49 protein-coding genes (2 of these 49 running past the window's edge) are annotated in these 57,671 nt (G+C 47.7%); 7 read left to right on the forward strand and 42 right to left on the reverse strand.

Annotated elements, in window-relative coordinates; translation table 11 throughout:
- The 5 genes from HW560_RS22630 to HW560_RS22650 form a co-directional block, all read right to left on the reverse strand.
- Positions 1–607, reverse strand: the 5' end (the start) of a protein-coding gene (locus HW560_RS22630; RefSeq protein WP_257032053.1) for a hydantoinase/oxoprolinase family protein. 1,430 nt of this gene lie to the left of the window's left edge; 607 of the gene's 2,037 nt are visible here — the first part of the coding sequence; it begins with the start codon at positions 605–607; its stop codon lies beyond the left edge, outside the window.
- A gap of 25 nt (positions 608–632) precedes the next feature.
- A complete protein-coding gene (locus HW560_RS22635; protein WP_090898238.1) occupies positions 633–1,385 on the reverse strand; it encodes a FadR/GntR family transcriptional regulator in 753 nt (250 codons plus the stop codon).
- A gap of 261 nt (positions 1,386–1,646) precedes the next feature.
- On the reverse strand, positions 1,647–2,309 hold the full coding sequence (locus HW560_RS22640) for a class II aldolase/adducin family protein (protein WP_179264815.1): 663 nt from the start codon (positions 2,307–2,309) through the stop codon (positions 1,647–1,649).
- Positions 2,310–2,362: 53 nt separating this feature from the next.
- Positions 2,363–3,865 carry a rhamnulokinase gene (locus tag HW560_RS22645; protein WP_179264816.1) on the reverse strand — a complete coding sequence of 501 codons (1,503 nt, stop codon included), beginning with the start codon at positions 3,863–3,865 and terminating at the stop codon, positions 2,363–2,365.
- A gap of 41 nt (positions 3,866–3,906) precedes the next feature.
- Complete coding sequence (locus HW560_RS22650) at positions 3,907–5,697, reverse strand: L-fucose isomerase (protein ID WP_090898228.1); 1,791 nt, start codon at positions 5,695–5,697, stop codon at positions 3,907–3,909.
- A 407-nt stretch (positions 5,698–6,104) separates the two neighbouring features.
- Here HW560_RS22650 and HW560_RS22655 point away from each other — a divergent pair, with 407 nt between their 5' ends.
- Positions 6,105–7,115 (forward strand): LacI family DNA-binding transcriptional regulator, encoded by a 1,011-nt coding sequence (locus tag HW560_RS22655; RefSeq protein WP_179264817.1) that lies wholly within the window; start codon positions 6,105–6,107, stop codon positions 7,113–7,115.
- Between the two features lie 365 nt (positions 7,116–7,480).
- On the opposite strand, the gene HW560_RS22660 is transcribed toward HW560_RS22655, so the two are convergent.
- The 3 genes from HW560_RS22660 to HW560_RS22670 all read right to left on the reverse strand — a co-directional run bounded on the left by HW560_RS22660 (position 7,481) and on the right by HW560_RS22670 (position 10,189).
- Positions 7,481–8,374: an NAD-dependent epimerase/dehydratase family protein gene (locus HW560_RS22660; RefSeq protein ID WP_090898222.1), complete on the reverse strand. Its 894-nt coding sequence runs from the start codon at positions 8,372–8,374 to the stop codon at positions 7,481–7,483.
- Positions 8,375–8,467: 93 nt separating this feature from the next.
- Entirely contained in the window at positions 8,468–9,184 is a 717-nt protein-coding gene (locus HW560_RS22665) for an SAM-dependent methyltransferase (protein ID WP_090898219.1), read from the reverse strand.
- Positions 9,185–9,208: 24 nt separating this feature from the next.
- Entirely contained in the window at positions 9,209–10,189 is a 981-nt protein-coding gene (locus HW560_RS22670; RefSeq protein ID WP_179264818.1) for a Gfo/Idh/MocA family protein, read from the reverse strand.
- Positions 10,190–10,363: 174 nt separating this feature from the next.
- Here HW560_RS22670 and HW560_RS22675 point away from each other — a divergent pair, with 174 nt between their 5' ends.
- Entirely contained in the window at positions 10,364–10,960 is a 597-nt protein-coding gene (locus HW560_RS22675; protein ID WP_306459249.1) for a bifunctional transcriptional activator/DNA repair enzyme AdaA, read from the forward strand.
- Positions 10,957–11,775: an SPL family radical SAM protein gene (locus tag HW560_RS22680; RefSeq protein WP_179264820.1), complete on the forward strand. Its 819-nt coding sequence runs from the start codon at positions 10,957–10,959 to the stop codon at positions 11,773–11,775. The genes HW560_RS22675 and HW560_RS22680 overlap by 4 nt, the downstream gene beginning before the upstream one ends.
- A gap of 85 nt (positions 11,776–11,860) precedes the next feature.
- Here HW560_RS22680 and HW560_RS22685 read toward each other — a convergent pair whose 3' ends face one another.
- The 26 genes from HW560_RS22685 to HW560_RS22810 all read right to left on the reverse strand — a co-directional run bounded on the left by HW560_RS22685 (position 11,861) and on the right by HW560_RS22810 (position 44,695).
- Positions 11,861–12,967, reverse strand: coding sequence for a Gfo/Idh/MocA family protein (locus HW560_RS22685; protein WP_179264821.1), 1,107 nt, complete (start codon positions 12,965–12,967; stop codon positions 11,861–11,863).
- A gap of 113 nt (positions 12,968–13,080) precedes the next feature.
- A complete protein-coding gene (locus HW560_RS22690; RefSeq protein ID WP_090898204.1) occupies positions 13,081–13,809 on the reverse strand; it encodes a ThuA domain-containing protein in 729 nt (242 codons plus the stop codon).
- Positions 13,810–13,975: 166 nt separating this feature from the next.
- Positions 13,976–15,148, reverse strand: a complete 1,173-nt coding sequence (locus tag HW560_RS22695; protein WP_179264822.1) for a Gfo/Idh/MocA family protein — start codon at positions 15,146–15,148, stop codon at positions 13,976–13,978.
- A gap of 36 nt (positions 15,149–15,184) precedes the next feature.
- On the reverse strand, positions 15,185–16,231 hold the full coding sequence (locus HW560_RS22700; RefSeq protein WP_179264823.1) for a LacI family DNA-binding transcriptional regulator: 1,047 nt from the start codon (positions 16,229–16,231) through the stop codon (positions 15,185–15,187).
- A 259-nt stretch (positions 16,232–16,490) separates the two neighbouring features.
- Positions 16,491–17,567 (reverse strand): class II fructose-bisphosphatase, encoded by a 1,077-nt coding sequence (gene glpX, locus HW560_RS22705; RefSeq protein WP_079695983.1) that lies wholly within the window; start codon positions 17,565–17,567, stop codon positions 16,491–16,493.
- 583 nt (positions 17,568–18,150) lie between these two features.
- The gene (locus tag HW560_RS22710) at positions 18,151–18,717 is read right to left on the reverse strand and encodes an EVE domain-containing protein (RefSeq protein WP_371129130.1); all 567 of its coding nucleotides are present in this window, start codon (positions 18,715–18,717) and stop codon (positions 18,151–18,153) included.
- Entirely contained in the window at positions 18,714–19,280 is a 567-nt protein-coding gene (locus tag HW560_RS22715; RefSeq protein ID WP_090898195.1) for a DinB family protein, read from the reverse strand. The genes HW560_RS22710 and HW560_RS22715 overlap by 4 nt, the downstream gene beginning before the upstream one ends.
- 66 nt (positions 19,281–19,346) lie before the next feature.
- Positions 19,347–20,294 carry a helix-turn-helix transcriptional regulator gene (locus tag HW560_RS22720; protein ID WP_179264824.1) on the reverse strand — a complete coding sequence of 316 codons (948 nt, stop codon included), beginning with the start codon at positions 20,292–20,294 and terminating at the stop codon, positions 19,347–19,349.
- Positions 20,295–20,546: 252 nt separating this feature from the next.
- The gene (locus HW560_RS22725; RefSeq protein ID WP_090898189.1) at positions 20,547–21,050 is read right to left on the reverse strand and encodes a (2Fe-2S)-binding protein; all 504 of its coding nucleotides are present in this window, start codon (positions 21,048–21,050) and stop codon (positions 20,547–20,549) included.
- The gene (pucD, locus tag HW560_RS22730; protein ID WP_179264825.1) at positions 21,047–23,380 is read right to left on the reverse strand and encodes a xanthine dehydrogenase subunit D; all 2,334 of its coding nucleotides are present in this window, start codon (positions 23,378–23,380) and stop codon (positions 21,047–21,049) included. Before pucD ends, HW560_RS22725 begins: the two co-directional genes overlap by 4 nt.
- Before the next feature lie 71 nt (positions 23,381–23,451).
- Positions 23,452–24,366: an FAD binding domain-containing protein gene (locus HW560_RS22735; RefSeq protein ID WP_090898184.1), complete on the reverse strand. Its 915-nt coding sequence runs from the start codon at positions 24,364–24,366 to the stop codon at positions 23,452–23,454.
- A 309-nt stretch (positions 24,367–24,675) separates the two neighbouring features.
- Positions 24,676–25,320: a nucleotidyltransferase family protein gene (locus HW560_RS22740; protein ID WP_090898181.1), complete on the reverse strand. Its 645-nt coding sequence runs from the start codon at positions 25,318–25,320 to the stop codon at positions 24,676–24,678.
- Positions 25,286–26,467, reverse strand: coding sequence for an XdhC family protein (locus HW560_RS22745; RefSeq protein WP_177185704.1), 1,182 nt, complete (start codon positions 26,465–26,467; stop codon positions 25,286–25,288). Before HW560_RS22745 ends, HW560_RS22740 begins: the two co-directional genes overlap by 35 nt.
- A gap of 128 nt (positions 26,468–26,595) precedes the next feature.
- Positions 26,596–27,918 carry a 5'-deoxyadenosine deaminase gene (locus HW560_RS22750; protein WP_090898178.1) on the reverse strand — a complete coding sequence of 441 codons (1,323 nt, stop codon included), beginning with the start codon at positions 27,916–27,918 and terminating at the stop codon, positions 26,596–26,598.
- 107 nt (positions 27,919–28,025) lie between these two features.
- A complete protein-coding gene (gene ggt / locus HW560_RS22755; RefSeq protein WP_090898175.1) occupies positions 28,026–29,621 on the reverse strand; it encodes a gamma-glutamyltransferase in 1,596 nt (531 codons plus the stop codon).
- The gene (locus HW560_RS22760; RefSeq protein WP_179264826.1) at positions 29,615–30,856 is read right to left on the reverse strand and encodes a pyridoxal-phosphate-dependent aminotransferase family protein; all 1,242 of its coding nucleotides are present in this window, start codon (positions 30,854–30,856) and stop codon (positions 29,615–29,617) included. Before HW560_RS22760 ends, ggt begins: the two co-directional genes overlap by 7 nt.
- Positions 30,857–30,862: 6 nt before the next feature.
- Positions 30,863–32,176, reverse strand: coding sequence for a Zn-dependent hydrolase (locus HW560_RS22765; protein ID WP_179264827.1), 1,314 nt, complete (start codon positions 32,174–32,176; stop codon positions 30,863–30,865).
- On the reverse strand, positions 32,173–33,579 hold the full coding sequence (gene allB, locus HW560_RS22770; RefSeq protein ID WP_179264828.1) for an allantoinase AllB: 1,407 nt from the start codon (positions 33,577–33,579) through the stop codon (positions 32,173–32,175). Before allB ends, HW560_RS22765 begins: the two co-directional genes overlap by 4 nt.
- Positions 33,580–33,619: 40 nt before the next feature.
- Positions 33,620–33,997, reverse strand: coding sequence for a hydroxyisourate hydrolase (uraH, locus tag HW560_RS22775; protein ID WP_179265890.1), 378 nt, complete (start codon positions 33,995–33,997; stop codon positions 33,620–33,622).
- Positions 33,997–35,502, reverse strand: coding sequence for a factor-independent urate hydroxylase (pucL, locus tag HW560_RS22780; RefSeq protein WP_179264829.1), 1,506 nt, complete (start codon positions 35,500–35,502; stop codon positions 33,997–33,999). The genes uraH and pucL overlap by 1 nt, the downstream gene beginning before the upstream one ends.
- 294 nt (positions 35,503–35,796) lie before the next feature.
- Positions 35,797–37,419 (reverse strand): PucR family transcriptional regulator, encoded by a 1,623-nt coding sequence (locus tag HW560_RS22785; protein ID WP_179264830.1) that lies wholly within the window; start codon positions 37,417–37,419, stop codon positions 35,797–35,799.
- 255 nt (positions 37,420–37,674) lie between these two features.
- Positions 37,675–40,419, reverse strand: coding sequence for a CHASE3 domain-containing protein (locus HW560_RS22790; protein WP_179264831.1), 2,745 nt, complete (start codon positions 40,417–40,419; stop codon positions 37,675–37,677).
- A 177-nt stretch (positions 40,420–40,596) separates the two neighbouring features.
- On the reverse strand, positions 40,597–41,985 hold the full coding sequence (gene fumC / locus HW560_RS22795; protein ID WP_090898151.1) for a class II fumarate hydratase: 1,389 nt from the start codon (positions 41,983–41,985) through the stop codon (positions 40,597–40,599).
- A gap of 224 nt (positions 41,986–42,209) precedes the next feature.
- Entirely contained in the window at positions 42,210–43,220 is a 1,011-nt protein-coding gene (locus HW560_RS22800; protein ID WP_090898148.1) for an aldose 1-epimerase, read from the reverse strand.
- A 214-nt stretch (positions 43,221–43,434) separates the two neighbouring features.
- A complete protein-coding gene (locus HW560_RS22805; RefSeq protein WP_179264832.1) occupies positions 43,435–44,244 on the reverse strand; it encodes an MBL fold metallo-hydrolase in 810 nt (269 codons plus the stop codon).
- 184 nt (positions 44,245–44,428) lie between these two features.
- Entirely contained in the window at positions 44,429–44,695 is a 267-nt protein-coding gene (locus HW560_RS22810) for a hypothetical protein (RefSeq protein ID WP_083678844.1), read from the reverse strand.
- Positions 44,696–44,909: 214 nt separating this feature from the next.
- Here HW560_RS22810 and HW560_RS22815 point away from each other — a divergent pair, with 214 nt between their 5' ends.
- The 4 genes from HW560_RS22815 (at position 44,910) to HW560_RS22830 (ending at position 49,206) form a co-directional block, all read left to right on the forward strand.
- A complete protein-coding gene (locus HW560_RS22815; RefSeq protein WP_090898139.1) occupies positions 44,910–46,142 on the forward strand; it encodes an aminopeptidase in 1,233 nt (410 codons plus the stop codon).
- Positions 46,143–46,225: 83 nt separating this feature from the next.
- Positions 46,226–47,458 carry an aminopeptidase gene (locus HW560_RS22820; RefSeq protein ID WP_179264833.1) on the forward strand — a complete coding sequence of 411 codons (1,233 nt, stop codon included), beginning with the start codon at positions 46,226–46,228 and terminating at the stop codon, positions 47,456–47,458.
- A 211-nt stretch (positions 47,459–47,669) separates the two neighbouring features.
- Positions 47,670–48,260, forward strand: a complete 591-nt coding sequence (locus HW560_RS22825) for an RNA polymerase sigma factor (protein ID WP_090898134.1) — start codon at positions 47,670–47,672, stop codon at positions 48,258–48,260.
- Positions 48,238–49,206: a hypothetical protein gene (locus HW560_RS22830; protein WP_179264834.1), complete on the forward strand. Its 969-nt coding sequence runs from the start codon at positions 48,238–48,240 to the stop codon at positions 49,204–49,206. Before HW560_RS22825 ends, HW560_RS22830 begins: the two co-directional genes overlap by 23 nt.
- Before the next feature lie 6 nt (positions 49,207–49,212).
- Here HW560_RS22830 and HW560_RS22835 read toward each other — a convergent pair whose 3' ends face one another.
- The 8 genes from HW560_RS22835 to HW560_RS22870 all read right to left on the reverse strand — a co-directional run.
- Positions 49,213–49,707 (reverse strand): hypothetical protein, encoded by a 495-nt coding sequence (locus HW560_RS22835; RefSeq protein ID WP_179264835.1) that lies wholly within the window; start codon positions 49,705–49,707, stop codon positions 49,213–49,215.
- Between the two features lie 270 nt (positions 49,708–49,977).
- Positions 49,978–50,943, reverse strand: a complete 966-nt coding sequence (locus HW560_RS22840) for an ABC transporter ATP-binding protein (protein WP_090898125.1) — start codon at positions 50,941–50,943, stop codon at positions 49,978–49,980.
- Positions 50,936–51,919 carry an ABC transporter ATP-binding protein gene (locus HW560_RS22845; protein WP_090898122.1) on the reverse strand — a complete coding sequence of 328 codons (984 nt, stop codon included), beginning with the start codon at positions 51,917–51,919 and terminating at the stop codon, positions 50,936–50,938. The genes HW560_RS22840 and HW560_RS22845 overlap by 8 nt, the downstream gene beginning before the upstream one ends.
- A gap of 9 nt (positions 51,920–51,928) precedes the next feature.
- Positions 51,929–52,870 carry an oligopeptide ABC transporter permease gene (gene opp4C / locus HW560_RS22850; RefSeq protein ID WP_090898120.1) on the reverse strand — a complete coding sequence of 314 codons (942 nt, stop codon included), beginning with the start codon at positions 52,868–52,870 and terminating at the stop codon, positions 51,929–51,931.
- A 14-nt stretch (positions 52,871–52,884) separates the two neighbouring features.
- A complete protein-coding gene (locus tag HW560_RS22855; RefSeq protein ID WP_090898117.1) occupies positions 52,885–53,841 on the reverse strand; it encodes an ABC transporter permease in 957 nt (318 codons plus the stop codon).
- Positions 53,842–53,942: 101 nt separating this feature from the next.
- A complete protein-coding gene (locus tag HW560_RS22860; protein ID WP_179264836.1) occupies positions 53,943–55,667 on the reverse strand; it encodes an ABC transporter substrate-binding protein in 1,725 nt (574 codons plus the stop codon).
- A gap of 321 nt (positions 55,668–55,988) precedes the next feature.
- Complete coding sequence (locus HW560_RS22865; protein WP_256222060.1) at positions 55,989–56,897, reverse strand: ArsR/SmtB family transcription factor; 909 nt, start codon at positions 56,895–56,897, stop codon at positions 55,989–55,991.
- 159 nt (positions 56,898–57,056) lie between these two features.
- Positions 57,057–57,671, reverse strand: the 3' portion of a protein-coding gene (locus HW560_RS22870) for a hemolysin family protein (protein ID WP_090898111.1). 702 nt of this gene lie beyond the right edge of the window; the window shows 615 of its 1,317 coding nt (coding positions 703–1,317); its start codon lies off the right edge, out of view; the stop codon is at positions 57,057–57,059.

Consider the following 57,671-nt stretch of genomic DNA (forward strand, 5'->3'; position numbering starts at 1 on the left):
GTGTGCGTTCGAATTCACGCTGCTGCGGCCAAATGGCACTGCTTCTGCAGAGAAACAGGTGCGGATGACGTTCCCTGATTAACTCTTCCGCGAGTTGCTCATGATCAGGATTGACATAAGCGTGCAAGAAACTGATCGCCAAGGCTGTAACCCCCTCTTCCACCAGCTCGTCTACTGCTTGAAGAAGTTGCTCCTGATCCAGTGGTTGAAGTATGCTGCCGCTCGCAAGCGCTCGCTCATCCACTTCCTTAACGAGATGTCTCGGAACAAGCGCATCGGTCTTGTCACCATACAGATTGGTAGTATCCTCGAGTCGCAGCCTTCGAATCTCGAGAATATCCCGGAAACCTTTGGTGACCAACAGACCTGTAACTGCGCCGTTACGCTCAATTAGGGTGTTAACACCAAGCGTTGTTCCGTGTACAAACAAATCGATCTCATGAAGATCGATTCCGCTTTCCTTGAGCTGATCAAGTGCATTAAAGATCGCCTGTTCCGGAGCTGCTGCAATCGATGGCGTCTTTAGTGCCGCAATCACCCTGCCATGATTGTCCATAATCAGGGCATCCGTGAATGTGCCTCCGATATCTATCCCCAATCGATACATTGTTCTCACAAGCTCAACTCCTTTATCACCGGGTCTCATCCGAAGTTATATTAAGGTTCTGCATGGCAAAATATCGTTTGACATCCTCAATCATCTGGTTAATATGATTCACCATGGCCGCTTCAGCCTGTTCCGGGGAGCCCGCTGCTACAGCCTCCAGAATCCGCTGATGGTCCACAACCAGTTCGCTTCCTACTCTTTGCCTAATATAAGCTGTTTCCAGGAAATCACGGCTTGTCTCCCAGACCAGTTCAACGGCATGCAGCAAAATCTGGTTTTGAGCCGCATAAGCCAACAGCCTGTGAAATTCCCGGTCCTCCTCATAAGGAATAATATTCTGGGAAAGCAATTGATGCTGGGTAGCAATGGAGGCTTCCAGCAGCACTATGTATTCTTTTGAGGCTCTTTGTGCTGCCAGGGAAGCAATCTCCCGTTCCAGAGCCCTTCTGGCTACAAGGACATCGAGCAGAGCCTTTTCACCGGAATGGTTCAGCATCTGAATGAGCTGGGAATTCACACTCTTTTGCTGTAAATCCTTCTCCAGAATCTTGATTTGCTCCAGCCCCTGTTCGGTCAGAATCCTTCCCTTCCGTCCCTCCAGTATCGTGAAACCTTCAACGTCCATCTCCATAAGTCTTCTTCCGATTGTAGCCTGACTTAGACCGTACGTTTTGCCCAGGGTATGAACCAACGTGCTGGCCCCGATGGGAGCGCTCGCGTCCCGAAGCTGCTTCAGCAGTTCGTATTCCAACTCCAATTCGTTTAGTTCAGGACCCACTAAATTCACTCCTCATATATAAATATTTGTATTTCTTTTATTGTTACTCACTGATGATTAACGACAGTATACCTTCAATTGTCAATATTTTCAATAATTCTCACCCAATTACTATGTATTTTTTTTCGACCATGTACTACCCGTTTGATCCAAAATAAAAAAAGAGCAATTCACATCCTGTATTCCAGATTTTTCTGGAGGACGTAATCTGCTCTTATTGAGATAACCTTCTATATACTTCGTTTAATTATAAATATTCAATTATGACTTGAGTTGTTGCAGCAGCTGTACGCGGTAGGCTTCACTTTCAAGAGATTGGATCTCCTTGTATTCTTCCGCAGTAAGCACTTTAGGCTCCCCTGCTGCCTTGGCGATCATGTACACCTTGGCGCTTTCCTCCACCACCTGGGTGCGGTAGTAGGCTTCGCGCAGGTTTTTACCTGTCGTGACCAATCCGTGGTTAACCAGAATAAGCGCTGTGTGATCTTCAACCTTGGCAGCCACCGCATCAGCAAGAAGTTTGGTCGTGGGCAGAACATAAGGAACAAAGCCAATATCTCCCACCAGTGCAGACTGATCAGGGAACAAATGAGGCAATTCATCGAAAACAAGACTCAGGGCGATGGTGTATGCCGGATGTGTATGCACAATGGCTTGAATGTCAGGGTTGACCCGATAGCTATACAGATGCATCAACACCTCCGAGGAAGGACGTGTCGATCCGGCCCGTGTCTCTCCTGTCGCAATATCAATCGCAATCCATTCGTCAGGCTCCAGATCCTCTAGTGCGTAACCACTCGGCGAAAGAAGCATCGTTCCTTCAAAACGGGCGCTCAGATTGCCCCCAGGTCCAACCACCAGCCCCTGAGCAACCGCTCTGCGGGCATATTTGGTCAATTCTTCCCTTACCTGTTGTTCAGACATGTTCTGCTCCACTCCTTTGACTTTTCTATTTGAGCATTTTACCAAATGCTCATCTAATTGGATTTGCTCGCCAATGTTTGATTCAGGTATTGGTATCTTACGTAGGCCTCCTGCCATCTTGCGGTGTCTTCTGGCTCATAGGTTTCGGGAGAAAAGGAAGCAGCCATAACTTCTCGCACCTCAGACAAGCTGCTCACTTCGCCATGTGCCAGGAACTGCAGCATGCAATTTCCGGCGGAAGTTGCCTCGGCAGGACCCGCTATCACCGGAATCCCTGCTGCATTCGCCGTAAATTGACACAATAAGCGATTATGCACCCCGCCACCGACCATATGAATCACCCGTGGCCGGGTGCCTGTAACTAGCTCCAGTTCATCCAGAGTCTGTCTGAACTCCAGTGCCAAACTCTCGAGAATACAACGCACAATGGCTCCGGTCGTTTCGGGTATTGCTTGGTCGCTGGCACTGCACTGCTGCCGGATTCGCTTTGGCATGTCACCAGGTGCCAAATACACTCCATCACCTGGCGATACATAACATTGATGTGCGGTTGCCGAAGCAGCGAGCTGGACCAGCTCCTCATGGGTAAAACGTTGATTCTCCCGTTCCCACTGCCGTTTGCACTCCTGTAATAACCACAGGCCTGAGCGATTCTTCAAAGTTCGCACTTTGCCATTTACCGTGCCCTCATTGGTGAACCCTAGTTGACGGCTACGATGATCCAACACAGGACTGTCGCGTTCCACGCCCATGAGAGACCAGGTGCCACAGCTGATAAAGGCAAATTCCGAATCTGTCGCAGGAATGGCTGCCAATGCAGATGCAGTATCATGTGAACCTACCGATATCACTTGCATTGGTTCAATCTTCAGCTCTGCACACAAGTCATCCGTTAACTGCCCCAGCACCGTGCCTGGCTGTACAAGAGGTGTGAATAACGTGTCCGGAATACCCAGTCGGCCCATCAATTGTTCATTCCAACGGGCATCTCCGGCATGCAATAGTCCACTTGTACTTGCAATTGTGTACTCGCTGGCCTGCTGACCAGATAGATAATAGTTAAATAAATCCGGCATTAATAACATGCGCACATCTGGCCGCAGAACTTCCGAGTGCTCGCGCACACTTCCAAGCAGTTGAAATACCGTATTGATTTGTTGTGGCAGGACGCCGGACATGGAATATAACTCTTCTTCATTCACCATGCGCAGGGCTTCTTCCATCCACTTCGCATTACGCGATTCCCGGTAATGGCGTGGGTTGAAACATAATCTTCCCTCCTCGTCCACTAATCCATAGTCGACTCCCCATGTATCCACAGCGATGGAACGGACCGGTTGGGAGATGCCTTGCATGCCTTTTACAATCCCTTGTTTCAGTTCGTGGAAAAGTCGCAGGAAATCCCAGTACAATCCATCTCCCAGGTGTACAGGATCGTTACTGAATCGATGCACTTCCACTAAAGAAAGCTTGCTCCCGTCAAAAGTCCCACGGACCACTCGGCCGCTTCCGGCGCCGTAATCGGCAGCAAGCACATGTGTTGCTTGAGTTCCCATCTCTCATGCCTCCTTCGCTTCCGCGACAAGCCGTTTGGATGTTACCGATATAACGGTCCAAAGACGCTGCATGCCCGGTAATCGGCACTTTCCGGTTCACTTGTGCCGAACAGTCCCCAGGCACGTGGACGGAAAATCTCGGATTCCGGTACATTATGCATACTCACCGGGATACGAAGCATGGAGGCCAGTGTCAGGAGATCTGCTCCGATATGTCCATAAGAGATGGAGCCATGGTTCGCGCCCCATTGATTCATTACTTCATAAACCGAAGTAAAAGCTCCTGAGCCCGTCAGAACAGGTGCAAACCAGGTGGATGGCCAAGTCGGATCTGTCCGCTGATCCAGCGTATCATGCACATCCTCAGGCAGATCGACCGTGTAACCTTGAGCCACTTGCAGTACCGGACCAAGTCCTTTCACCAAATTGAGACGCGTCATCGTAACAGGCATACCGCCCTTGGTCAGGAAATCAGCCGAATAGCCGCCGCCCCGGAAATATTCTACAGATGCCGGACGCCACGAAGTGGCTTTCAGGCAGTCCTGAACTTCTTCGTCTGTAATTTCCCAGAAAGGCTTGAGCACAGGCTCACCCGCTCTTGATTGTTGCCCTGTACCGTCCAATGCCGCAGAACCGGAGTTGATCAGATGCAGAATACCGTCCTTTGCCTTTCCTTCCAACTGGTGCCCTGTCACGCGTTTTACCGAATCCGGGCTCCAATAGGTGCGTACATCTGCGAAGATTTGCGCGGTATGGGTAAGCAGGGAACCAAATAACATCGACACACCATTCAGGCTGTCGTTCTCTGTTGCCACCAGATAAGGGGAGCGTTTGCCATTCCAGTCAAAGGAAGAATTCAGGATGGACTCCAGAAAATCACCGTTGGGTGAATGATCCGTCCACTGTCGTTGTCCCTGAAACCCGGATACAATTGCGTGGTGGCCCATGGATTCTTCAGTGAATCCCAGCTCCGCCAGCTTCGGATTGCCAGCCATCAGGTCACGTACGATCTGCGTCATTTTCACAACCGTTTCCCATTCATACTCTTTACGTTTGCGATCTGTTTGCAGATGGGCAGGATTGTTGTCAGGTCCTTCACTACAGTTCTCCTTCACCCAAGCCAGTGCCAGCTTATACTCCTCAGGATCGTAGATTTCTTCTTCTATACGACGAGTAAGTTCACTCATATCCACATATTCGTTCCGCATGCCCAGATACTCCTGGAAAAAGGAATCGTTCACGATGGAGCCGGCAATACCCATGGATACCGAGCCGATGGACAGATAAGCACGTCCCTTCATGGTTGCAGCGGCAAGACCCGCACGGCTGAAGCGCAGCAATTTCTCACGAACGTCATCAGGAATCGTCGTATCTCCTCCGTCCTGAACATCCTCGCCATAGATACCAAAAGCCGGAATTCCCTTCTGTGCATGGGCAGAGAGTACTGCTGCCAGATATACTGCGCCCGGACGTTCGGTTCCGTTAAAGCCCCAGATCGCCGTAGGAATGGAAGCAGACATATCCATCGTTTCTGTTCCATAACACCAGCAAGGTGTAACGGTAATGGTCACACCCACGTTGGAGCGACTGAATAGTTCCGCTGCTGCCGCTGCCTCGTTCACGCCGCCAATACAGGATTCGGCAACGACGCATTCTACCGGTGATCCATCGGGATACCGAAGTTCTGCTGCGAGCAGTTCGGCAACGGAAGTTGCCATGCGCATCGTCTGCTCTTCCAAGGATTCACGAACACCCTTGCGTCTGCCGTCAATTGTGGGACGAATACCAATCTTGGGAAATGCCTGTTTATAACGATAGTCCTGATGTGTCATACGAAAACGTCCTCCTTCAATGGTTTCATAGAATAGGTACGAATTACTTGTGACTTGTCTGTTTGTAGTTTGATGGGGCCAATTAGGATTCTGTTCCTTCTCTTCACCGATAACCGAGGTAATACACCACGATTGCATGTCAACGGTCAGTTGTTTTCTTATTATGAATGCGTTTACAAATACTTGATTAAATAAACCGCTCTATATTATTGACTCCGTTCTGCTGTCCTGTGATGGAGTATGAAGGAAGCGATATGAGCAAAAATGAAGAACGGTTAGACTGAAATACATCAATTTTTTTATAATTAGGGTTATCGGTAACCCTAAGATAGCATGAGCCTATGTTGCTGTCAATCGGCATTATCCTATAGAATGGAAAGACTATGTTGCGGAAAGGTTAGATCCTATTGATTACCATTTATGATATTGCCAAAAAAGCCAACGTCTCCGCCATGACCGTCTCCAAAGTCATTAATCAAACAGGTCGCATCAGTCAGGCGACACGTGAGCGTGTACAACAGGTCATCGAAGAACTTGGTTACATACCCAACTCGAATGCGCGCAGTCTTGTGCTGCAACGGACTCAGATGCTGTCATTGTTGATTACAGATATTACGAATCCCTTCTATACAACGCTGGCCCGGGGGGCTGAAGATGCTGCCAATCTGCGTGGGTACCGTCTCTTGTTCAGCAATAGCGACGAGGACTACGACAAGGAGAAAAATTATGTGGAAACCATTCTGTCTACCCGCGTCGATGGTGTACTGTTTGCACCTGCAGGGGACCGCTCTCTGAATCACCTGAAGCAGCTTCAGGAACGCAATATTCCGTTTGTTATTTTGGACCGCACTGTCCCTGGAATCACATCTGACGTTATCGCTGGAGACAGCCGGGATGGTGCGCTTCAATTGATTCGATATCTGACGAATCTGGAACATCGCTGCATTGCTCTGGTTAATGGTTCTTCCGAGGTTTCGACTGCGCGGCTGCGAGAAGAAGGATACATGGAGGGGCTCCGGGAAGCCGAGCTGCCCTTTGATGGAGACTTAATCCTTCGAACGGGCTATCGGGATTTCAGCGATGAAGTAGGTATCGACAGTTTGCTTGCACATCCACACAAACCTACAGCCATATTTGCAGCAAATAATATGCTTGCCATTGGCGTCATTCGACTTTTACGTAAACGGGGGCTGCGTGTTCCTGAAGATATCTCGGTCGTCTGTTTTGATGACCTCGATCTGGCTTCTGCCTTTGATCCCTTTCTCACGGTTGCTGCACAGCCTGCCTATGATTTCGGTGCCATCGGCATGCAGATGCTCATCGACCGAATTGAAGGTAAGGCTCCCGAAGAACCGCAGACCGTTATTATGCCATCAGAGCTGCGTATTCGCGCTTCGGCCTCTATACCTTCCCAATAAAGAGGAAAATCAATTGAAGATCAACTCTGACTTGAGAGAAACTGTTTTGTTGAAGCAAATAAAAACAGGACGCATCGGAGAGTATCTCTCTGACCGCGTCCTGTTTTTTATTAATTGTACCTCTTATATATATGGAATTTATATAAATTGAACTAAGCATTTACACAAGAACGTAGAGGACAGAAATAACCTGAAGAAGCGAAGCTAAAAGCTTTCTGAAAGAAAGCTGCATCGGAAGCATACGCTTCGCCTTTATCCCCGGATTTTCCCCTTTGAAAATGGGAATCCAAAAAATCTGGGGATAACAGCGATCGGAAGGTTGTTCTGTCATCGGAGTGGCAAGTGTAAATATTCTTTAGTTCCATTTATCCCTCGGATTGAAGTGCCAGAGCAACTTCGCGAACCAGACCCGGGAACCAATCCATTAATGCTTCGAACGTATATCCCGCCTGCTCTGCTTTGGACGTATCCATAGTCCAGGATTCCGAAATTCCAAAGGGTGACATGTCTTCTTCGATCGTTTCCGTCAGTACCTGGGATTGCATGCCTGTTACCGTTTCGATCAGATGCATCATCGCGGAAAGGGTTATCGCTCCTTTGGAAGCTGCATTCACAGGTCCAGTCATGGATGAATGTCCAAGCCAAGTGAGAAATCTCGCGGCTTCGGTGGAGTTGATAAAACCAATCTCGGCGTTCGGATTGGGCATGCCGATAGGTTTTCCTTTTTGCACATGTTCAATATGAAAATGGAGTCTTCGCGTGTAGTCATCAATTCCGAGTACAATCGGAATGCGCATCGCCGCCACCGGGAAATCCGCTTCCTGGAAAAACACAGCTTCCGCTAAGCGTTTACCCTCTCCATACGAGAAATCTTCATGGCTTCCATATTGCACCGGGTAGGTGTACGGATCAAAATCGGCTTCCGTAAATCCAGGTCGAGGATCTCCATATACGGAGAGCGTTGACGTCAAAATGTATCTTTGGGTACGCCCCGCAAAAGCTTCGCAAGCCGACTTCGCCGCATCCGGCGAGTAACAGATGTTGTCATAGACAATATCCCACATGTCGGTCTGCGCAACCTCGGCAAGAGATTTCGGGTCCTCTCGATCCATTTTAATCCGATTGACCTCGGGTCCAAAGTCTACATTCGTTTTGCCGCGAGTTGCGACGGTGATTTGAGACTTTCCTTCCCACAGTAAATGATCAACCAGACGTTTGCCGAAGAACCGTGTCCCACCAAGTATAAGTACTTTTTTCATCCGATAAAACCTCCTAACCTGTTCTGGTCATGCGTATCTTATTAAAACCTTCATGAATGAAGTGCTGTCTGTGCTGTTGCAATTCAGGTATGTTTACCGGGATTTCACAATATGGAGCATCGTGTGTGCTCCACGCTGGAATTCGTATAAAGTTTTCTCTTCAGATGTAATATATCCGCGTTCTTCCAGTATAGCCTTTAATTGATCCATATGCTCATAACGCTTGCCAGACAAGTCTACCGTAGGAAAAATACGCAGCTCCCGTTTGCTCACACGCAACAGCTCAAGGATCGTCTGAAGATGGAATTCGGCATCCAGACGATCTGCATACGTAAACAGGAAATGCGCAGACAACGTCAGGTCGAATTGTTCATCGGCAAAAGGTAACTCCGGCAGTACAGAAGCCACATAACGGTCAGGGAAACGTCTCATATCCGCTACACAATCGGTGATTGCACGTCTACGTTCTTCTTCCAAGCCATGGATCGAACCGAAATCATCCCATCTATATTTGTCTTGTACTTGTTCCATTTGTTTCATCGTATGTTCAATATCCTGAAGTCCCTTCACTTCCAGTTGGCCGATCTCATGTTCATAGGCAATATCCGCTGCCATGGGATCTGCACCCCACTTTCGCGAATGGCTGCTGAATGAACAAGCCCCACCTGGACAATCGAGAATAGACTTACCTTTAATTTCTTCCACGGTCAGGTTGAACATCTTCATATATTCCTCGAAGGTTCGCCCGATAAAAATAATCTGTGCCAGCTCCAGGCCGGCTACTCTGCTCTTCTGCTCATCTCTGCTCATCTCGTCTCAGCTCACTTTCCAGAATTAATCGTTAGGAAAAACAAGACCAATCTGCTGCCGGATCTGATCCATTACCTGCATGGTAACATAGGAACGTTCATACGTGTTCATGGCCGATTCCTTTTTGCCCTGCTGAATCAGATTGACAAACTCCTCCACCTCATAATACATCGACGGATGAATTTGCTCGGCAGTGAGTTTTTCCACCGTACCATCATTGTAGCGTATCTCCGCATGCTCAGGTGAACCAATTTTGTCAATGATGATGCTGCCGCGTTCGCCCATAATTTCGCTTGGAACATGAGAGTTGGAGATTTTGGAGTACGTCACTACCGCTTCCATCTCATCATAATTCAGAATGACACTGCCTTGTCCATCTACCCCGGATTCCAGCATCACTGCCTGGGACTGAACTTGTTTAGGCTCGCCAAACAGCGTAATCAATGGATAGAGACAGTATACACCAAGATCCATTAACGCCCCATTAGCAAGATCGGGTTTGAACGCATTCAGGACGATTCCTTCCTTGTACTTGTCGTACCGGGAAGAGTACTGGCAGTAGCTTGCCACATATTTGCGTACCGGGCCAATTTTATGTAGGTGAGATTGTACCATTTTGAACGAGGGAACAAGGGTCGATTTCATCGCCTCCATGAGCAGAACTCCATGTTCTTTCGCTGTATCAATCATACGACGGACCTCTGCCCCATTGGCAGCCAAAGGTTTCTCGCACAGTACATGTTTGCCGTTTCTCAGAAACAACTCTGCCTGCTCCGCATGAAAGGTATTGGGTGTTGCAATGTACACCGCATCAAGACCATCACTCGTCGCCATCTCTTCGAGGCTGGTGAATCGAAGTGCAGCCTGATATTGATCTGCAAATGCATTAGCTTTATCTTCAGTCCTTGAGTATACGGCGGTCAATTCGAATCCTTCGACTTGTGCAGCGGCCTCAAGAAGTCTCTCTGTAATCCAGTTGGTACCTACCACGCCAAAACGAATCATTCAATCTACCTCTTTCATAAATAAATTTCACGCTTAAACAGCTTGCCATCCTGTACATTGTAGCCTATATTTCATTCAGATTGAAGGGATGTCCTTTTCCAACATATTGATATCTTGCTTTTTTGTTTGAAACTTCGTCCATCTCCGTAAATCAGGGGTATAATGAAACTTGAGGTGATTCTTTTGGAAAGTCACAATTCCTATCAAACAGATTCTGTTCCTATAGATGACAAACAGTGGAATGCCATTATCCACAACGACAGCAGCTTTGATGGTAAATTCTATTACGGTGTCAAAACAACAGGCATCTTTTGCCGACCTTCCTGCAAGTCGAAAGCACCCAAATATGAGAATGTCTCTATATTTAACAACCCTGAAGAAGCATTAGCTCTACATTTCCGTCCATGCAAACGGTGCAAACCAACGGGCGAGCGAATCCCTGATCAGGAATGGATTTCTGTTGTAACAGACTATATTGAACATCATTTTGTCGAGCCTCTAACACTAGATATTCTTGCAAATGTGAGCCACGGGAGTCCATATCATCTGCATCGGGTGTTCAAACGGATTACAGGTCTAACTCCGGTGGAGTATATTCAGGAAAAAAGAGTCACCGAAGCCCGGAAATTGCTTGAAAGCACCCGGCTCACTGTTTCAGATATCGGTCGACAGGTTGGCATAGCCAATCCGGCGTATTTTATTACTGTATTTCGAAAACATACAGGCAGCACACCTGCCAATTATCGTGAACAAAGGCGTGATCCATCATGAAGACCAATTTGGTATACAAAGTACCTAAAACATTGCTGAACAAAGGAACCGGGTTCCTTAATGGTTATACGCATACGCTGAATCCCTACACAGGCTGCGCTTTTGGCTGTTCCTACTGTTATGTAAGGCAAATGCCCGTCTCTTTATTTCGTAATGAACCATGGGGCAGCTGGGTTGATGTGAAACAGGAAGCCGCCAATGTGTTTGCCAAAGAGCTGAAGCGTGCGAAATCAAAAGGTAAAGTCACTCTTTTTATGTCATCCAGTACAGACCCGTATCAACCCATAGAATATAAGGAGCAAATCACGCGGTCTTTGCTAGAAGTCATGGTCCAGCATCCACCTGATTTTATATTGGTACAGACCCGAAGTCCATTGGTGACCCGAGATATCGATCTGCTGCAAAAGTTGGGTGACCGGGTCCGGGTTAGCATGACCGTGGAAACGGATCTGGATGATATCCGCAAGCAGTTCAGTCCTTCAGCTCCGCCAATCGCTGGCAGATTGCGTGCACTGGAACAACTCCGAGATGCCGGTATCCCCACACAGGCTGCTATTGCGCCAGTATTACCCAGCAGCGAAAATTTTGCAGCCATCCTGAGGCCGCTTGTTGATCGTATTTGCGTTGATGATTACTTTATGGGAGATGGCAGTGAGGGCAAACGAACCCGGAGACTTGGCATAAAGCCACTTTACGAACAAGTGGGCAAGGAAAATTGGTACAGTCCTGAGGCATACAAAATGGTAGTCGAGCGAATGAAGGCACATTTTGAGGAAGATGAAATTTGGATTAGCCAGGCCGGATTCGAACCCTGAAACCCTGATCATGCCTTGATATAAAATGAAAATAGCCCTGCTTCCCTCGCATCGGGAGTCAGGGCTATTCTTCTAACTTAATCGATTATTGATCAAGTGTGTACAATGGAAGATCTGCCGGCAGTGCAGCTGGGCGCTGACATGTGCTTTCCATTTTATAAAAAGTCTGCTCATCCGAAGAATCATGGAATGCCCACATGGCTTCAAGTACATGATAGGCCAGCTCTCCACTTGCTCTGTGAGCGCGACCGCTGCCCACTGCATAAGCCATATCTGCAACACCGATGCCACGTGTATTTTCCTGATATCCTGGAAGAAGAGGCACCTCAGTCCACTCCTGATCTCCCATCAACCGGTAACGAACCGGACCGCCGAATGTGTTTGGATCAGGAACCTGTAGGGTTCCATGGGTGCCGTATACTTCAATCGGTGGCAATACACTTCCGCCAAATACGTCAAAACTCGTAATCAGCGTGCCGATAGCTCCCTGCTCAAATTGCAGCAATCCAGCTACATGCGTCGGAATTTCTACAGGGATGCTCTGACCCCGCTTTTTTTCACTCGTGATCGTCCGCTGCTCCATCGCTTTGCCCGTCATGCCAGCAATGGACTTGATTGGCCCAAGTAATTGTACTAGCGCAGTCAGGTAGTAAGGCCCCATATCAAACATCGGCCCACCACCGGCTGCATAGTAGAACTCCGGATCGGGATGCCAGTGCTCATGCCCACGGCTCATCATAAATGCGGTAGCTGCCACAGGTTTGCCAATGACACCATCCTCTACCACTTTGAGTGCAGTCTGTATGCCTGAACCAAAGAACGTCTCTGGTGCACAGCCTACCAGCAGACCTTTACGCTTGGCCGTTTCCAGAACCGTCTGACCTTCTTCGCGTGTAACGGCGAGTGGTTTTTCCACATATACATGTTTGCCTGCTTCGAGCGCTCTCAAGCATACATCCGCATGAACGGCAGGGATTGTCAGATTGATAATCAGGTCGATCTCAGGGTCTGCCAAAATTTCATCTACCGTATATACGTTAGGAACAGAATAAGCAGCTGCTTGCTCCTCTGCTCTGCTCCGGTCAAGATCCGCAACCGCAATAAGATCGAGCACCTCAAATCGGTGACAGTTCTCCATATAAATACCGCTGATTTTACCGCAGCCAATAATGCCTACTTTCATTGTTTTCATGCTTGGACTCCCTTTCTGTTCCCACTGGATATAGCGCTTCCATAAAAACTCTAGATGGCTGTGATGTGGGGCAATATTTTTTCTCAACGGATGTGAATTAGATTGAATATAATTTAGTGACTTTGGTTATCAGCCATTCCTGTGTAAACTTCCGCCAATTCGTTCGTACGGCTATGCGCAAGTGCTTTACCTGCGGCAGTCCATTTGAAACCACTACGCATCATTTCAGTAACTTGTTTCATCTCCACAATATCTGCATGGTGTCCGAGCGAATTGTAGAACACACGGCCTGCACCCCAGCGCTTGGTCCAAACGACTGGCATATCTACTGGGCCATTGGCTGCGTGAGGACCGTTAACAATTGGGAAACGTGTTGTTGCCAGCACTTCCACTGCAGGGTCCACATGCAGGTAGTACTGTTCACTTTTCACCTGGAAATCTTCAATATGATCCAAGAGCGGACTGGAACCACGCTTCATGTTTACCGTGTACTCCACGCCGTCGTTCCCTGGATGCGCAACCCACTGTCCACCCGTCATGAACTGCCAGTCGACGTTGTTGCGGAACGCATCACACATCCCGCCATGAAGACCCGCAAGACCCACGCCACTCTGGACAGCCGCAGATACATTATTGACCAGTTCCTGTTCAATCTGCCCCATCGTCCACAGCGGAATGATTAGGTCCAGACCCAGCAGTTTCTCTGCATCCGCATAAGCTTCCAATGTATCTGAGACTTCAACCTCGAATTGTTCTTCCTTCAAAATGCGTTCAAAAATTGCTGCTACCTGCTCTGGTTCATGTCCATCCCAGCCGCCCCATACGATTAGTGCTTTGCTCATCACTGATCACTCGCTTTCCGGAAGTTAAGTTATTGTCATTCTCTATCGGACCTTACGCAAACTCAAGACCTCTCCGAGGTCAACATCCTAGCTAAAATCTAGTTTATTTATTTCAAATGGGTGCCACCATGATGTCCACTTCGCAATTCAGTGAGTGGCTCAATACTTACATTTCTTCTAGCGACACCCAGCGGCGCTCTGTAACGGAACGTTCAACGGCTTCCAATACTGCTTGACAGGCAACCCCATCATGGAAACTTGGCTCAGGCTGCCGTCCTTCGGAGATCGCAGTCACCAGTTCCAGCATTTCATGTGTGAACGTGTGCTCGAATCCAATCGTATGTCCTGCAGGCCACCACGCCTCAGCATATTTGTGTGCCGGATCGGTCGCCAGAACACGGCGGAAGCCCTGCACATCTTCATCGTCCTTCGTAAAATACACTTCCAGTTCATTCATCCGTTCAAAATCAAACCGAACGCTTCCCAGACTGCCGTTGATCTCAAAGGAGTTGGTACTGCGATGCCCTGCTGCAAAGCGTGTAGCCTCAAAGCTTCCGAGTGCACCATCTGCAAATCGTGCCAGGAACAAAGTGGCATCATCTACCGTCACTTCTCCCTTAGGTGCACCTGCGTTCGAACTGCCTTTGGCACTAAGTCCGGTCATTTCCGAAGCCAGCGGCCGCTCTTTAATGAACGTTTCGCTCATCCCGATCACTTCCTTGAATTCACCCACCAGGAAACGTGCCAGATCAATTAGATGTGCGCCAAGATCGCCATGCGAACCGGAGCCGGCCACTTCTTTTTGCAGACGCCACACCAGCGGGAACGAAGGGTCCATAATCCAGTCCTGAAGGAAAAACGCACGGAAATGATAGATTTTGCCCAGACGTCCGCTTTGCACCAATTCTTTGGCCAGCTGCACAGCAGGAGAGAAACGGTAGTTAAATCCGACCATGTGAGCAACCCCTGCTTCTTCCGCAGCCTGGAGCATTTCACGCGAATCAGCGAGCGACAGTGCCAGCGGTTTTTCACAGAACAGATGTTTACCTTGGCGAGCGGCTTCCAGCGCAATTTCCTTATGGGCATCACTTGGAGCGTTAATATCGATCAGATCGATGTCATCACGTCGCACCAGCTCGCGCCAATCCGTTACACTTTCAGACCAGCCGAACTGATTGGCAGCCTCCTGAACCCCCTGCTCGTTACGTCCACAGATTACCGACATCTCGGGCTGCAGCGGTGCAGACGGGAAAAACATCGGCAAACTGCGATAAGCATTGCTATGGGCTTTCCCCATAAATTTGTATCCAACCATTCCGACACGAAGACGATTTGACATGGTCATTTCCTCCTTTGGAATATAACTAGCAATGTATTAATTACGGATTGAAGAGGTACGGATAATCAGTTCCGTAGGCAATAACTGCCTTGCAGTTTCTGAGGGAACTTCGGAATTCACTGATGCAGCTGCTGCCCCCAATGATTCATGAATAAGCTTGGATGCAGCCAGTTCACCCATTTCATAAAAGGGAACCCTGACGCTGCTCAGCGGCGGAACCGCCATCTCGGCTGCATCGGAGTCATCGTAACCCACAAACGCGGGGAAATCCTGAACCTTGATCCCACGCTCACGTAAACCATGCATAACACCGATCGCCATCCGATCATTCGCAGCAAATACAGCGTCAATCTCGTCAAGTCGGGTTGCGATGGTGGCAGCTGCCTCCACACCGCTTCGTCTGCTGTAATTTCCCTCCAGCAATAGACTGGAATCCACCTGCATTCCGGCTTCATTCAGCCCGATCTGGACGCCCCGAAGCCGCTCCTGACTGTTGGAATAGCTGTCTGGTCCATTGAGAAAAGCAATGTTCCGATACCCTTGATCGGTAAGGTGACGGATTGCCTGCCTGCTGCCCTCCACATGATCGGCATCCACTTCCATGAATGATTCGCCTGCAAAGTGCTGGCTCATAATGCAAAAGGGATGCCCTTCCTGCTTAAGCTGCTGCATGGCAGCCAGTTCCCCATGATCATCTCGCGCGCCGAGAATGATGCAAGCATCCACTTTCTGACGGCGGAACAGATCCGTATAATTCATCACTTCACCCGGTGTCCTGAACATGACTAGCAGGTCCATGCCGTTGTCCCTGGCTTTGCTCCCAATGCCGCTCAGCATTTCCGAGAAGAAATACGCCGAGAACAAGTGCGCCTTCGGAACATAGGGCAGCACCACGCCAAGGTTACCACTTTTACTTCTCGCAAAGCTGCGGGCCAGTGCGCTGGGCACGTAACCCAATTGATCGGAAGCTTCAATAACCTTGCGGCGGGTTTCCTCTTTAATAGGACCAACGCCATTAAGAACTCGGGAAACTGTAGCTTCCGAAACACCGGCAAGATCAGCCACTTCTTTACGGGATGCCATGGATCTCACCTCCTTCATGTTTCCTGAACACATGCAAAACCGGTGCCATGTATCAATTAATTATGTACGCGCGTACATCTTCTCATGTGTTGTAACCGTTGTCAATGCTTTTAACACAAAAAAAGATGGGGATTTGTGTAAACAAATTCCCCACCTTTTGCTTACTATATTTTCTTGTAACTTGTCCTACATTCCCTAATGATTCAACTGTCTACAAATTGTCATTTATTGGCCCAACTAACTAGAGCCCATACCTGCATCAGGTCGTCACGCCGTTACCGACGGATGATTGACTGAACTCAGCCTGTTCCAAAATAGTGACATGACTTTGAATGCGATCCGAAGGCTCAGGTGTCGATTGAAGCTGCCGCACTTTGTGCAACACTTCCTTATTAGGAAGGAAATGCTGAGAACGGATGAAACGAATGGTTTTGGTTTTGGCACGCATGACAATGGAATCGGTCTCTGCCCGGTCATCTGCGAGGTAACGCACTCCTCCAAGAATCTCACCTGGGGTAACACCAGTTGCTGCAAAAATGACGTCTTCCGTGCCGATCATATCCTGCATCGTTAATACTTTGTAGGGATTATCGATCCCCATTTGCAAGCAGCGCTGGAATTCATCTGCGTTCGCAGGCATTAGGCGACCTTGAATCTCGCCCCCCAGACAGGACAAGGCTGCTGCTGCAAGTACACCTTCCGGTGCTCCGCCTGATCCAACATACAGATCAATTCCTGCCTCTGGAAAAGCAGGTGCCATCGCACCAGCAACGTCACCATCACTGAGGAACTTGATTCGCACACCAACCTTGCGTAATGTCTTGATTGTGCTCTCATGTCGTACACGGTCCAGAATCATGACAGTTAGATCAGAAATGTTTTTGTTCAATGCTTCAGCAGCTTTCTCCAACGTCACTTCAACCGGGTCTTCGATACTGACCTTGCCCACCAGAGCCGGCCCTACAGCCAGCTTCTCCATATACATATCCGGTGCGTGGAGCAGGTTGCCTTTTCCCGCCACTGCAATAACCGATAAAGCGTTGTTCAGGCCCTTGGCTACGATCTCTGTACCTTCCAAAGGATCTACAGCCACATCAACCTCGGGTCCCTCAGCGTTCCCGACTTCCTCGCCGATATACAACATGGGTGCTTCATCCATTTCTCCTTCACCGATTACCACCGTGCCGCGAATGGACACGGAATCGAACATGGCGCGCATAGCCAAAGTAGCCGCCTCATCTGCACTGTTCTTGTCGCCCCGCCCCATCCAGGGTGCTGAAGCTAACGCAGCCAATTCTGTTACTCGGACAATTTCCAACGCCAGTTCGCGTTCCATTTTTCCCACTTCCTTTCCAGTTTCCAAAAGCATACATTGAAAGCGGTACTAAATCCATCGCAAATCCATATGAAATTGATCTAAAACGGGCGTAATAGCCCGATTTTGAGAAATGAGACCATTCTGTCCCTCGTCGATAAATGAACACATTTACACACGAATGAACATGCCATGTTACAGGTCTACTCCACCGGATTATATCTGGTTTGTAGCAGTGTCTTCATTTTTTTTTTCGATACTCCATATTCATTGCGTTGAGTGTGTCTCAGGAACAGATTAGCGCAATAATAATTCATATAACAACGTTATTTATGTAATTAAACTTACATTGCCAAAGAGAATTATCATCCATTCCCACGTTCCTCGAAAACGATTTAATTAAGGTTGCTATAACCATTCTGCACTTTCAACGAAACAATATTGAAGACCTTATAAGTGAGGTTTATCATTCAAAAATTCGAACTGAAAATCCACCTAAATCCTGCTCTATCCACCCCTTAAACATGGTTAACAATATAGATACAGCTTATGGATGTCATCGAAAATAATAAGTTTACATAATAATTATTACGTTGTTAAAAATTCAATTCTTTTTATTTCCCGTCAAAAGGTTTTCTGCCTCAGTCCCCAACATGGCAACTGCAATTTTCAGAAAATCCTCTCTTTGAATCTGCAAATGACCATATCTAAAAGGATATCCCCATCGCGCCTGTCCCCTAGTAAGGATCAGTTGATCCAGTAAATCAGCGATCTTCACCTGCTGACAAGGATAATAGTGAACATTCCTCCGATGCGGTACAAAGGAATCCGACACATGGTACGTGTACACCTGATCGTCTATTATACGCCCTATGGCGGTAAATGCTTGAAGTACCTTGCCTCCTTGCATGCTTGTTCGGGGCGAATAATAGATCAGCCAGTCTCCTGCATTCATTCTTCGCAGTGAAGCTACCTTGCCGTGACAGAGCTGGGCGAAGCCCCCTTCCACCCCTTTTTCCACATGGGATGCAGACACGACCCCGATCCAGTAGCGGTTTCCTTCATCAGATTCTGCTTCTATATCTAACTGATGGGACAGAAATTCTCTCGTATGAGTCTGCTGAATTTCTGTATTATTTGCCATCAAATCATGCTTTGCCTGTTCATTCATCTCTGCACCTGTTCTTCCCATGCCTTTTTCAAACGCTCAAGCTGCAAGAAATGATGACGATAATGCATCTCCACCAATGCAAACCATTCCTCAGCATTTAAACCACCGAACCTAGGATGTGGCAACGTAGATTCCAGCGTTGTTCCTTCCAACAGCACTTCTAATCTCCGAATTTCATCCCTGACCTCATTAAATCCTTGAATTATTGTTTCTCTTCCATCCGGTTGTAGTGGAGTATACTCAGGAGAAGCAGGAACGTGGATACGTATTGGTGGAAAACTTGCTTGCGCAAAAACAACTTCCCCTGTTTCTGTTTTCCCCTGGTTTTTCTTCTTACCCGAGTTCTCGTCTGGGCTTATACAAAGTTGAACATTGGCTAAATGCATTTTCATCGCAGACTGAATTAAATGCTGGTACATCTGGCCCACCGACCACTCAGTCTCACTGGGTTTGTAGCTTAACTGAGCATCGCTCATCTGCTCCAGTTCCTGCAAATAACGTTCCAGCGTCAGTTCAAAATCTCGTCGAATCTCATCGTTGTTCCTTGTTATTTTCGTTTCCATACCAATACACAGCTCCTTCAATCGGTTATAAACCGATCATACACAAACACTACTGACAACGTTATGTCAGTAGTGTTTAAGGAGATTGCTTGCTTCCTCGCGAATACGGATTCTCAACGATTCAGGCTCCAAAACCAGAGCCGAGGCTCCCCAGCCAAGTATCCAACGCAGTACATCTTCTGGATGCCTTACACGAAAATCTGCGTATAATCCATCTGTTTGCAGCTCTGCTTTCTCCATGTAGTAATTATTCGCTTCAATCACTCGATCTGCAATTCGACCATGAAACCATACACGGACATGAACATCACGGTTGTCAGGTGGTGAGTAGCTATGAATATTAAAATCAGGAGGAAGATCGAATGAATCTGTACTAATCTCCAGATCGCTCATCCGGGATATACGAAAATGACGAATCTCCTGTCGCAAATCACATCGGGCAATCAGCATCCATGAACCTTGCATCCAAAGCACCCCGTAAGGGGAGGCCAAACGAATGGTCTTTTGCACGGTTTCATTCATAGTTCCAGGTTTATGGTAATGAAAACGAATTTTGAGCTTAAGCTGCATTGCCTTGCGGATGATTCCCATATGTTCGATCTCTCGCTCGCGTGCATCACTGTCAGGTGAACGAAGTAAACGGATACCCTGTTGTATCTGCCCCACCTCTTCCCGAAGAGGCACGGGCAGGATGGCTTCAATTTTGGAACGGGACGTAAGAGATGTACTTTTGTAGTAGTTATCGAAGCGCTGCTCCACAAAATCAAGTCCGATGAGAAGTGTTACCGCTTCTTCAGCTGTGAAGCTGATCGGAGGCAAAAAGTATCCTTCCATAAGCGAATATCCTACTCCGGGTTCTCCCACCACAGGAACTCCTGCCTCACATAACGCCTGAATGTCTCTGTATATGGTTCGGACACTTGTTTCAAACAAGAGGGCCAAATCTTCCGCACGTTGAACCTTCCCCCGCTGCAGCTCAAGTACAATGGCCAGCATACGATCCGATTTGTTCACGAATCATCCCTCCTTGTGTGTAATATCAATTACACCATCTTCATAGGACATTTATTATAAGTAACATATGGTCAAATGAAAAGTATACTAACGAACAAGTTTTCGCAATGCCCGCATCGAACCATTTTCGTATGTTGTTTCATCAAACAACAACAACAACAGCAAAGACCAACCCCCAGAACATAGGTTGGTCTTTAAAAACTCTTATGATATTGAAATTCAGAGAAAGCTCTGACCTCACTTCTTCCATGATCATGGGGTAGAACCCACCCTATCGCGCTCATCGATCACCTTGTTTACCGCTCGTAGTATTCCTCCATATCCAGTGCAGCGGCACAGGTTGCCGCATAATCCCGTTTCAATCTGTTCCTGACTTGGCTGCGGATTGCGGTCCAAGAGAGCCTTGGTGGAAATGACCATTCCGGGTGTACAATACCCGCATTGGAAGCCGCCCTCTTCCACAAAAGCCTGTTGAATTGGATGTAACTCGCCTTCCTTTTCACCGAGCAACCCTTCTATTGTTGTTATCTCACTGCCAGCACATTGATAAGCCATTACGAGACAGGAATTGACAGGCTCTCCATTCATCAGAACCATACATGCACCGCAGCGGCCAACTTCGCAGGAAACTTTTGTTCCCGTCAGATTCAAATGCGAGCGCAGTACGTCCACTAGACGGGTCGTTTGGGCGATGTGCAATTGTTTCTTTTCCCCATTCACAACGGCTGTCCAGAAGTTGCTCAAAGGCTCAGTCATGATGAGCTCACTCCTTCCTGAAGCGAGACGCTAAGTGGTTTGATTAGTTGATCTCGTGGAACCGGTAAACGATTAACCCACACCCCGGTAGCCTGATGAATTGCAGCGGTGATGGCCGGAGCAAGCGCCACCGAACCAATCTCGCCAATGCCCCGCGGTCCAAAAGGATCGCCCTCGGGCAGATCTTCAATTGCCTCCACTTCCAGGTTGGTGTGAATGTCGCGAATCGTCGGAATCAAGTAGGTGTCCAGATTGGTTGTCGTGTAGCGGCTGTCTTGCATCACAGCATCCTCGGTCAATGTAAAACCCAACGCCATTACGCTCCCGCCTTCGATCTGTCCAATGAATCCCATTGGATTGATGACAGGGCCAGCAGCTACCACATGCCTCGTATCCAGCAATTTGGCTTCCCCGGTTAGCGTGTTTACCTCCACCTCTGCTGCTACCGCAGCATACGTATATAAATAATGCCCACCTACAACATTGTCCGGCGTGGTCGGGTATTCAAATTGAGTATCAAAAATCCATTCTTCCGCTTCTCCATGCTTCGCCAGATCAACGTAAGAAACAAGAACTTTGGAATTCATCGTCGGTTCATTCGCTGTAACTTCTGGAGAAAGCTGATCCTTGCGCCATACTCCCTCTATTCCAGTAATCAGTTCGTCAGCCGGAATTCCTGACAAGGTAGAGGCTACCGACAAGATTTTGGAGCGGAATGGTGCCTGTAATCGCTGAAGAGCCATCCAGGCCATCGTCGTTGAACGCGAAGCGGTGCTTGAACCACTGTGCGGCACTCGATCCGTATCCCCAATGATGATGCTCAGATCGGAGGTTGAGCAGTGGAACAGATCGCAGAGCATCATTTCAAGCGTGGCGATGAGTCCCTGACCGAATTCTTCGTAGCTGAATGCCACTTCAATCTTACCTTCGGCATTCAGGGATAGACGACCGCCCGCCGGATCGGGTATGCCATAACCCAACCCTGCCCCGTGCATGGCGATGGCTGCACCCACACCACGTTTAATCCAGGGAGGCAGAGCCGGATCTGCCGGGGGATGCAGATGCTTTTGCCATAATTCCGAACGATCCATTGCCTCCCATACTTGCGATAGTCCATCCGTGACCAGAATCCGTTGATTCAATGGCCCAGGATCGGACTTTTCCCTCATGTTGCGTCTCCGAAACTCCCAAGGGTCCATATTCATAATCTCTGCGAGTCGATCCATCTGACCCTCTATTGCAAAGATCGCCTGATTACCGCCAAATCCCCGGAACTCTCCCGACACGCCATTATTCGTGTACACCGAGACACCCTCCACATCTACGTTGGGAATCGAATAAGGCCCAAGACAGTGTTCTGTGCAGAAATTCAGGACAGGTGCCCCCAGCGTTGCATATGCTCCGGTGTCTGCGGTAATGCGGACTCGGTGAGCCTGGATCATGCCTTCACGGCTGATTCCGGTCTGCATCTCAATTTTCATCGGATGGCGCTTCAAGCCTGCACGTACGGATTCTTTGCGTGAATTGTGCATTTTCACAGGACGTCCGCACCTTAAAGCAAGCAGTGCTCCATAAGGCTGTACATTCAGCTCATCTTTCCCGCCAAAAGAACCGCCTATCGGAGATGAAATCACCCGGATATCTTCTTCGGAACATCCAATGATTCGGGCAAGCTGCATCCTGTCCTTGTAACCATGCTGTGTAGCTGCGTAGACATGGAGTCTGCCATTCTCATCAGGAACAAATAAACCGCCTTCTGTCTCCATATAGGCGTGCATCTGACGAGGGGTATAATAAGTCTCACTCACAATATGTTCGCATGCAGCAAAGCCCTCTTCTACATTGCCTCGCTTGATTTCGGTGCGGTGCAGCACATTGCCGGGGCCATGTTCATGGAGCTCTGGTGCACCGGGTGCCATTGCAGCTTCGGGGCTGTCCAGTGGAGTCCATTCCTCATATTCAATCCGGATGGCATCCAGAGCGAGCGCTGCACGTTCCGGGGAATCCGCAGCAACCGCGGCAATGGCATCACCGATATAACGAACAACATCCTCGCAAAATACAGGCTGATCCGGAGTTGCAATGCCAAACAGGTTCAAACCGGGCACATCTTTGGAGGTGAGTACGGCAAATACCCCCTCCATAGCCTCCGCTCCGGTAATATCGATAGACAATATGCGGGCATAAGGATAAGAGCTTCGAAGGACCCTTCCGTGGATCATATCGGGCAGCGTCATGTCTGTCAGATATTGAAGCTGTCCCGTTACTTTGCCTACCCCATCTGGCCGCAGATGCCAACGTTTCCCACTACTATTCCGATTCAACAGCATGCTCTCTCTCCCCTTTCTCCCTTTCCAAAATCTTTTAGGCTCACGCTTTGCTTCTTCAAAATGGTTTTCTTCTATAAGCGAAGTGCTTCCCAGAGTCCGGCACCGAGCAAATTACCTGCCGTTTGTTTGCGATACTGTTCTGTAGCGAATGCATCACTATACGTTTCGAATTCCGCCATCACTGTGGCAGCTAGAGATGAAGCTTGCATAACAGAAGCCTCCACGCCAAGAAGCAGTTTTTCCGACTCAGGAAGTCTCATGGCCATGCCTGAACCTCCACCTGCTGCGATTGCAATCTTATTCCAACGACCATCTGCGCCCAATTCTCCGTGAAATGCAATCGTCACCAGCGATGCTGTAAAGGTCTCCCGCCGACCCAGCTTGCGGTAAAATGAAATTTCACGCGTTACAGATGTCCGTTCGCTCGCGACTTCAAGGAAAGACGTATGTTTCATCGGAATATGAATGGCGATTAACACATCATTCGGGTTGCGACTGCCTTCACGACCGCCGTTCAGCCAGGAGGAAAGACTGCGCGTCTCCATGCCATTGTCCGTCATCCAGTACAGCTGTGCATCGTAGACAAGCAGTGCGGGAATGGAGTCGCCTACTCCCGATACAATGTTTCCGCCAATTGTCGCCATATTCCGAATAGAAGGAGCGGCGATAGCGTTCATTGCAGATTGTAAAATGGGCAGCTTTTGCAGAAGAACGTCTGTGGCACAATGACTTAATCGCGTCACTGCTCCAATGACCAGATCATCTCCATCCACATATACGCCGCTTGCACCTGGAATACGAGCAAGGCTGATCATATGCTCAGGTACAGGAAAGAGGCCGCCCTCCCACTGAGTACGCAATAATGTGGCCCCTGCTGCATAACAATACTTTCCGGACAGTTCATTCTTTAAAGCTTGAAGTTCATCCAGATTAACGGGCTGCCAAACGGTTGGCTGCGCTCCAGACCCATATGCCGGCATGACCATCCTTCCATCTCCCTTCTCTACCTGGAATCTGTCTGCGGGGTGTTGGATATGAACGAATGATCCAAATAATTCTTCAAATCATATGGGACTGCAGCAATAAGGTCAATTATCTTCACATCATTTTGGATAAATGTATAAATAGATTCTTTGATTTGTGCCTGATGCATTATTAACTCTCCAAAGCTAACACAAGCTACTTCATAACCCGTTAGATAAAAAACAATAAAGAGGCCAACCAGACGGTCTGGCTGACCTCATTACTTCAAGAAATAATACACAAGGAATCGCTCCTTCTGTCTTGATTTTCATTCATTTTATGCCATTCACATAATCCAAAATGCGCTGCAGCTCTGGTTCGGTATCCGCATCCCAAAAGCTAAAATCAGACAACGATACATGCGTGCCTGCATACTTGGCATTGCGCATGATTTTTCTCGCCCCCTCATCTCCGCTGAGCGACAAAAGAGGCCCCAGCATATGCTCACGAAAGGCGACCGGAGGCTTGCCTCCACCGCCATCCGTAGCTGCTGCATAATCACACCGTTTGTTGGCTGCTAACGTCTCAGCAACCCTGTTAATATCTTGTGCCTGCAATAACGGCTGATCTGCCAAAATCATCATCACACCTTCTGGCCTGTATGCCATAGCAGACAGAATGCCGCAGTGAAGGGACATGGCCATACCGTATGCATAATCGGTACAGATTGCAATCTGTAGCTTCGTCCTCGTATCTGGAGTACAGCCATATGACGCTTCATTGAGCCACATGGAGGGGATCCATGCCAATGAATCCTCGGGTTTGACCACACAAATGACTCTCTCCAAATCGGAATTCAAGGCGGATTCCAATGTCCATGCGGCCAAACATCTTCCGTCAGGCATGACGATAGACAGTTTATCCCGCCCCATTCGGCTGCTCTTACCTGCCGCTAGCACGATGCCCGTCAGTCGCATGTGCAATCCCCCTCTGTGCGTTGCGACACTCTGCGGCAACTACTGTACGTTTACAGGAAATAAGTTCTGCTGCGATACTGATTGCGATCTCTTCCGGTCCATCAGCACCAATGGTCAAGCCGACGGGTGAATGCAAATGTTTTAGCGGGGGGAGATCGTTAAGCAAACGTGCTGTCCGTGTTCTGGAGCCCATAATACCAAGGTATGCATAATTCCGATCCTCAAGTAATTCAAGAAACTCCCGTTCTCTCGGAAATTGATGACTCATCAATACGATATAATCCCCGCTTTGGATATCCAGTACATGCATGATCTCACGAGGGAAACCATGAATAAGTTCAACCCCCGGAAAGCGTTCAGCGGTGCATAAGGTTTCTCGCCAATCTGCTACGACCACATGAAATCCTGCTGATTTTCCCAGAAGGGCGACCGGAATTACATCATTTCCGGCTCCAATGATAATCAGACGGGGTTTGGGCTCATATCTTGCAGAGATCTGTAGAGGGACATCCCACCGCTCTGCCTCAGTCAATCCATCCTTCTGAAGATTACTCTCTCCAGAATTAGATGCAGTAGCATCAGCTTCTGACGAATGAATAACGACCAACGATAGTCGCGGTATCGGTGTTTCCTCTATAATCATTGTATTTATTGGACCTAGAGAAGCTCCTTTGGCAACTGGAGAAGGGTATAATGATGTCTTGCTTTCTGCATCCTCAGCAGGCTGAATCACATAATGAATCCGTGTGTATTGATCGTAGAATGAACGGGTTAGCTCCACAGCTGATCCAGATTGAAAATACGTATGCATACGGGACAAGATCGACCAGAGTTCGCCACATACCGGCTCTAGCAGCACTATAATCAACCCGCCGCAGCCAATCGTTTCCCCCCAGGACAGATCATCTTCCGGACGCATATCATACTCCACGAACTCCAACTGCTGTGTAGACAGCACACGGTCCACCCTAGCCTGCAGATCACTCTCCAGACAACCCGGACTGATACTGCCATACATCGCACCATCTTCGGTCAAAAGCATAGAGACACCCTGCTTACGGTAAGCATGACCTTCTACCTTGACCGCTGTTGCGAGAACGCAGCGCGGCTCCCCCGCTGCAATTGCACACAGATCATGCATTTCCATCGTTGTCTCCATCCTTTCAGGGATTTGAATCCGAATCCGAAGAAGCGACTCAGTACTTCTTAGCGAAGATTGAATGTCCAACTTCTGCTCAGATAGTTATTGGATGAGTTTCGTCTGGTTGCTGTTGATTAGATACGTTTCATCAATCTTGCAATGCTTTTATCCGATTCACGAAGCACGATGCCGCGATCAATTGTTTGAATCTTCCGGTTTTTGAGCACGATACTTCCATCAATAATAACGGTGTCTACACAGCTGCGAGTTGCGGAATAGACCACACGGGAGTACACATCAGTCTCATAGGAAGGGTACGTATGAAAATCATCCAGATCCAGCAGTAACATATCTGCTTTTTTACCCACTTCCAGACTGCCGATTTCCTTGGACATTCCGAGTACTTCCGCTCCACCCATCGTCGCCATGCGCAGCACTGTCCGAGCGTCCATCACTGTTGGACCATGAGGCACCTTTTGAATGAGCGCGGTCAGGCGCATCTCCTGGAACATATCCAGATTGTTGTTGCACGGCGCACCATCGGCACCAATGCCTACCGCAATCTGACGATTCAGCAGATCGGGAATATCTGCTATACCCGAGGACAGTTTCATATTCGATCCAGGGCAGTGGGTGACTTTTACCCCGCGTTTGCGAATAATCTCCTTCTCTTCCTCACTCAGCCACACACAGTGGGCAAGCACCAGTCTTGGAGTAGCCAGACCGATATGATCCAGATAGACAATGTTGCGCATGCCACGTTCGTGTTCTACCAGTTCGATCTCGCCACGATTTTCGGAGGCATGGGTGTGCACTTTCACATGGTACTTATTCGACAGGTCACGTACCTCAACCAACAATTCTTCGGTGCACGAGACGACAAAGCGTGGACAAAATGCATACTGAATGCGGCCACCGCCGAATCCGTTCCATTTCTCCAGCAAATCGACACTTTGTTGCAGCGAGGTAGCCGTATTTTCACGCAGCGGTTCAGGAACTTCATCCCCGTGATCCATCATCACTTTACCGGAAATCACCCGAATGCCGCTCTGTGCCATCGCCTGAAAAGCCGAATCGGTATGATGCACGGTCTCCATATCCAAAATCGTCGTTGTCCCGCTGGAAATCAATTCGCCCAAGCCGAGCATTGCCGAGTAATAGACTGACTCTTCATCATGCGCCGCCTCAAGCGGCCAAATGCGTTGACGAAGCCAATCCATCAATTCCAGGTCGTCCGCACGTCCACGGAACAAAGTCTGACACAGATGAATATGCGTCTGGATAAAACCTGGCAGCAGCACTTTGCCTCGAGCATCAATGACCTGATCTGCCTGAACATCGATATGTTCTGCAATCTCTTTGATTTTGTTATCCTCAATTATCAGATCTCCCGTAAATACATCCTCTTCTGCATTCATTGTGACGAGTTGTGCACCTTTTAGCAGGATCGTTCCCATGATAATCTCCCCCATCCGTATCTATCTGCGTAAATTTACTTATTCTGATCCTGCACAATGAGGATAATCTTCTTTGGATCTATACTTGATCCAGTACATAAATCACGTTACCACCCGATAGCCATGCCATCTCCTCTGGGGTCTGCTGCTCCACTGATCATGCCATCTTCACGGATGACAATCCCTTGCGACTGCCCCATAATCCCGTCCCACGGCGCTCTGGCTTCGACGTTATGCCCCCATCGGGCAAGCATGTCACACACGTCGTCATGATAACGGTTCTCCACTCGCATCGTGTCACCTTCCTCGCCCCAGGTACGCCCATACACCCAACGCGGCAGCCCAATGGCTTCCTGAATGTTCAGACCATAGTCCAGCACCCCCGTAAGAACCGATAGCTGTGTCTGAGGTTGACCCTCACCGCCCTGCGTGCCTACGAGCATATATGGTTTCCCGTTACGAGTGACAAGACCCGGCATTAGGGTGTGGAATGAGCGTTTACTGGGTTCCAATACGTTGGCGTCCTTCGGATCAAGCGAGAAAAAGGACCCGCGGTTCTGCATGATCACACCTGTATCTCCCGGCACATAAGCAGCGCCAAAATCAAAGTACAGGCTCTGAATAAACGAGACGGCATTGCCTTCATTGTCCACAACCGCCGCATAAGCCGTATCCTGACCCATCATTTTGGACAGAAAAGGCTGTGCCACAGGTGGAGCGGACTGGATCTCATTCCATAATTCATCTCCATAAGCCTTGGACAACAGATTTTCCAGCGGAATATCCCTGAATTCCGGGTCTGTGAGATACCGATCACGGTCACGAAAAGCCTTTTTGACCACTTCAGCCATCAGGTGATAAAACTCGGGGGACGTACGCGCCACGGACGATAGATCAATATGTTCCAGCATATTCAACATCATCAGCATCGAGAAACCCTGTGAATTGGGCGGCATCTGATGGACTTGATAGCCACGGTAATCGGTAGTGATCGGCTTCACCCAATCTCCCTTGTGAGCTGCGAAATCCGCTGGAGCAAGCATGCCGCCATCCTCACGAATAGCCGAAGTTAGCTGCTCCGCCAGTTCCCCGGTATAAAAAACATCGCGTCCGCCTGCCTGAATCAGGCGAATAGAGGTGGCAAGATCAGGCTGCTGGAGCAGGTCCCCTTCCTGCAAAAGTGTACCAAAAGGGGCAAATACCGCTCGCAGCGGTGTATGCCCCATAATGAAATCCTCATCACGTTCCAGCCACAGGCGCAGATTTCGGGATACAGGGCATCCTTTTTCTGCATATTGCGCAGCTGGTTCAAGTAACTGTTCCCACTTTAACTTCCCATAGCGGGACCAGACTTCCCACCATGCATCTACCATTCCAGGAACGGTAATCGCACTAAGCACGCCTCGTTGAGGAATGGCGCTCATCCCCATCGCTTTGAATGTGTCTGCATGAATGCCTGCTGCTGAACGACCGCTTCCGTTGTAAGCAGTTATGTCACCACTTGCTCCATCATGAATCAAAAAGAAAGCATCTCCGCCAAGTCCTGTCATGTGGGGGTAGACTACGCCCAGTGCGGCACTTACAGCGACAGCAGCATCATAAGCGTTACCCCCTTGCTGAAGGATTGCGCTGCCAACCGCACTCGCCAAATAATGCGGGGAGGTGACCATCACCTCCCTGGATATCGGCATCTGGTTCAACATAAGACACCCTCCTTCCCGGCATACACATCCAGAGCTGCCTGCACGGCTTCCCCTGCTGGCAAGGTGTGGCGATGACGCAACAGGACAGCCTCCAGGGCACCCAGCACATGCAGTACATTTTTGCGCTGGCAGCTGAATCCCATTGTACCAATACGCCAAATCTTGCCTTTCAATGGTCCAAACGAACTGGCAATTTCAATACTGAAATCGTTCAGAAGCATGCTGCGTACCGACTCTCCGTCTATGCCTTCCGGAACTTCGATACAGGTGACCATTGGAAGTTTACTGGACATGTCTCCATACAGTTTGAGCCCCATGCCCTGAATGCCTGCGACTAACGCACGTTCATTGATCCGATGTCTCTGGAAACGCGTATCCAGACCTTCCTGAAGCAAAATCCGCAGCCCCTCGTGAAGACCGTAGAGCATCGAAGTTGCCTCTGTATGATGGTTTAACCGCGCCGAGCTCCAGTAGTCCTGCAACTGGCTTAGGTCAAAATAATTGCTGGCAATTGTACGGCCTTCAGCCCGAGCACTTGTCGCATCCCGGAGTCCCCGTTCGACGGTTTTGCGACTCATCAGCTTCTTCTCCACACGACTGTTATACGTTAATGGCGCCATCCCGGATGGAACGGACAAACACTTCTGCGTTCCACCCATCACCGCATCCAGATACCAGGCATCCGTCTCCACAGGTGTACCGCCGATTGTGGCAACAGCATCAACGACGAGTAAAATATCAAGTTCGCGGCAGGTTTTGCCAATCTCGGCGAGAGGCTGCATTTGCCCGGTTGATGTCTCGCCGTGAACCATCGCGACCAAACTCGGCTTATGGGCATGGATCGCCTTGATAACCTCTTCGGGATCAAAAACCGTTCCCCATTCTGTTTCAAAAAAAACAACCTCTGCACCACAACGTTCCGAAATTTCAACCAACAGATGTCCGAAGCGTCCATAGATGGGAACCAGCACCTTGTCCCCCGGTTGAATCAGACTGACCAACACAGCTTCAATACCTGAGCGGGATGTGCCATCTACCGGATAACACCACTCATTATCTGTCATGTATAGTTCACGCAGCATGGCCATCGTCTCATTCATCAGGGAAGTGAACTCCGGATCAAACTGCCCCAGGATCGGGAAGGACAATGCCCTAAGCACTCTTGGATCGACTTCAACTGGCCCCGGTGTCATGATCGTCCGCAAGGACGGGGACAATTCTTTATAGTTGGACATCTTCACTCAACTCCCGTAACCGTATTTATAGAGTAGCTGAACCAGAACCCGGAAACCTTTCATCAGGTCCTCTTCAGCTGTATATTCAAGGGGATTATGGCTAATTCCATCCTGGCTGGGGACAAAAATCATCGCCGTAGGACAAGCCGGCTGAAAGATCTGCGAATCATGTCCTGCGCCGCTTGGCATGTGAATATAGGATAACTGCTCCACTTCACAGATAGCTCGAATGTCTGACGTAATCTGTTCGTTCATCGGAATAGGGGTGACAGACAAGTGCTCCTCCCAGTTCAGTCCGAGCTGTTGCTCCGCTGCGATTCGGCTAAATTCCTGTAGCATGTGCTGCCAGCATTGGTTGATGCTCTCTTGCCTGATATGCCGGATATCGAGCGAGAATACGGCTCGGGATGCAACAACGTTACCGATCCCCGGATCAGCTGTTATTCGTCCAACAGTAGCTACAAGTGGTTCTCCCGCTTCAAGCGCAATGTGTCTTACAGCAGTAATCATCTCGGCTGCACCTGCAAGTGCATCCTTACGCCAGGTCATCGGTGTAGTTCCGGCATGATTGGCTTCGCCACTTACTGTAATGCTAAAGCGTTTCTGGCCTACAATATCCGATACAATACCAATCGAATGGCCCAATCGTTCAAGAACCTGACCTTGCTCGATATGAAGTTCGATAAACGCACCGTAGTTATGTGAAGCCGATCTATAGCTGCTATCTGGTCCAAAGCCTGCATCACGTATCGCCTGTGCAAAGGTAATGCCTTCCTGATCCTTCAAATGCTGAACGTCTTCCAGCCCGCTTACCCCCGTTATACTTCGTGATCCCCAATAAGCGAAGGGGAATCGACTACCTTCTTCCTCACATAAGGACACGACTCGAAGTGTTCGTTTGGGGTCCCCAAAATGTTTCTGTAGATACTCTAGGGCGAGCACTCCCGCAACTACCCCATATGCGCCATCATACTTTCCACCATGTACCACCGTATCGATATGGGACCCCGTAACAATCGGTGCCGCTTCGATTTCTTTTTCCACTCCTGAACCCACACCTCTACCGTGCAGAGTTCCATACAGGTTGCCTGATTGATCGAATTCCGGTGCCAACCCTTTCTCCTGCATTTTTTCCGCAAGCGCATGCTGTGCCTTACACCATGCTTCGTCGTACAACAGACGTGTCACACCTCCTTGGGGATCAGCGCCATATGTAGACAACCAGTCAAGCATGCCTTTCAGCTCCACCTGCTCCAATTGCGGCAAAGGCTGGATGGGACGTTCCGTCCACGAAGGCGTGTGTACTTCAAAATCCGTCATGATCCCCCCTCCATTCCTTCAACGCCAACCGGAACAGATGAGTTAGCACGGATAAACCGTCCCACAGGTTCATCCGATAATCCTGTTTTTGAACTGTATACTCGTGTGCCCCGGCAGAACACCTCTGCAATGCTGGAGGAAAATGTGCGTCCCACATAAGGACTCTGTTTATGTGTGTAGTGCAGGTCTTCCGCATTTAAGGTGGTACTCTTCTTCCAATCAATCAGTACCAGATCCGCGTCCTTGCCGATGGCAATCTCACCTTTGCTCTCCAATCCAAGCCTTCTGGCAGGTTGTAGAGCCAGGATTCTTCCTAGCAGCGGAAGGGCTACATTTCGCTGAAGATGTCCTTCCTCCAACATGAGCAGCAGCGTGCTTTGTGCCCCAGAGATGCCACCCCAGATTTCAAAGAAATGATCAGATTGTTTCATCGATGGCGGACAGGGTGAGTGGTCAGATGCAATAACATCAATCAGACCTGCTTCCAGCGCATCCCATAACCGATCTTGCTCAGCCTGACTCCGCAATGGCGGCGCACACTTGGCTACAGCTCCCAACCGGACAACATCTTCATCTGTCAGCGTCAGGTAATGCGGGCATGTTTCAGAAGTTACATCCAGTCCGCGCTGTTTCGCCGCTGCAATCAGATCAAGCGCTTCCCGTGTACTGATATGCACAAAATGCAATGCACATCCGGTTTGCTCCCCATACTGCAGCGCTCGGGACACCGCCCGAACCTCCGCTTCTGCTGGGCGAGATTGCACGTAATCCATCGGGCCGATTCGTCCATCTGCAATACTTCTTGCTCCAAGCTCAGCAACCATCGCTTCGTCTTCGGCATGAAGCGCCAGCACACGGTTTAGTTTTGTAATCTCGTACATGCCATTCAAAAGTGTATCGTCATCCGCTCTGGCGAAGATGTCTTCCCCTTCTCCACCAGGTTCGGACATAAATGCCTTGAATCCCGCCGCACCTCTTTCGGCCAAAGGCGCAAGCTCAGACAGATTAGCGGGAACGAGTCCTCCCCAGAACGCATAATCAACATAGGATTGACCGCTGGCTGCTTTCATTTTCAACTCCCATGCCTCCGGTCTTATCGTTGGGGGGACACCATTAAGCGGCATATCAACATACGTCGTAATTCCACCAGCAGCCAGTGATGCTGATCCAGATTTGAATCCCTCCCAGCTCGCGAGTCCAGGTTCATTGAAATGGACATGAATGTCCACCGCCCCTGGCATCACGGTGAGGCCATCTGCTTCTATTATTTCAGTGTCTTCATCACCCTCCAGGTGTGAGGACACAGCAGATATTTTTTCACCCGTAATCCCAATATCCAGTTCCTCCACGCTATCTCTCAATACAACCCGGGCCCCCCGGATGATCATATCTAACTTTGTCATATGGATGACCCTCCCCTGATCAGAACCGGATTCATAGATTTCAGCTTCCCCGGTATGTACTGTAACCACCTGGCGCAATCAACAAAGGAATGTGGTAGTGACTTGCAGCATCCGATACGGCAAACCGAATCGGTACAACTGTCCATAATGTCTGCCCCAATTCTTCAAGAGATCGCTGTGCGTAATACCCTTCAACGTTGAAATGAAGCTCATAGACCGCTTGCTCAAGCTTCCCGCCTTCAAGTAACGGAGCATCCAGACGCCCATCGCTATTAGTCACCGATTCAGCAACTTTCATTCTACTTTCCTTCTCGCCATCCCCATGCAATACAAAAAGTTCAACCCGCACGCCCGCGGCCGGAACGCCCTTGGAAGTATCCAGCACATGCGTAGTAATCCGTCCTCCAGCCACCGACATCATGCCTCCCTTTCTTTCTTCGAGCCCCAATGGTCATCCTCAAGATCATCCCTTGTCATTGAGAAGCTTTGAAATCCATAAGGAGGTCTGCCCTCCGTGAATACCTTGCCTTCTCCTTCTTTGACTTCCTCCAGCACCGTTTCCCATGTCCGATTGTTGGATTCAAATGAAACCTCACTAAGCTGTCCAAATCGACGCAAGAGCCTAAGTCCAATCTGGTAAATCAGATGCTGAATGGATGCCGAGCGACACGCATGGAACACGGCAGCAGCTACATCTCTTACCTGCTCCGCCGCTACATAACGTCCGCACTGATCGTCTATGCCATCTCTCGGGTCTTCGTAACGCCAATTGATATTCAGGAAAATGAATAGTGGACGGTCCCATGTCTCGGGTAAGGTGGTGTACTCATCCTTGACGAAACCGGCAAATTCACTGCCTTTGACCTTAATAAGCCTGATATCTGCGACACCACTGAAATGATTGCTTAGCTCGACCTGATTTCCTTTTCGCTGCGCTTCAATTGCAGCCGTAGCCCGATCATTCTGGGAATAACGGAATACCAGCTCGCTTGCACGAAGGCTTCCCTCTCTGCGAACAGGCACATCTTCAAAAGGAATCTGATCTGCTGTCATCTGAACTTTGGTCATCTGCGGATATGTCTCCAGAAAACGTCGGCTGACATAAGCAAGGAAACCTTCCACTGTAGCTCCGGAGTAATCCGCAGCATGTTTCAGGATGAAATTCTTCATTGAATCCGTTGCAACGACGAGAGAATTATCTCCTTCGACAAAAGAAGGCAGAAATTCCTCGCCTTGAACGGCTACTTTAATGTTCATTCCGAACAGGATATTATTACGTCCTGTAAATGGAGATTCCGGTATGGCCTGAATATCCGTCAACGGTTTGGCGTATGAACGGTACATCCATACATCTCCCTTGCCGTAATACATGGTCCGCTGCTTTACTTCGGTTGGCTTTAATTCAAATTCAAGTTCATGACCAATCTGCACCAGCCATTGCTCCAATCGAATGGAAGCAATTTTGAACACTTCCTTCAGGGCGGTCTGGAATTCTTCCTCTCTTCCTCTCCGATTGCGCTTCCTCATGGACTCCAGAATGGACTGAGCTGTGTGACCTTTCACGGCCAATATAAAAGGAAAGCCGAATTGGCTTGTATATTCTTTGTTCAATTTGCTAAGCTCGTTATATTGCTCCGCCGAAAGTGAATCAAGCCCTGCCCCAGCCTGTTCCTGAACAGAATTGCTGCTCATGCTGATTCGCGCCCCGAGATCCGGGTGATTGCAAAGCAACTGCAACTGGATCTTTTCATCGGAGGATTGCACTACGTTTTTCATCACCTTCATCAGGTGTTCAAAAGAGTCGAATGGCCGTGAAGGCCAGGAACGCTCCGCCACCCAAGGTGATTCTTCGAATAGTCCGCCAAACGTATGCACGAACTGTGTGATAGACCAGTTGTTAACGAGTTTAATGAAGTCGCCCATGTTAGAACCTCCGGTCTTCTGTGGATTGTTGTTCTTCATTTTAAGTGTCTCTCTGTACTGCGACAACAATATTTACGCAATTTTGTAATATAACATAACATCAGTTCTGTGATTTGTTATCAGTGCACGGGATTTGGTTGTTCAAATGTAATGAAAAGCGAAAAAACCGTACTTCCTCAAGGGAAATACGGTTTTATCTAACATGCCTGCTTCATTGTCATGCTGCACAACACTTGTTTTGGATAATGGTTATGACCATAAAAGTATTAACGTATTAAGGGGTCAAACTTTAGATTAATGATGCTGCGAATACGGCCTAGCCGCTGTTTTATCCCGCACAAACTTGCGGAAGGTGAACACCAGCTTTAATTTCAGCAGATCATTAGTCTTCTTAAAGTCCATTTGCAGCAAACTCCCGACTTTCTCCATCCGATAGGTAACGGTGTTCCGATGCACAAACAGCTGCTTCGCAGCTTCGTTAATGAGTCCATCATTCTCGATAAAAGATTCCAACGTATTCATCAGTACCTGATTGGGATCGCCGTCCCTCGCCAATAAAGGCTCAAGTACTTTATTGCAATAATTCTCCATGATGTTATCAGGAACATGTTGGAATACATAGGCGAATTCCAGCATCTCAAACTGGAGAGCTCGATCCTTCATCCCGAAACGGCGAGCCAGTTGGCGAGTATCCAGACATTCCTGATAGGCTTCGCGCAGCGACTTCGGCTCATGCTTCATTTTGCTGATCCAGAACCGGGGTGCAGATGCTCCCTTGGCTTCCTGTGCTGCAAGAACATCCCCGAACCGATTTAGCAGGAATGCTGATAATTCCTCTCCATAATCCCGTCCTGTTGGACAGGTATAGATGGAGAGTATGCCATCTTCGATCTGAAAATGCTGTGAGGCCGTGAATTGCATAAGCGGATTGTACTGCAACTCGCGGTGAATCTGCTTCAGCAGCTTCCCTTCTGCAAATACAGACGGTTCCAGCGTGATCAACACACATTGATAAGTCCCCTGGAACAGATGAACGCCTTTATTCTCGCTGAGCTTGGTGAGTTCCTCTACCGTCATTTTGTTTTCTAGATATTGGGTTAGCAGCGTACGCATCTCATCCTGAACGGTGGGATTAATGTGTTCTCGATAGGTCATATCCATATAGAATGCCAAGACATCCGCAGCCTGCTGAAATAATTCTTCCTCTGCTCTAAGAGATAGCGCCGAGTCTGTAAAGACGAGCAAAAATCCGTATTCTTCATCATTCTGCTTGATGGGTACCCGGTGGCAGCTTCCCTGATTCCATTTCACACGGTGCATGACGGATTTCCAGGGCCAACCCTGTACTACCGCATCACCTGCAATGCCTTCGCTGCCATACAGCACATGGCCGCGGGAGCCAATAACCGCAAGCGGATAATTCAACACGGTAGCTAGTTCGGCAAATACATTCCGATGCTGTTGCTGCTGCAACGCAAACTGCATCAATTTTTTCTGTTTTTGCACCACCTCGTGCAGTAAACGATTGCTGCGTTCATGTTCTGCCTTGAATAACGCATTCATCTGGTCGGAAAATGTAAACTGAAACGGCAGTTCCAGCAGCGGTAACCGCAGTCGATCTGCTTCCTCAATAATTCCTTGCGGAATGGCCTGCCAGAAACGGCCCAATTTAATGCCTAATCCGGCACAACCACGTTCGTTCAGGCGGCGCATCAAACGAAGTGCATCGGTCTCGTTGTCTTTCATAATAAATGCGGTTGTGAACAGCAGTTCTCCGGATTTGATCCAATCCGCTATATCTGGAGCGTCCATGACGTTAACGGATTTCATCATCCGTGAAGTCCCTTCCCCACCTGCAACCAGTCTGGCCTCAGACAAAGGGTATACCTGTAAAGCCTCTTTAACCGTAAGCTGCATGGACATTACCTCCCATATATATAACACGTTAAACCTTTTATATCCTTAACTGAACGAAAACAAAGGCTATACACTTATATCCATCCATTATTTTGCAATAAACCTTAATTCTTGTTAAGTATTATAACATCATTTTCATTTAAATAGCTTACATGAGAAAAAAATAAAACCCATGACACAATTGCAGCAATCGTTGCGCAACTGGCATAGGTTTTATTTTGGAGTTGATACATGTTGAATTACAAACGAAAAAGATCAAATTCCCAACGTTTCATGACTCAGCCATAATTTCATCCGAGACAGTACCTCTTTTATATTCAGCGGTTTGCTAATATAATCCGAGGCCCCTGCTGCAATACATTTATCACGATCTTCTTTCATGGCTTTGGCAGTCAGAGCGATGATAGGGAGCTGCTTGAGATTTAATCTCTCACGGATCTGGCGAGTGGTCTCATACCCATCCAACTCTGGCATCATGATATCCATCAAGATAATATCCGGATTCGCTTCTCCGCTCTCTAACATCTCCAGACACTCGTAGCCATTCTGAGCTGTAATCACCTTCATGTCATACTGCTCAAGGGCATTTGCCAACGCATATACATTTCGAATATCATCATCGACAACGAGAACCTGACGACCATTCAATAATGATTCTTCCAGTGGAGTCAGTAACATCTCGATTTTGGTTGAATTCATTGCTGAAGCACTGTTAATTTCAGGATCAGTCACGGCAACCTCGTTCAAGAACAATCTGGGGTTCTGCATAACCTCAGGCTCTTCCCTTCTAAGTGGGAGGAATAAAGTGAAGACACTTCCTTGTCCTTCACGGCTCGTTGCTGAGATTGATCCTCCCAACAGATTGGCAAGGGATTGAGAGATCGACAGTCCCAGTCCAGTTCCGCCGTATTTTCGGGCTGTGGCTCCATCTGCCTGCTTGAACGCATCAAAGATCTGCAGCAGTTTGTTCTCAGCAATGCCAATCCCGGTATCACTAACCGAGAAGGCTATAACCTCCTTCTCTGCCCCGCTGTCTTCCAGATTGGCCAGACTCACTCTGGAGATGGTTAAGGCCACTTCACCTTCATTGGTAAACTTGAATGCATTGGAGAGCAAATTCCGCAAAATCTGGTGTAACCGCATCTCGTCGGAAACAATTGTTTCCGGAAGAGGGCTTTGAAGCTGAATCCGGAAATCAATCCCTTTTTGCTCCGCCGTTTTCAAAAAATATTGATTCATTGCTTCAGGCAGGGTTTCAAGATGCACATCATCCAAATCCACTTCCATCTCCCCGGCTTCCACTTTGGAAAGGTCAAGAATGTCGTTAATCAGATTTAAGAGGTCCTTACCTGATGCATGGATCACCGAAGCATATTTCTGTTCCTCACTATTTAAGTGCTGATGTTTGTTTTCAGCCAAAATCTCGGACAGAATCAGCATACTGTTCAGTGGAGTACGAAGTTCATGCGACATATTCGCCAAGAACTCAGACTTGTAACCAGAGCTTGTCCGCAGCTGATCCGCTACTTTTGCAAGTTCACTGGCAGAAGTCTCTGCCGCATTTTTCTGCATTTCCAGACGCTCGTTCAGTATATGCAGCTCTTCTGTTTGCATATGTAATTCTTCCGTCTGAGATACCATCTCTTCAGTCTGTGCCTGCAGTTTCTCCGATTGAGCCTGCAATTCTTCATTCAACACTTGGGATTCATCATACAAATGCTGTAATTCCATGCGTGTTATGGTGGAATGAAGAGAAACCCCGAAGATTTCGATCAGTTCGGTTAACAGCTTTGTTTCCTTTGGTTCGATTGGCTTCATGGAAGCAAGTTCGATAACAGCTATCGTTTTACCTTCAAATACCACCGGCGCTACTATGAGTGATGCAGCTGACGCTTCACCAAGTCCCGATGAGATGCGAATATAATTTTGAGGCAAGTCGTTCATCTGCAAAACTCGCTTCTCAATCGCACTCTGACCCACTAATCCCTCACCCGGTGCAACGGATACTTTACCGAGGGAACGCTCTTTCTCTCCATCTGCTGCATACGCAGCTACACGAATAAGACGATTCTCTTTCATCGCATATAACACGCCATAAGGGGCTTCTAGCAGGATAGCGACTTGGTTTAGGAACAACCTTGACAGTCCCTCCAAACTTGTAGGGTTCTGCAGGAGTGTAGCTATGCTGGCAACCTGATCCTTAAGTCGATTCTGTTCCTGTACCGTGTCCAGCAATAAGTTCGTCTCCTTACCTAAATCACCGACCTCATCATGTGTACGGACAATAATACGCTGTGTGAGATTGCCACCTTGTGATATGTCGCTGATGGTATGTTTGACTTCACGCAGGGTCTTGACGATATTGCCCGAAATGACGAGCGCAGCGGCAACAGATAGTCCGGCAACGGCAGCCCATAAAGTATACATAATGGTAAGCAATGTGGAGCTTCGTGCTGCGAGCTCTTTCACCCGGCTTTCCGTCAGTCGCAACTCTGTATTGCGGAAGTTCTCGAACTCGGATCTTAACAGATCCATTTCACTTTTCCCTGGGTCGGAATGGAAAAATTCAATGACTTTCTCCTGATCTCCTTGTTTCTTTAAGGCCACCGAGGCTGATCCGGCAACATCAATCCAGCGGACAATATGTGTATTAATGGTTTCCAGAGTCTTTTGCTGGGATGGGTTATCACTAACCAGCTCATACAGTTCGGCATAATTGGAATTCCACTGGGTTAGCGCTTGATTGTAAGGTTCCAAATAACTTTCTTCCCCGGTAATCATGAATCCCCGCTGTCCTGTTTCCATATTTAGAACATTTTTCTCAATGGCATTGGTCAGGTTATGCACTTCCAGGTCGTGGTGGCTGATAAAATCAATTTCCTTCTGCGATGCATCAATTTGGGCAGATAATACTAGCAAAACGGCACCAAATAACAACACAACCACTAGATAGCCCAATAGAATTTTGGAGCGAATCGTAAATCTTCTCTTTTTCGACAACGCAGAAACCTCCAATGAAATAAACAGTTCCGATCAATTAAAAAATAGTCGCATATGTATTTTATATGTATACGTATAGACTGACAAGCATTAGTTCAAGAACATCACGAGCTAAAAAACGACCTGCGTATGCAGGTCGCTTGTTTATTGGAATGAAGTTCGCATGATAATGACTGATTAAGCTTTCGGGGCAATCATTTTCGCTGGATCAACATACTGATCGAATTGTTCTTCCGTAAGCAAACCTGTCTGCAATGTTGCTTCCTTCAGAGACAGTCCTTCCTTATGCGCAAGCTTGGCAATTTTGGCTGCATTCTCATAACCGATATGCGGATTAAGAGCGGTAACCAACATAAGCGAGTTATTCAAATTGTGTTCAATCTGGCCGAGGTTAGGCTCAATGCCCACCGCACATTTATCGTTAAATGCAACGATGGAATCAGCAAGGAGCTGAACAGATTGCAGGAAGTTATAGATAATAACTGGTTTGAACACATTCAACTCGAAGTTACCCTGACTTGCCGCGAAGCCAATCGCCGCATCGTTCCCCATGACTTGCGTAACCACCATGGTCATCGCCTCGCTCTGGGTTGGATTCACTTTACCTGGCATAATGGAGCTGCCCGGTTCATTCTCTGGAATACGAATCTCTCCTAGACCACTGCGTGGACCACTAGCCAGCCAGCGAACATCATTGGCAATTTTCATCAAGTCAGCTGCAAGCGCTTTAACTGCACCGTGGGCATAGACTACTTCATCATGACTTGTAAGCGCGTGGAATTTGTTGGGTGCGGATACAAAATCTTTGCCAGTGTGCTTGCCAATTTCCTTGGCTGTATAATCACCAAAGTCAGGATGTGCATTAATTCCGGTTCCTACAGCTGTGCCACCAATTGCGAGTTCTTTCATATAATTCACACTATCCCGGATCATGCGTTCACTCTTATCAAGCATCGCTTCCCAGCCGCTGATCTCCTGACCGAGTGTAATTGGCGTTGCATCCTGAAGATGGGTACGTCCAATTTTGATAATATCTTTGAATTTTTCGGATTTATCTGCAAAGGTGGCTTTTAGCACCGCAATTGCTGGCAAGAGCTGATCTTCAACAGCAAGTACCCCTGCAACATGCAGAGCCGTTGGGAATGTATCATTGGAGCTCTGGGACATGTTCACATCATCATTCGGATGCAGACGTTCTTCCTTGCCCTTTTGTTCAAGCAGCTGGTTACCCAGATTGGCAATAACTTCGTTTACGTTCATGTTGGACTGTGTTCCGCTACCCGTCTGCCACACCACGAGCGGGAAATGATCATCAATCCGGCCAGCAATAATTTCATCAGCAGCATAAGCGATTGCATCCGCTTTGGCAGCGGACAATTTACCTAATTTATGGTTACTGGCAGCAGCGCTTTTTTTCAAAATGGCAAGAGCACGAACAACTTCCATCGGCATATGCTCGCGACCAATCGGAAAGTTCTCCTTGCTGCGCTGCGTCTGAGCTCCCCACAGCCTGTCGGCTGGTACTTTCATTTCACCTAACGTATCTCTCTCAATGCGGTATTCCACTTGCTTTTCCTCCTCCAAAAAGATGGTTTGGGTCCCTACAAAAATACGTATACATTCTTTTCTTCACAGCATCTTGCATCTGTTGATTCCAAAGTCATCCTTGGGATTTATGCAAAATACTTTTATGAGCAAAGCTTGTGTATCTTGTCATATTATACATGATTGCCTGACCGGTTTTCACCTTTTCGACAAAAATGTAAGCGTGACGCAAATCCTTCGAGTATTTATTTTTGCGCTTTGATCGGATAAAGACGGCTGGCTTGCTCGAATAATTCGCCCGGCTCAAGACCAATAAGACCGATCTCTTCAGCAGGAATGCCTTGTACATTCGGAGCGTTAACCAGGTTCATCTGAGGCTCAGGACAGAAGAACCCACCAGCCATGTTGTTATTCCAGATCATCCAGTGCTTGTAAGACGTCCCGACATCATATACCAGCTTGTCACCGGTACGATGATCGGTAAGCTCCATATAGTTGCGACCATTTTGCGGTTCAGCCGTGTAGTGGTTGTCCATGGCTGCAAAAAACGGATTAACGCCCTCACCTTTTAATTGCTCTTCCTCTGGTGTAAGCGGTTGAAATTGTCCCGTAGGCAAAGAACGTTCATTCAATTCACGACGCTGACCAATCGTTATTTTAGCCGTGTAATCAGATGCCTGGCTTTCCGGTGCAAAAGGAACGCTAATGGCTGTATGGAATGCGAACAAATTCGGCATACGTTCTTTCCCGTGATTGCGGACATTCAATTGCTGCTGAAGTCCCAGACTACTCAGTGAATAACGGAGCGTCACTGTGAAGGTGAATGGCAGGTACTTATAGAACTCATGTCCTTCTTTCACTTCCTGACTGAGCACAACATAACTCTCCAGCTCGTCAGATCCGTAGCCCACAACCTTCCACTCGGCATCATGCAGGAATCCATGCAGGTGGTTGCCTGTAGCTGGTTCGTTTACAGGAAGTTGATAGACTTCACCGTTCCAGGGGAAGCGACCATCCTCATAGCGATTCGGTGGGGAAAGAATCGGAATACCGTATACGGCAGGTGCAGCCATAAATTCGTCCATATGTTCCAGGTCCGGCTCACGCAAATAACGGAATCCCTGCTCTGTATCACGAAAAGCGACAAGGTTGGCACCCACGCTCGGAATAACAGCCGCTTCGAATTGATTAAAACGAAGCCAGACGGCTGGTATACCTCCAAATTGTTCTTCGAAAGCTGCATTTTGCTGTGTCATCGTTATATGTACCTCCTGCATACTAAGGTTATATTATACGGCTCGACTATATCATGACCGCGCACAAAATACCAATCTATGATAGAGAACAAATTCATGATAGAACGACAAAAAAGACAGCTACGATGCTCCGTGGCTGTCTCCATCCCCTAAAGCTGCCGTAATGAAATCATTCCTGTTTTCAATGCTATGCCCAAGCAGCGCATCAGTTCGCTTAATCCACATATTTGCCGTGATCCGGGATGGCACTCTCTTCAAAATCAAGATCGAGCCGCTCCAGCGAATCTCTCAGCATTTCTCCGGTTAAGGAATGTCCGTGCCCGGTAACAGCAACCATGGGCTCCAGTCTTCGAATATGCTGAACCGATCGATGGGCCGCTTGCCAATCCGTCGTGAAATATGCGGGTGGACCGTGTAACTGTTTGTCCTGAAGCAGCACACTCCAGAGTGATTCCTGTTTCACGGTCACGATGGCGTCTCCCGCAATCAGAATACGGTCTTCTTTTCGAAATAGCGACACATGGCCCGGTGTGTGACCGGGTGTATGCAGCCATTCCCAGCCAGAAACACCTGGGATGGAATGATCATCCGGCAGACTGAATATCCGATCATCCAGATTAATAGCTTCATTAGGATAAACAAATGACAGCCGTGCCATCAAACCGCCACCTACAGCAGGGTCTGCCGGAGGGTAATCCTTCACACCTGTCAAATAAGGCAGTTCCAGCAGGTGTGCGTACACCGGGACACCCCAGAATTGTTCCAGTTCGATGACGGTCCCCACATGATCAAAATGACCATGTGTCAAAATAATCGCAGACGGTGGACCAGGAAAGCGTTCAGTTGCAACATGAAGAATCTGATCAGTGAAACTCGCCATTCCAGTGTCCACGAGCACCCAGTTCCTGCTTCCAGGCTCCCCGATGAACACAACATTAACGAACAGTGTACGCAGACTGAGGATATCGTGCGCGACTTCTTCAAGTCCCGTCATTCCTGCTGTAATCAGATTGTCAGATGCCATTCACGGTTACCTCCCATTCAGGCGGATTGTCTCTCTGGTTCCATTCATCTGTCATAGACTTCCCTTTTCTGGAGTAACTATTCCTTATTCCCAATAAAATAGACGGTGGACGCCCTGTTTCAGGCATACACCGTCTAGTATAATCAGCTGCATTCCATATTAGAACAAGAACCTCTCGGTCCTATTATGCAGGGAAAGCGTCCAGTGCCGCATCAAGCAGCTGATTGTACATATCGTCATCGTTTTCCAGCAGCTCGTCCATACGCAGCAATTCGTCTTCATCACCGGATTGTTCAGTGAAATGCAGACTATAATCCCAGTCCTTGCCGTTCTTGCTCATAAACGTAATCTCATAAACGGACTTTTCGCCTTCTGCACGAAAAACCGTATTTCCCACATAATTCTTCTCATCTTCACGACGCATCTCTGCACGAATAATCTCAATATTCACAATCGTTCTCTCCTTTAATCTCTCATCAGTTGCAGGTCTCCATAATTTATGGTAAACCTAGTTTGGTAATTATTATTGGTTAATTGTACAATATATATCGTAGCAACGTATACCTTATTCAATGAGGGAACCATACTGACTCCTTACATACCTGTAATGAGGACTATAATAACAAACAGCTACGACATTATATCAAACGGGAGGAACAAATAGCATGAACCATTTTGAAACGAATTTACAACAATATGCCGAACTGGCAGTCAAAGTCGGTGTCAATGTGCATCCTGGGCAGACTCTCGTCGTGAATGCACCAATCTCGGCAGCGCATTTTGTACGCCTGATCGTTAAAGCCGCTTATGGCACAGGTGCCAAGCTGGTCAAAGTGAACTGGAGCGATGAGGTTATTACACGTCTTCACTATGATCTCGCACCAGAGGAATCCTTCTCCATTGAACCAAAATGGTTTGCAGGGGAAATGACTGAACTCGTAGAAGAAGGTGCCGCCATCCTGCATGTGATCGCAGAAAATCCAGACCTGCTGGCAGGCGTTCCTCAAGAACGGATCGTGACTAGTCAGAAAGTTCGCGGTAAAGCGATGGAGAAATATCGTTCCTATCAAATGGCAGACAAGTTCAGCTGGTCCATTGTGGCTGTTCCTTCCCCTGAATGGGCAGCCAAAGTATTCCCTGATCTCCCGGCAGAGCAGCAAATCGATAAATTGTGGGATGTCATCTTCAAAACCGTACGCATAGGTGAGCAGGATGCTGTCGCAGAATGGAAAACACATTTGCTGAATCTCGACTCCCGCGCAGATCTGCTTAACGAGAAGAAATACAAAAAGCTTCACTATACAGCCCCTGGCACAGACCTGACGATCGAGCTTCCTGAAGGCCATCTGTGGGTATCCGGTGGCAGCATCAATGAGCAGGGACATGTCTTCGTTGCCAATATGCCTACAGAGGAAGTGTTCACCGCTCCATTGAAAACCGGAGTTAACGGCACAGTTCGCAGCACCAAGCCACTGAGTTATGGTGGCAACCTGATCGACGGCTTCTCCCTCACTTTCGAAAATGGTCGAATTGTCGATTATACTGCTGAACAAGGACTTGATTCATTGAAAAGCTTGATCGAAATGGATGAAGGCGCACATTATCTGGGCGAGGTAGCTCTCGTTCCACATCAATCACCGATTTCGGATACGAATATTTTGTTCTATAACACGCTATTTGATGAAAATGCATCCAACCATTTGGCTATCGGTAACGCCTATGCCTTCTGTCTGGAAGGTGGCAAAACGATGTCCAAGGATGAATTGATCAGCCATGGCATGAACTCCAGTCTCACTCATGTGGATTTCATGATTGGATCAGGAGAAATGAACATTCACGGTGTCACTTCCGAAGGTAGCGAAGAGCCAATCTTCCTGCAAGGCAACTGGGCTTTCTAATTTAAAACGGTGTAAATGAGAGAGAGGGTCACTCCTCTCTTTTCCTGCGTAAGCGGGGAATTCATGATATGGAGGAACTTGATATGTTGAGTTTTGAACAAAAACTGGATCGTTATGCTGAACTGGCTGTAAAAGTCGGAGCCAACGTTCAGCCCGGACAAATCTTCGTGATCAGCGCGATGATTGATACAGCTGAATTCGTGCGTTTGTTGGTGCGCAAAGGCTATGAGGCCGGAGCAAAGAAAGTTATCGTCAAATATGGAGACGAAACTGTCAATCGGCTGCGATTTGAAATGGCGCCTGAGGACTCCTTCCAAAACCCGCCGAAATGGCATGCCGCTGAACTTGAGGAGCTGGCAGCGAACAATGCTGCGTTCCTGACCGTATTGTCATCCAGTCCAGACCTGTTGAAAGGCATCGATCCAGAACGCATTTCCACTCACCAGCGTACATATGGTCAGGCGATGTCCAAATATCGCCAGTACCAGCAGGCCGACAAAATGAGCTGGACAGGAGTAGCCTGTCCTTCGCCGGATTGGGCCGCCAAAGTTTTCCCTGACCTTCCCCCTGCCGAGCAGATGAAACAGCTCTGGGAAGCCATTTTTGCTGCTGTAAGAGCTGATCTGGAAGATCCTGTAGCGGCTTGGGAGCAGCATATCGAGCGTTTGGAGCACAAAGCCGTTGCCATGAACAGCAAAAAGTATAAAGCTCTGCATTTTGTCTCACCGGGAACCGACCTTACCGTTGAGCTTCCTGAAGGGCACATTTGGGCGCAAGCGGGCAGCATTAACGAACAAGGCACTCGTTTTGTGGCCAACATTCCGACAGAGGAAGTGTTCACCGCACCTGCTAAATACGGGGTGAACGGCAAAGTGTCCAGTACTAAACCGCTCAGTTATGGCGGAAGTATCATTGACCGCTTCTCTCTTACGTTTGAGAACGGACGCATCATTGATTTCCATGCCGAAGAAGGACAGGATACACTAGAAAGACTCATCAATATGGACGAAGGCTCGCATTATCTCGGCGAAGTCGCTTTGGTGCCCTTCCATTCTCCAATCTCGGAAAGTGGTATTCTCTATTACACAACGCTTTATGATGAGAATGCTTCATGTCACCTCGCTATCGGTAGTTCCTATGCATTCAATATTGATGGTGGCAAAACCATGTCAACCGAGGAGCTTGCAGCTCGCGGCATGAACTCCAGCATTACTCACGTAGACTTCATGATGGGTTCGCCGGAAACGAACATTTACGGCGTGACAGCGAATGGCGAGCGTGAAGCTATCTTCCTGAACGGCGACTGGGCATTCTAAGCCAGTTTCTATTATTCTACGATTATTAAATAACACATAGAGGCCGCACTCCTGACCATAATTTACTTGGTTCGTGAGGTGGCCTCTCTTTGATTCGGCTATACTTTTTCTGCATCTGTCGGACGAACCTCCCATTGTATCGCTTCCATATAATGTTGTAAAATGAAATGATACCAATGTTTGTGGATTGTTCACCAGAAAGGAGAACATCATGGCCAATCGGCTCCAATTACTCTTAGCCTCAGATTTCCATAATTTGAGCCCTCAGCTTCAAGAAGAAGTGTACTACGAATATTATAATATGGTACATGGTCTCATCGTTTACATCATCAAAGAACGTGCTGCAGCAGAAGATATCATTCAGGAAGCTTTTATCAAAATCATTAAAAACAAACCTCTCTTCGACAACGAAGTCAAATTGAAAGCATGGCTGAAGGTTGTCACACGAAATACCGCCATTAATTATCTTAGAAAAAATAAAAATAACCGTAACCAACTGGATACGGATAGTGTTTTTATAGATATGGAGACAATTAATCAGACGGCAGCTTCGGTGGAGAGCACGGTGGAGACTCAAATGATGCAGGAATCCATCGAGTTCTATCTGGAGCAGCTTAAGCCGGAATACCGTGTACTCGTGGAGCTGCGCTGGAAAGAGGGTCTTTCCTATCGGGAAATGGCTGATCTGCTTGATACATCCGAAGAAATTGTGAAGCAACGTTTGTTCAGAGCCCGCGGAAGTATCAAAAAGAAATTACATAAGGAATGGGGTGGAAGCATTGAGCAAAGGCAAGTCCGATAAGCAAATTGATTCATTCGATTCAGAGCTGGAAGACGATTTTTTCGATGCCGCGTTTGATATGGCATTTGACGAAGCCTTCTATCAGGCTGTATCTGCTCCCCTAGATCCAAAGAATACAAATTCCCAAATTATGCATGATTCCTGGCTTAAAGTTGAATATGAAATTAATAAGATTAACGCACGCAAAAAAAGAAGGCGGACCTTGCGGCTTTCTTTCGTTATCGCCGCTTCAGTCGCCTTAGGTGCAGTTTTATTCAGTGTTCCTACGGACACACAGGCAGTGTCCCCTTTTGTGCAAACGATCAAAGATTGGGGTAATGGAATGAAATCCATTATCATTAAAGACCGCACAAACGAAATTGTTGGATTGGATCCTTTAGCTGCAAAGACGTCTGCACCACCTGAGCGTGGTATCGAGGACGCTTCTCAAATTCCCCCTGAAAATTATGATGACAATCCATATGAATTCGATAGAGATTCAACACAAATTTTGGTTCCTGTTGAAGTAACTGAAGAAGAAGCACGCTCAGGGTTTATTGGTGACTTTCTACTTTCAAGTGTAATCCCCGAGCGATTTACCGACATCAAGTTCGAGCTGATGCTTGATGCAGAGTTGCCACTCCCTATAGACAGTAATATTAAATCAAACCATATGCGAGTACTCTACACTGGTAAAATCAAAGATAGACAAGAAGAAATATTACAATTTGATTATGCCTGGATCCAACCTGGTGAAGTAGTTGAAGGTCCTTTACTTCGAGAGACAAGTGTCGTTAAACTGGGCGATGGTAGCGAGGCTTTTATGTCAATTGGCCCTCGTTATAACTCTTTTCAATGGATGATGGGTTCAACCAACGTCAGCTTGTTCGGTACTCTCAGCGAAGAAGAGATGTTGTCCATTGCCAATAACCTTCAGAATCAAAGGTTTCCTTGGAACAGTCATTAAAATTGACTAGAATAGCACATTTGATGATGTATGTGTGCTTGTTTCAGTTTTTGAACCATTATTTGCGCTGTGAATGCTCACCACACGATAATAGTAACCAGTTATAACTGTCCAGCTGGAGCTTGCATCCAATGCCGAAACATTATTTTTCGTGACAGAATTCGATTGATAGTTAACCCATGCGGATCCTGTCCATCGTTGGAGACTATACTGTACCGTTATACTGTTCATTTTGGTGTAAGTTGTTGTCGTTGTACTCACCAATGCAGTGAGTCCTCCTACAGGAATAACATTGCCACTTGCTTGATAAATGTTCTCGTATTGAGCCAAGCTCTGAATGCTTTGGCTCTCCGGTGGTGGTGCGGTCAAGGCTACGGGGCTAACACTCGAAATATCTGGAGTAGCTTCGACTTTTCCATCAGGTATTGCTAAGATCATGGGTAAAGTTAATGCGGCTGCTAATGTCACCTTTAAGACAGGCTTCAAACTCTTTATCATCATTTAGTTCATTCCTCCAATTTCATATTTTGGATATTCATAGGTGTTTACGCAATATGAAACAATGTGGTTTCAAAAAAATTCCTTTTTAAAATAGTACAGTAGAGTTATGGAGAAGTTTGGCTTAAAAGCTATAGTCAAATCAATCACCCGGGTACGTAAAATGCCTATTAAGAGAAGGTTTTGAAGTTGCGTATACATCAATCCAAATAAATACACCGTCATTTTATGCCGACCTCATCATTCATGCTCCATCGTCGCAATACCGATGCTTCAGACCAAATGACAGGCTACAAAATGATCCGCTCCAACGTTCCGATACGCTGGAATTTGCTGCTTGCAGATATCTTCTGCCCATGGACAACGTGTATGGAATTTGCAGCCAGTTGGCGGATTCACTGGACTTGGGATATCCCCTTTAAGCACAATTCGTTCCCGTTTCAATTTGGGAATCGGCACAGGTACAGCGGATAGCAAAGCTTTTGTATACGGGTGCAGTGGATTGCCGAACAACTCATCTCTGGAGGCCGTCTCGACCATGGAGCCCAGATACATTACTCCAATGCGATCACACAGATGTTCCACCACACTCAAATCATGCGAAATAAACAGGTAAGCAAGGCCGCGCTCTTGCTGAAGCCGTCTGAACAGGTTGATAATCTGAGCCTGAATGGACACGTCCAGTGCTGATACCGGTTCATCTGCGATAATCAGTTTGGGATTTAAGATCAAAGCTCTTGCAATCCCGATCCGCTGTCGCTGTCCGCCAGAGAACTCATGGGGAAAACGGTCAATATGATAAGATGACAATCCGCAGGCTCCGAGTACTTCCTTAACAAGATCACGCACCTCGCTTGCGGTCGCCAATCCGTGATCCAATACAGCCTCTCCGATCGCATCACCAATACGTATGCGCGGATTTAGTGAACTGTAGGGGTCCTGAAAAATCAGTTGAAGCTGCGGACGAATCTTCCGCACTTCCTGCATAGACAAATGATGCAAGTCAACACCTTGAAAACGAATCTGTCCTTCCGTTTTTTCCGTTAAGCGCACGATCGTTCTTCCAACGGTGCTCTTGCCACTTCCGGATTCCCCGACTAATCCAAACGTCTCGCCTTCATGAATCGTGATGCTGATATCATCAACCGCTTTCACATGGGCTACTGTACGATTCAATAAGCCTTTGCGCACTGGAAAATAGGTTTTGAGATGTTCGATTTCCAATAGAGGTTCAGACATGACTCAACGCCTCCTCATACAGCCAGCATGCAGCCTTCTGTCCGGGCCCAAGCTGCTTCAGCGTAGGCATTTGCGTGGTGCATATCGACATACAGTGCTCACAACGATCAGCAAAATGGCAGGAATCTTTTAAGGATAGCGGATCAGGTACATGTCCGGGTATCGAATACAATTCGTCCTGCCGTTGATTGATAATCGGCTTGGAGCGAAGCAATCCCTGAGTATATGGATGTTTGGGAGATTCAAACAATTGCACAACTTCCCCCTCTTCCACCACTTTGCCTGCATACATGACTACGACATAATCCGCCATTTCGGCTACAACGCCAAGGTCATGCGTGATCATCAAAATAGAGGTTCCTGACTGGGACTTGATGTGCTGTAACATATCCAATATCTGCGCTTGAATCGTCACGTCAAGAGCGGTGGTTGGTTCATCCGCGATTAACAGTTTCGGGTTACATGAGATGGCAATGGCAATCATAATGCGCTGGAGCATACCTCCACTCAGCTCGTGCGGATAACTGTTCGCAATCTGTTCCGGGCGTGAAATGCCAACTTCGGCAATCAGCTCAACCGCTCGTGCGCGAGCCTGCTTTTTACTCATTTTCAAGTGTACAATCAGCGGCTCCATCAATTGCTCACCGATCTTAAGCACGGGATTCAACGAGGACATCGGTTCCTGGAAAATCATAGAGATGTCATTGCCCCGAATGGCACGCAGCGAAGATTTACTTTCACGAAGCAGATCCCGTCCACCAAAACGAATTGCACCGCCTACCACCTTGCCTGCAGGTTCCTCAATCAATCCCATGATTGACATGGCGGTTACACTTTTGCCACAGCCCGATTCACCAACGATGCATACCGTCTCCCCTTCTCGTACGTTCAGGCTTACACCGTCTACGGCTTTGACATGGCCTTCTTCTGAGTAAAAATGAGTTTCAAGATGTTCAATTTCAATCATATTTTGCATGAGGCGTGCTCACCTTCTCTTCTGTTTGGGATCTAATACGTCTCGAAGACCATCACCAAAAATATTGATCGCAATAACGGTCACGAAAATGGACAGCCCTGGCGGAATCCATAACCACGGATGCTGTTGAAAATCAATCATGTTGTTGGCCGCATCGATCATATTGCCCCATGTAGGCGTTGGTGGCATGACACCGAGTCCAAAAAAGCTGAGTACCGATTCGCTGAGAATGGACCCTCCGATGTTCAGAGTCGCCATGACGATGAGAAGCGGGACAATATTGGGCAGAAGATGGTGAAACAGTTTGCGACGGTCACGCAAGCCAAGAACAACAGCAGCCTGCATGAATTCACGCTCGCGCAAGCTTAACATCTGTCCCCGTACCATTCGGGCCATACCGGGCCAGTTGACAAAACTGAGCATCAGCATGACGATATACATTCTGGAATCCGGCGGAACTTTCCAATCCGATAACAACGCACCGAAAATGAACAGCAGCGGCAGTCCCGGGATCGTGAGCAGCAAGTCAGCAATCCGCATAATGACCTGATCAACCATGCCGCGATAATATCCGGCGATAGCTCCAAGCAAGGAGCCGATAAATACGGATAGAACCATGGAAGCCAAACCAACAGTGAGCGAGATACGACCAGCCATCAGCACACGGGTGAGCACATCCCTGCCGAGCGCATCTGTGCCAAGCCAGTGATGAATGCCGGGACCTTGTTTCATCGCTGTCATATTGATCTTGTTATCGGTATAAGGTGAGAACAACGGGCCAATGAAACAAGCCACAAACATCAATAAAACTACGATGAATCCGCCAACAGCAAGTTTGTTCTTGAGCAGTCTTCGGATCGACAATTTCCATAAAGAAGACTTGGGTGGAACCTTTAAAGGTAAGGCAGCTTCTGCGGCATTTCTCGTTACAGGCGATGAAGAGATTGTCATGTTCAAAGCCCCCCTTATTGCAAACGGACACGCGGATCTGCGATGTGATAGAGCACATCAGACAGCAGCGTTCCAATGACAGTCAGGATGGCGATGAACATGGTAAAGCCCATCAGCAGCGGATAATCCCGCAGCGAGAAGGACTGCATATATAACTGGCCGATACCGGGCCAGCTGAATATTTTCTCAATAATCAGTGAACCGCCGAATAAGGACGGCAGCTCGAATCCAATCAGTGTTATCGCAGGCAACAGAGCATTGCGCAAGGCATGGGTATATAACACTTTGCTTTCTTTTAAACCTTTGGCTCGTGCTGTTCGAATATAATCCTGTTTGATCACATCAATCATATTGCTGCGGAAGTAACGGGTAAGTGAGCCTACCCCAAGCAGAGTCATAACAATTACGGGCAAGGTCATGTGCTGAATCACCTCTTTGACATAGGCCAGACCGGTAGCATTACTTCCCGTGGTCATCATGCCCCCTGGAGGCAACCATTTTAGGTCAACCGCCAGCAGTTTAATCAAAAACAATCCGATAAAGAAAGAAGGCACGGACATGGCTGCAAATATGCCTATCATCACAAAAGTATCGAACCACGAATACTGCTTATAGGCAGCAATCACACCGATAATAACCGCGATGAACCAGGTCAGGAACGTGGTCACAGCAGCTAACAGGAATGAATTCCAGATATATTCGTTAAACAGCGCGAGCACGGGTTTTTGTTGTGCCAATGAATATCCGAAGTCCCCATGTACAGCATTTTTCATCCAGATGAGATACCGTTCGATAACAGGCTTGTCCAGTCCATACAATTCTCGCAGCTCGGCCTTGCGCTCGGGACTTAATTTAATGTTGCTGGAGATGTAGTCGCCAGGGGTAAGTGCATACAGGCTGAAGATAAGAACGGAAGCGGCCAGCAAAATAAGAACCATATATGTCATCCGTTTCACAATGTAAGTGCTCATATCAGGCTCCTTATCAATGCGTCCCCTGCATCTGCGACATCGCAAACACAAGGGACATTTTGTTTATTCCAGTATTGATGTTTCTTGATTCATACCCCTGCTTATTTCAGAGACCATTCCGGCAAGCTGGTTGCAATCCCGCGGTATGGACTGACAGAAAGTCCATCGATGCGACCGTTATAGGCGTAAACTGTTTTTTTGTAACTGGTGAAAATGACAGGCAGCTCATCGTTGAGCAATTGGTACAGCTCTTTGTATACTGCCTTGCGTTCCTCAATGTCTGTCGTAGCCAGACCTTTGTTGTACAGCTCTTTCACTTTGGGATTGTCGTACCCTTTAAGCTCGCCATCCACAAATTGCAGTACCCCGTCTGAAGGATCCGTTAACATCGGTGTGGAGAAGGAAGCCACGTCGTAATCGCCGCCCTCCACTTTGGAGACAAGTGAGTTGAAATCGGCAAACACTTCAGGCTGGAACTGCACACCAATCGCTTCAAAGTTTTCTTTGGCTACAGCAATGAAGATATCTGTGGCCGGACTTTTCGTTCCGAGTAAATGCAGGGACAACTTCTTCCCGTTTTTCTCACGGATGCCATCCGCTCCAGGCACCCAGCCTGCGTCGTCCAGCAATTGATTAGCTTTGTCCGGATCATAGGCGTATGGATTAATACCTTCTTCCGTATATGACCAGGAAATAGGTGAAGTCGGGATGTTGGCAACAGCACCTGCCCCTTGGTTGGCGTCCACATAGATGGACTGACGATCCAGGCCATAGGTGATGGCTTGACGTACTTCTTTTTCCTGAAGCTGTTCATGCTCCAGATTAAGCTGTAAATATCCGTATGTACTTGGTGTGTAAGGCAGAAGGTTGAGGTATGGGATTTTTTTCAGCTTATCAATATTCTCTTGGGTAGCCGTGAACGAAGTGAAGTCGATCTCTCCGGTCTCAATAAACTGCCAGGTGTCTCCTTCCGATGTTTTATATATGAAATGCTCGGTTTTTGGTTTGCCCTTGTAATAGAACTCGTTGGCAACGAATCGAACTTCCTGACCTGGAATGAACTTTTCAAGTTTATAAGGGCCATTGCCTACAGGTGTTGCATGAAGATTTTTAATGTATTCGAGCTTTCCGAATTGATAGTCTTTGCCGTAGTAGGCTTTGGACAATACCTCTGAGCCCAATGTAAGCAGAGCAGTTGCGTTTGGTTGTTCCAGGGTGACCGAGATCGTTAACGGATCAATGACCTTAATACCCTCAATGTGATCTGCCTTTCCTTCGGTATACGCTTTCCCGCCCTTCACCTTGGTGGAGAAAATATCAAATCCACCGTCATATGACTTGTCATGCAGAATTGTCCATGTAAAAGCAACATCATCTGCGGTGAGCGCGGAGCCGTCACTGAACTTGGAATCTTTTCTTAGATGAAACGTGTATGTACACTGATCGTCGGACACATCCCAGCTTTCAGCGAGATCAGGAACAGGTAAACCTTTCTCATCTACGGTTACAAGTGAAGCAAATAGCAATGAAGCCACGTTGCCATCATATCCACTCTGATGGAAGTACGGTGTGAAAGCCCCGCTGGGATCCGTAAGTCCCACAATCACCGTATCCGTTCTTTTTTTTGCCGTCTCAGGTAATTGATTCAAGTCCGTTGCCTGAAATGGCGCATCCAGTGCTGCTGAAACCGGAGTCGCTTGAGTGCCCGAATTTGTTGTTACGCTTCCAGCAGTATTGGTCTCTGCTCCCCCACCTCCAGCACATGCCGATAACACAATTGCGCTGCTGATGATTAACGATGCCACGGATAAACCTTTCACTCTCATAAAATCCTCCCCAATTCATAAATGATCCATATTTTCTCGCTCAGCCGTTCCTAATTTCCGAAACAATTCAGAATATATACAATTCCTATGAAATTAGTAAGGTATAAGTTCGATAAGCCCTATTATAAGAACCGCATGTGGTTCTGTAAATAGAGAACCACAAAAAAATATTTATATTAAACCCATTAATATCCACTTTAAAGCGATAAAATAGCCGTATGTTTTGCGCGGATTTCCTGAATAAATTTCAGTTCGGCCACAACAAACATACGGCTGTATCGAAGGTATACTTTTTTTCTAAAAACCACATTTTGATAAACGTTATTGCTCCAAATAATTCATGACATTCGGCAAAATTTGTTCCAGAGCATGAAGACGAAGTGAATACTCAACCAGACTCTCTCCTTCAAAATGCGCATAGACCAACCCTGCTCCACGAAGCTTGGATAGATGGTCATGAGTAATTCCTTTGGAGAGCTTCAAGTGACGAACAATTTCAATAAATGAACGTGGTCCCTGATGCAGAAAACGCATGATTTTCAGTCTGTTCTTCTCTCCCAAGCTGCGGATTACACGCAAATGATGGGTCGGAATATACTCATGATCTCCCATATACAATCTGGAGGAATAATGGCACAGCAGCGTATCCCCAAAATGCAGGATGACATTTAGCGGCTGAAAATGAAATTGTGGCACAAGCAGTAGTCTATCCAGCCCCTTCATGTCCCGGAACATCAACCCGTTGGTCGCATCGTCGAGTACCTCTTCCTGAGGCGATTGACTTAACTGTTCCTTGCGGTTCTGAACCTCCTGGCGCAGATGTTGTAAGATGGCGGGATCAAGCAAGCGAAAATATTGCTCATTCCAGCCGGTTAAAACATAGGTCATCTTGGTCTGGAAAGCAGCGATATCATCCGTATACGGGAAACTGTACTTGCTAAAAATGTCATGAAGGTCAAGCACTGTTCGTTGGCTGAACCATTCAATAAAATCCTCCGGCTCCTCAGCTTCCACTCGCAGACAGACAAGCAGATACATCCATTTCCAATCATCATCCACGTTCATATGTTGCAAGACAGCAGCAAGCTCAGGGGTTAGCTCTCCTTCTATTTCTTGGGCCCACGCTGTGGATAAATCAATCTTTTTATGCGATTTTCGGCAAATATATGTATGCAAACTGGCCATGAATTCAAATACAGGTGTAAATCCAACCTCAATGCGATAGCTCAATCTCAACCTCTCCTATCTTGCAAGGTTGTTCCATTATACCCTGTTTGCAGCCGTGCATGCTACGATAATAGGGTAAACAAAAAGCCGCACAGTGAAATAATCCACCGTACGGACTCTCTATAGACCGGGATCTCCTGTCTCCAAAAATAATACTTTGGATTAGGCGCCTTCGCCTTCAACCATCAGATCCAGCTTAATCACATTTACACGCGAAATCCGCTTATGCTCGGTCTCTTGAATTACAAAGACATATCCACCATACTCTACCGACTGCCCTACTTCAGGTGGGATGGTTTCTACTCTGGAGTATAACCAGCCGCCAATCGTATCATAATCCGCCCGGTCCATATCCAGCCCAAAGCGCTCACTAACCTCTTCAATCAGCATAAGGCCGTCAATGGAGTATTCCATCTCATCCACTTTCTCAATCGCCGGACGCTCCTGGTCAAATTCGTCTTGAATCTCGCCCACAATCTCTTCCATGATGTCTTCAAGCGTTACAAGGCCGGAGGTTCCTCCGTACTCATCAATCAGGATTGCAATCTGTGTCTTGCTGCGCTGCATCCGCTTGAGCAGGTCACTGATCGGAGTGGAATCGGGTACTGCGAGAATCGGACGAATCACCGAGATGGTATCTGTAAGCTGAGATCGCATCAGGTCTTTAATGTGAATAAATCCGATAATATGGTCTTTGTCGCCGTTATAAACCGGATAACGGGTACGCATGCTTTCACTGGCAATTTCCAGATTTTCCAGCATGGACTGATTGGCATT

Origin of the sequence: Paenibacillus sp. E222 (genome assembly GCF_013401555.1) — a bacterium.
Taxonomy (GTDB): Bacteria; Bacillota; Bacilli; order Paenibacillales; family Paenibacillaceae; genus Paenibacillus.

Bases quoted from the DNA above. Each gene is read 5' to 3' on its own strand.
- HW560_RS22640 (WP_179264815.1), bottom strand. From the start codon at position 2,309: ATGTCTGAACAACAGGTAAGGGAAGAATTGACCAAATATGCCCGCAGA.
- HW560_RS22645 (WP_179264816.1), bottom strand. From the start codon at position 3,865: ATGGGAACTCAAGCAACACATGTGCTTGCTGCCGATTACGGCGCCGGA.
- HW560_RS22650 (WP_090898228.1), bottom strand. From the start codon at position 5,697: ATGACACATCAGGACTATCGTTATAAACAGGCATTTCCCAAGATTGGT.
- HW560_RS22660 (WP_090898222.1), bottom strand. From the start codon at position 8,374: ATGAAAAAAGTACTTATACTTGGTGGGACACGGTTCTTCGGCAAACGT.
- HW560_RS22665 (WP_090898219.1), bottom strand. From the start codon at position 9,184: ATGAGCAGAGATGAGCAGAAGAGCAGAGTAGCCGGCCTGGAGCTGGCA.
- HW560_RS22670 (WP_179264818.1), bottom strand. From the start codon at position 10,189: ATGATTCGTTTTGGCGTGGTAGGTACCAACTGGATTACAGAGAGACTT.
- HW560_RS22680 (WP_179264820.1), top strand. From the start codon at position 10,957: ATGAAGACCAATTTGGTATACAAAGTACCTAAAACATTGCTGAACAAA.
- HW560_RS22685 (WP_179264821.1), bottom strand. From the start codon at position 12,967: ATGAAAACAATGAAAGTAGGCATTATTGGCTGCGGTAAAATCAGCGGT.
- HW560_RS22690 (WP_090898204.1), bottom strand. From the start codon at position 13,809: ATGAGCAAAGCACTAATCGTATGGGGCGGCTGGGATGGACATGAACCA.
- HW560_RS22695 (WP_179264822.1), bottom strand. From the start codon at position 15,148: ATGTCAAATCGTCTTCGTGTCGGAATGGTTGGATACAAATTTATGGGG.
- HW560_RS22700 (WP_179264823.1), bottom strand. From the start codon at position 16,231: ATGGCATCCCGTAAAGAAGTGGCTGATCTTGCCGGTGTTTCGGAAGCT.
- glpX (WP_079695983.1), bottom strand. From the start codon at position 17,567: ATGGAACGCGAACTGGCGTTGGAAATTGTCCGAGTAACAGAATTGGCT.
- HW560_RS22710 (WP_371129130.1), bottom strand. From the start codon at position 18,717: ATGAATGAACAGGCAAAGCATGATTTGATGGCAAATAATACAGAAATT.
- HW560_RS22715 (WP_090898195.1), bottom strand. From the start codon at position 19,280: ATGGAAACGAAAATAACAAGGAACAACGATGAGATTCGACGAGATTTT.
- HW560_RS22725 (WP_090898189.1), bottom strand. From the start codon at position 21,050: ATGACTGAGCCTTTGAGCAACTTCTGGACAGCCGTTGTGAATGGGGAA.
- pucD (WP_179264825.1), bottom strand. From the start codon at position 23,380: ATGCTGTTGAATCGGAATAGTAGTGGGAAACGTTGGCATCTGCGGCCA.
- HW560_RS22735 (WP_090898184.1), bottom strand. From the start codon at position 24,366: ATGGTCATGCCGGCATATGGGTCTGGAGCGCAGCCAACCGTTTGGCAG.
- HW560_RS22740 (WP_090898181.1), bottom strand. From the start codon at position 25,320: ATGCGACTGACGGGCATCGTGCTAGCGGCAGGTAAGAGCAGCCGAATG.
- HW560_RS22745 (WP_177185704.1), bottom strand. From the start codon at position 26,467: ATGGAAATGCATGATCTGTGTGCAATTGCAGCGGGGGAGCCGCGCTGC.
- HW560_RS22750 (WP_090898178.1), bottom strand. From the start codon at position 27,918: ATGGGAACGATCCTGCTAAAAGGTGCACAACTCGTCACAATGAATGCA.
- ggt (WP_090898175.1), bottom strand. From the start codon at position 29,621: ATGTTGAACCAGATGCCGATATCCAGGGAGGTGATGGTCACCTCCCCG.
- HW560_RS22760 (WP_179264826.1), bottom strand. From the start codon at position 30,856: ATGTCCAACTATAAAGAATTGTCCCCGTCCTTGCGGACGATCATGACA.
- HW560_RS22765 (WP_179264827.1), bottom strand. From the start codon at position 32,176: ATGACGGATTTTGAAGTACACACGCCTTCGTGGACGGAACGTCCCATC.
- allB (WP_179264828.1), bottom strand. From the start codon at position 33,579: ATGACAAAGTTAGATATGATCATCCGGGGGGCCCGGGTTGTATTGAGA.
- uraH (WP_179265890.1), bottom strand. From the start codon at position 33,997: ATGTCGGTGGCTGGAGGACGGATTACTACGCATGTGCTGGATACTTCC.
- pucL (WP_179264829.1), bottom strand. From the start codon at position 35,502: ATGGGCGACTTCATTAAACTCGTTAACAACTGGTCTATCACACAGTTC.
- HW560_RS22785 (WP_179264830.1), bottom strand. From the start codon at position 37,419: ATGCAGCTTACGGTTAAAGAGGCTTTACAGGTATACCCTTTGTCTGAG.
- HW560_RS22800 (WP_090898148.1), bottom strand. From the start codon at position 43,220: ATGACACAGCAAAATGCAGCTTTCGAAGAACAATTTGGAGGTATACCA.
- HW560_RS22805 (WP_179264832.1), bottom strand. From the start codon at position 44,244: ATGGCATCTGACAATCTGATTACAGCAGGAATGACGGGACTTGAAGAA.
- HW560_RS22815 (WP_090898139.1), top strand. From the start codon at position 44,910: ATGAACCATTTTGAAACGAATTTACAACAATATGCCGAACTGGCAGTC.
- HW560_RS22820 (WP_179264833.1), top strand. From the start codon at position 46,226: ATGTTGAGTTTTGAACAAAAACTGGATCGTTATGCTGAACTGGCTGTA.
- HW560_RS22825 (WP_090898134.1), top strand. From the start codon at position 47,670: ATGGCCAATCGGCTCCAATTACTCTTAGCCTCAGATTTCCATAATTTG.
- HW560_RS22835 (WP_179264835.1), bottom strand. From the start codon at position 49,707: ATGATGATAAAGAGTTTGAAGCCTGTCTTAAAGGTGACATTAGCAGCC.
- HW560_RS22840 (WP_090898125.1), bottom strand. From the start codon at position 50,943: ATGTCTGAACCTCTATTGGAAATCGAACATCTCAAAACCTATTTTCCA.
- HW560_RS22845 (WP_090898122.1), bottom strand. From the start codon at position 51,919: ATGCAAAATATGATTGAAATTGAACATCTTGAAACTCATTTTTACTCA.
- opp4C (WP_090898120.1), bottom strand. From the start codon at position 52,870: ATGACAATCTCTTCATCGCCTGTAACGAGAAATGCCGCAGAAGCTGCC.
- HW560_RS22855 (WP_090898117.1), bottom strand. From the start codon at position 53,841: ATGAGCACTTACATTGTGAAACGGATGACATATATGGTTCTTATTTTG.
- HW560_RS22860 (WP_179264836.1), bottom strand. From the start codon at position 55,667: ATGAGAGTGAAAGGTTTATCCGTGGCATCGTTAATCATCAGCAGCGCA.